This window comes from Streptomyces sp. HB132, assembly GCF_016909575.1.
In the GTDB taxonomy this organism is placed as follows: domain Bacteria; phylum Actinomycetota; class Actinomycetes; order Streptomycetales; family Streptomycetaceae; genus Streptomyces.
In genome coordinates, this window is sequence record NZ_JAFBGA010000001.1 from 391,443 (window position 1) to 446,465 (window position 55,023).

Genomic DNA, 55,023 nt, shown 5'->3' on the forward strand with positions numbered 1-55,023 from the left:
CGATCAGGGCCACCGTCCATGCGCCCGACGCTATCCTGCGGACGCTCCGGGGGACGGAACGCCTCGCGGCGGCGGAGCCGTCCGGCACCCGGCCGCGGCCCTGCCCGAAGACGCGCGGGAGAGCTGCGAGCACGCGGCGCGGCTACGCCTCGAGGTACTTCAGGACCGCCAGGATGCGCCGGCTTTGACCGGTGGTGTGAGACAGCTCCAGCTTGTCGAAGACGGCGTGCAGATTCTTCTCCACCGCACTCACCGAGATGTGCAGTCGCTTCGCGATCGCGGTGTTGGTGAGCCCTTGGGCCAGGGGTTCCAGGACACTGCGTTCACGAGGCGTGAGGCGGGCCAGGGGGTCTTTGTGGGTGGAGCGGATGACCAGCTGCCGCACCACCTCGGGATCGATGGCGGCGCCACCCGCCTGGATGCGCTCCAATGCCTCCAGGAACTCCTCGACCTGGGCGACCCGGTCCTTGAGGAGATACCCCACCCGTTCCGCGCTGGAGGCCAGCAGCTGGGCCGCATAGTGGCGTTCGACGTGCTGGGACAGCACCAGCACACCGGTCTCCGGCCACCGCTCGCGGATCTCCAGAGCCGCGAGCAGGCCCTCGGTGGTGTGTGTCGGTGGCATCCGGATGTCGAGGACCACGACGTCCGGTCGCCGGGTCTCCATCTCCTCGAGCAGGGACACCGCGTCACCGAAGGACGCCAGGACGTCGTGCCCCTCCTCGACGAGGAGCCGGACCAGGCCCTCCCGCAGCAGGGCCGAGTCCTCGGCCAGCATCAGGCGCATGGGAGCTCCGCGGTAACCATGGTGGGTCCCCCCTCGGGACTGTCGATGTGCAGTGCCCCGTCCAGCGCTTCCACCCGGCTGCGCAGACCGCTCAGCCCGATGCCCGCGGGGTCCGCGCCGCCCTTGCCGTTGTCCTGGACGCGTACGGTGAGCGCCCTGCCCCCGAGCACCACGTCCACGGATACGGCTGTGGCGCCGGAATGCTTGGCCGCGTTGGTCACGGACTCCGACACCACGAAGTACGCGGCGGTCTCCACGGAGCGCGGCAGCGGCCCGCGGACGGCGAACTCGGTGCGGACGGGGATGCCGCACCGCTCGGACACCCCTCCCAGCGCCTCCTCCAGCCCCAGGCTGTCGAGCCCCGACGGATAGACCCTCCAGGCCACTTCGCGCAGCTCCGCGAGCACGTCCCGCGACTCCTGGTGCGCCTGGCGCAGAAGAGCGTCCGCCTGCTCGGGATCGCGCCCCCTGCGAGCCCGGCCGAGCAGCATGGCCAGGGCCACCAGCCGTTGCTGGATCCCGTCGTGGATGTCCCGCTCGATGCGCCGGCGTTCGGCGTCCACCGCCTGTACGACGGCCGCCCTGCTGCTGGCCAGTTCGTCGATGCGCCGGTGCAACAACTCCTGTTCGGAGGGGCCGAAGCACTCGCGGGCGAGCCGTGCGTCCAGGGCGAGGAGCGAGCGGAGCCCCTGGAGGTCGAGGAAGAGCAGCACCCCGCCGAGGAGCGCCTGCATCAGCAACTCGTCCCACCGGAGCGACCCCTGGATCGCCCCGCTCAGCAGCAGCCCCGCCAGGACGACACCGAAACCCAGCAGCCCGAGCACGAGGAGGCAGACCAGCCCGGCGCAGCTGCGGACGGTGAGGTAACGGAGGATCCTCCGGTCGGAGGCTTCGTAGTGCTCGGGGAAGCGGTCGCCGAAGAAGAAGGACCTTCGCGTCCACTCCAGGCGCGTCAGCCTCCGGGCCCCGGCCATGAGGATGCCGAGGGCGCCGGGCCGGGTGGCCGGCCACAGCAGGAGAGGCCCGAGGGCGATGCCTGCCGGAAGGACGTACAGAAGTCCGGCCAGGGCGGTCGCACAGCCGAGGAGCACGCCCGGCCCCCGGCGTGACCACGAGGTCGTGCCGGCGGCTGCGGCAGGGTCCGATCCGGAGCCGTCCTGTTCCGGACGGCCGGGGGAGTGACGGGTGGTGACTCCTGAGGGGTTCCCCTGCACGAGGGGGGAGCCTAGTGCGGACGTGGGGCCGCAGCAAGATCGCTCGGGCCCTCCGGAGACCGGGGCCGTGGTCCACCTGCGCCCGGGAGAGGTCATGAACTACGGCGGTGCTGCGCACGGTCGGTGCCGCGCAGTCGCAGGACCACGTACGTCGCGACGGCCACGACCACCAGGACCAGCACGGCCTTGGAGGCGAACCCGACGTAGGTCTCCACCGTCTCCCACTGGTCGCCCAGCCAGTAACCGGCCATCACCAGAATCGAGTTCCAGATCAGGCTGCCGAGCGTGGTCAGCATGACGAAGACGTGCAGAGGCATGCGCTCCACGCCGGCGGGGACGGAGATGAGGCTGCGGAAGATCGGCACCATGCGGCCGAAGAAGACCGCCTTGGTGCCGTGCTTCGCGAACCATTCCTCCGTACGCACCAGGTCGGAGGCCTTCACGAGCGGCAGCTTCCCCCAGAGGGTGTGCATGCGATCGCGGCCGAAGGCCATGCCGATCCAGTAGAGGACCACGGCTCCCACGACCGAGCCGAGCGTGGTCCAGAACAACGCCGAAGCCAGGCTGAGGACTCCCTGTCCTGCGGCGAACCCGGTCAGCGGCAGGATCACTTCGCTCGGCAGCGGCGGGAAGAGGTTCTCCAGGGCGATGGCCAGACCGGCTCCGGGGCCGCCCAAGGTGTCGACGAGCCCGGTGGCCCAGCCCGCGATGCCGCCCGCGGGTTCCTGCGGCAGAGCCGAGTACGTGAGTTGCATGTGAGGCTCCAAGCCGCCGGTCGGTCACTCCGGGGCGTGTGCCCCGATCACCCTCCACGTTAGAAACCACGGTCGGGCGGTCGGTATGAGGATGCCCGCCCGGTACGGTGCGGCTTTCCGCAGGGCCCGGCCTCCGGGGGACCGCACGTGCGCGGGGCCGTCGGCCGGGCGGCCCCGATCAGTTGCCCGCGACGTCCTTCACCGAGACCGCCACCGGCTTGCTCCCGCTGATCAGTTCCAGCGTCAGGCCCGCCGTCGCCGGGGTGTCCAGCAGCTCCATCAGCACCGCCGCCACGTCGTCGCGGGGGATCGGGCCACGGCCCGTCGACGCGGCGAGCAGCACCTGGCCCGTGCCGGCGTCGTTCGTGAGCATCCCGGGGCGCAGGACCGTCCAGTCCAGACCGCTCCTGGAGCGTACGTAGGCGTCCGCCTCGCCCTTGGCCCGCTGGTAGATGTCGAAGACCTCGTCGCCGGTGTGATCGGGGTCGGCGCCCATGGAGGACACCACCACGTAGCGCCGCACGCCCGCCTGTTCCGCCGCGTCCGCGAAGAGCACGGCCGCTCCGCGGTCCACCGTGTCCTTGCGTGCCGAGCCGCTGTCCGGGCCGGCCCCCGCCGCGAAGACCACGGCGTCCGCCCCTCTCAGGACCTCGGCCACCTCCTCGACGGACGCCGATTCGAGGTCGAGCACGACGGGTTCGGCACCTGCCGCCCTCAGATCCTCGCTCTGCTGCGGGTTGCGGATGACGCCCACCGCTTCGTCACCGCGCGCGGCGAGCAACCGCTCGAGCCGCAGCGCGATCTGACCATGTCCACCTGCAATGACAATGCGCATGCCTACGACCGTACGCCGCCGTGCGCGCTCCCGCTCAAGGCCCGCCGTCGGGGCCCGGGTCGGGGCGTGCCTGACGGGGGAGGTCGAGAGCGGCCGCGGCGGCTCCTGAATCGCGGTATTCGCGTACGGCGCTGGTCCGCGCCACCACGCGCCCTCGGTGCACCACGATCCTGCTGTACGCGAGGGAGAGCGCCCCGGCCAGGCCGTCGCCGCGCACGGCGAGGAGCTCGGCGGGGAAGCCGGCCTCGACGCGTACCCCCGGCAGGCCCAGGGCCGCTCTGGCGGTACCGGAGACGGCCTCGTACGCGTGCACGGGGTCGAGCCCCTCCCGCGAGGCCAGCAGATACGCCGCCTCCAGGGGGTCGCCGCGGCCGACCGGGTTGGAGAGGTCGCGCAGGGCCCCGCCGCCCGCCGCCACCCGCACCCCCGCCGCGCGCAGAAGCCGCACGGGTGGCGTACCGCGGAGCCGGGCACCGGAGCAGCCGCCCTGAGGGAGGCAGACCACGGTCACGGCGGCGGCGGCGAGCCGGTCGGCCGCGCGGGCCGCCTCGTCGTCCGTAAGCCGCGAGAGGCCCGTACAGGGGCCCAGGCAGACCCCCGGGCGGTGGCCGGCGGCCATGGCCGCGAGGCGGGCCAGGCGACCGGGGTCGTCACCGTCCGTGTGCAGGTCGACGGCGAGGCCGTGGGCGGCGGCGAGAGCCAGGACCGCCTCGGTGTGACCGGCCGGATCGGGGTCGAGGTCGGGCGAGCCGCCGATCACGCCCGCCCCCGCCTCCACGGCGTCACGGAGCACGGCGAGGCCGTCCGCGCCCGCGACGCCGGTGAGGAGCCGGGGTACGGCTACCGCGGTCAGGGCGGTGAGCCCCCGCAGGGAACGCCGGGCCGCGAGAACGCCCTCGAGAGGGCCGAGTCCCCGCCCGTCGCCGACGCGCACATGGGCGCGCTGTGCGGTCGCACCATGGCTGAGCTGGAGCAGCGCCGCCTCGGTGGCACGGCGCCGGACGTCCTCGGGCCGATGGGAGGGCGGGCCCTTGGACGTAGCGGTGAGCGCGGTGTCGGCGTGGGCGTGGGGCTCGGCCGGGGCGGGCAGCAGGAGGTAGCCGCGCAGGTCCAGACGGGTCCCCCGGGCGGTGAGGCTGCCCGCCCTCCCGACGGCCTCGATGCGCGGGCCGGCGATCCGCACGTCCACGGTGCGGCCGTCCGTGAGCCGCGCCCCGCTGAGGAGGAGCGCGTGCGGGCCACCGGAACTTTCGGGCATCGCGCCGCTCCTGGAAGGAATCAAGATCACGCAGGGCGGCCGAGCCTAGGCGGGGGCTCGCTCCGCTCCGAGGAGGAGGGCACCGGTCATATGAATGTGGCCCTGTCGGCTGGGCGGTGGGAGGTGGGCCGCAGGGCTCGGTGACGCCGTCCGCGGCAGTGGCGTACGGGCTGATCAAGGGCCTGATCAGGGGGTCGCCGCAGAGGTCGGCGGGAGGGCGGGAGGGAGGCCGGAGAGGGGGACGGAAACGGATTTGGGCGATCGGCGAGAGACCGTGTAATGTCTTCCTCGCTCGCCCCAATAGCTCAGTCGGTAGAGCGTCTCCATGGTAAGGAGAAGGTCTGCGGTTCGATTCCGCATTGGGGCTCTGGTGATCGGGTAACCCCGCTTCGGCGGGGAAGCCCGGCATCAAAGCGGTGTAGCTCAGTCGGTAGAGCAAGCGGCTCATAATCGCTGTGTCACCGGTTCAAGTCCGGTCACCGCTACTAACGGTAGCCGATTGTGGGGTCGGTCCTTCGATCGGCTACTCTTTTATGCGTTCATCCGTCCATCCGTCCGTCCAAGGAGCACTCACGTGGCTGCCACCGACGTCCGCCCGAAGATCACGCTGGCCTGCGTGGAGTGCAAGGAGCGGAACTACATCACCAAGAAGAACCGGCGTAACAACCCGGACCGTCTTGAGATGAAGAAGCACTGCCCGCGCTGCAACTCGCACACGGCGCACCGCGAAACGCGCTGAATCAGGCTCGTACACGAGGCCGTCCCCACTGGGGGCGGCCTCGTGTCGTTTTATCTGGTGGCTCGGGGTGTTCTACTCGCCCCATTCGACTTTCATCAGGAGGTACCGGGCTCATGGCGCTCGACCAGTCCTTCGTGGGGCGGACCTATCCGCCCACCCCGGCGTACGAGGTCGGCCGGGAGAAGATCCGGGAGTTCGCGGAAGCGGTGGGTGACACCAACCCCGCGTACGTGGACCCGGAGGCGGCCAAGGCGCTGGGGCATTCGGATGTGATCGCTCCCCCCACGTTCGTCTTCTCGATCACCTTCAGGGCCGCGGGTCAGGTGATCCAGGACCCGCAGCTGGGTCTGGACTACAGCCGTGTGGTGCACGGCGACCAGAAGTTCGCCTACGTGCGCCCGGTGCGGGCGGGGGACCGGCTGACGGTCACCTCGACCATCGAGGGGATCAAGACGATGGCGGGCAACGACATCGTGGACATCCGCGGTGAGGTGCACGACGAGTCGGGTGAACACGTCGTGACCGCGTGGACGAAGCTGGTGGCACGTGCCGCCGAGGAGGCGTGATGACGGCGAGCATCGCCTACGGGGCGGTCGAGGTCGGTACGGAGCTGCCGGCGCAGTCGTTCCCGGTGACCCGGGCGACTCTGGTGCAGTACGCGGGTGCCTCCGGGGACTTCAACCCGATCCACTGGAACGAGAAGTTCGCGCGCGAGGTCGGGCTGCCGGACGTGATCGCGCACGGCATGTTCACCATGGCCGAGGCGATCCGGGTGGTCACGGACTGGACCGGTGACCCCGCGGCGGTCGTCGAGTACGGCGTGCGGTTCACCAAGCCGGTCGTCGTCCCGAACGACGACACCGGGGCGCTGGTCGAGGTCAGCGGCAAGGTCGCGGCGAAGCTGGAGGACAACCTGGTGCGGGTCGACCTCACGGCGATGAGCGACGGCAAGAAGGTGCTGGGCATGTCCCGCGCCGTCGTCCGCCTCGCCTGAACGTCACCGCCCCACCCAGCTCGCACGTACGGTCCACGCCCCGGTCGCGGGACGTGGACCGTACTCTTGTCCCCGTGCAGGAACTCCACGACGCCCCCCTCGCCCCCCTGACCACCTTCCGCCTCGGCGGCCCGGCCGACCGCCTCCTGACGGCCACCACGGACGCGGAGGTGATCGCAGCCGTCGGCGAAGCCGACGACAGCGGTACCCCACTGCTGGTCATCGGCGGCGGATCCAACCTGGTCATCGGAGACAAGGGCTTCGACGGAACGGCCCTGCGTATCGCGACCAAGGGCTTCGAGCTCTCCGGTACGTCGCTCGAACTGGCGGCGGGCGAGGTCTGGACCGACGCCGTGGCCCGTACGGTCGCGGCGGGGCTGGCCGGGATCGAATGCCTCGCCGGGATCCCCGGATCCGCCGGGGCCACGCCGATCCAGAACGTCGGCGCCTACGGGCAGGAGGTGTCCTCGGTCATCACCGAGGTCGTCGCCTACGACCGGCACACCCGGGAGACGATCACCCTCCCGAACGAGGCCTGCGCGTTCACGTACCGCCACAGCCGCTTCAAGGCCGAACCCGACCGCTTCGTCGTGCTCCGCGTGCGGTTCTCCCTGGAGGACGCGGGCGGGCAGTCCGCGCCCCTGCGCTACCCCGAGACCGCGAGGGCCATGGGCGTCGAACAGGGCGACCGCGTCGCCGCCGCCTCGGCCAGCGAAACCGTCCTCCGGCTGAGGGCGGGCAAGGGAATGGTCCTCGACCCGGAGGACCACGACACCTGGTCGGCCGGATCCTTCTTCACCAACCCGATCCTCGACGAGGCGGAGCACGCTGCCTTCCTCGCCCGCGCCGGTGAGCGTCTGGGCGCGGACGTCACGCCCCCCGCCTTCCCCGCGGGCGACGGCCGGGTGAAGACCTCGGCCGCCTGGCTGATCGACAAGGCGGGCTTCACCAAGGGGTACGGCGCGGGCCCCGCACGGATCTCCACCAAGCACACGCTCGCCCTCACCAACCGTGGCGGCGCGACCACCGAGGACCTGCTGGCCCTGGCCCGCGAGGTCGTCACCGGCGTCCACGAGGCCTTCGGCGTCACCCTCGTCAACGAGCCGGTGACGGTCGGCGTCAGCCTGTAGCCGGCCGCGCGCCGCTGCCGATCGGCATCAGCCGGCCAGCCACGCGTCGATCCCGCCCAGCAGCCTCTCCCGCACGTCGACGGGCGCGACCGAGCCCCGTACGGACTGCCGGGCCAGCTCGGCCAGTTCCTCGTCGGTGAAGGCGTGGTGGCGGCGCACGAGGTCGTACTGCGCCGCCAGCCGGGAACCGAAGAGCAGCGGGTCGTCCGCGCCGAGCGCCATCGGCACCCCGGCGTCGAACAGAGTGCGCAGGGGTACGTCGGTGGGCTTCTCGTAGACGCCGAGCGCCACGTTGGAGGCCGGGCAGACCTCGCAGGTCACCCCCCGCTCCGCGAGCTCGCGCAGCAGCCTCGGATCCTCGGCCGCCCGGACGCCGTGCCCGATCCGGGCCGCGTCGAGGTCGTCCAGGCAGTCCCGGACGCTGGAGGGGCCGGAGAGTTCGCCGCCGTGCGGAGCGGCGATCAGGCCCCCCTCACGGGCGATGGCGAAGGCGCGGTCGAAGTCGCGGGCCATCCCGCGGCGTTCGTCGTTGGAGAGCCCGAAGCCGATGACACCCTGGTCCGCGTACCGCACGGCGAGCCGGGCCAGTGTCCGGGCGTCCAGCGGATGCTTCATCCGGTTCGCCGCGATCACCACCCGGATCCCCAGCCCGGTGTCGCGGGCCGCTCGGTCCACGGCGTCCAGAATGATCTCGATCGCCGGGATCAGCCCGCCGAGCAGCGGGGCGTACGAGGTCGGGTCGACCTGGATCTCCAGCCAACCGGCGCCGTCCGCGACGTCCTCCATGGCGGTCTCGCGCACGAGCCGCTGGATGTCCTCCGGCTCGCGCAGGCAGGACCGGGCGATGTCGTAGAGGCGCTGGAAGCGGAACCAGCCGCGCTCGTCCGTGGCCCGTAGTTTCGGCGGTTCGCCTCCGGTCAGCGCCTCGGGCAGGCGCACCCCGTACTTGTCCGCCAGTTCGAGCAGGGTGGTGGGCCGCATCGACCCGGTGAAGTGCAGGTGCAGATGGGCCTTGGGCAACCGCCGTACGTCACGCTCCATCGGAAGATCTTGCCGCACGCGAGGGGTGTCGCGATAGCGGGATCCCCCTGTGAGTTACGGCTCGCACGAAAAGGCGACCCCCGGCCGGAGCCGGGGGTCGCCTTCTCGGTGCGGTCACCTCACGTCAGGCGCGGGCCTCGCCCAGCAGCTTCTGGATCCGCGAGATGCCCTCGACCAGGTCGTCGTCGCCCAGTGCGTAGGACAGCCGCAGGTACCCCGGCGTACCGAACGCCTCGCCCGGCACCACGGCGACCTCGGCCTCTTCCAGGATGAGGGCCGCGAGCTCGACGGAGTCCGCCGGACGCCTGCCGCGGATCTCCTTGCCGAGGATCTCCTTCACCGACGGGTACGCGTAGAACGCGCCCTCGGGCTCCGGGCACAGCACTCCGTCGATCTCGTTGAGCATCCGCACGATCGTCCTGCGGCGGCGGTCGAAGGCGGTCCGCATCTCGGCGACCGCGTCCAGCGGCCCGGAGACCGCCGCGAGCGCTGCGGCCTGCGAGACGTTGCTGACGTTGGAGGTGGCGTGGGACTGCAGGTTGGTCGCGGCCTTCACGACGTCCTTGGGGCCGATGATCCAGCCCACCCGCCAGCCGGTCATGGCGTACGTCTTGGCCACTCCGTTGACCACGATGCACTTGTCGCGGAGCTCGGGCACGACCGCGGGGAGCGAGGTGAAGGCCGTGTCGCCGTAGACCAGGTGCTCGTAGATCTCGTCCGTCATCACCCACAGCCCGTGCTCGACGGCCCAACGGCCGATCGCCTCGGTGTCGGCCGCGTCGTAGACGGCGCCCGTCGGGTTGGACGGCGACACGAAGAGGACGACCTTGGTGCGCTCGGTGCGCGCCGCTTCGAGCTGCTCGACCGAGACCCGGTAGCCGGTGGTCTCGTCGGCCACGACCTCGACCGGTACACCGCCGGCGAGACGGATCGACTCCGGGTACGTCGTCCAGTACGGGGCGGGGACGATGACCTCGTCGCCCGGGTCGAGGATCGCGGCGAACGCCTCGTAGATGGCCTGCTTCCCGCCGTTGGTCACCAGGATCTGCGAGGTCTCGACCTCGTAGCCGGAGTCGCGCAGGGTCTTCGCCGCGATGGCGGCCTTGAGCTCGGGGAGCCCGCCCGCAGGGGTGTAGCGGTGGTACTTCGGGTTGCGGCACGCCTCGATGGCGGCGTCCACGATGTAACCGGGCGTCGGGAAGTCGGGCTCGCCGGCGCCGAAACCGATCACCGGACGGCCGGCGGCCTTGAGGGCCTTGGCCTTGGCGTCGACGGCGAGGGTGGCGGACTCGGAGATCGCACCGATGCGGGCCGAGACCCGGCGCTCGGACGGAGAAGTTGCAGCGCTCATGCCCCCATGCTCGCAGACCGGAAAAGCCCTCGGCACAGCGGTTTCAGGGACCGGACAGGACTCGGACAGCATCCGGACAGGACCGGTCGGTTGTGGTCTGTTCGACGCGGCGCCCCCGAGCACGTACACTCACCTGTCGTTGGCCTTCATCAGCCGCACCGTTTTCCCAACCGGACCGCCGGGGAAGATGCGGTAGGTTGGTGGAAACCACAAAGGGTCGTAGCTCAATTGGTAGAGCACTGGTCTCCAAAACCAGCGGTTGGGGGTTCAAGTCCCTCCGGCCCTGCTACACACTCCTTCGCCAGGATGTGTGCGCATGTACGTACTTCAATGCACCGCCGTGCGGCTCCACCGGGCGCGGCACGGCCACGACCCGGAATCAGGTGAGTAGCGTGACGGACGCCGTGGGCTCCATCGACATGCCTGATGCCGAGGACGAATCCCCCGAGTCGAAGAAGAAGGCTCGGAAGGGCGGCAAGCGCGGGAAGAAGGGTCCTCTGGGCCGTCTCGCGCTGTTCTACCGCCAGATCGTCGCCGAGCTCCGCAAGGTCGTATGGCCCACGCGCAGCCAGCTGTCCACGTACACGGCCGTGGTGATCGTGTTCGTGGTCGTCATGATCGGTCTCGTCACCGTGATTGACTTCGGATTTGCGCGGGTCATCAAGTACGTCTTCGGCTGATCCCCGCGGAGGGCGCCTCATCGGCGCCCCTTTCGCATGTTCCACCCATTTGTATCCAGGAAGAAGCAGCCATCGTGTCTGACCCGAACCTGAACGACGACGCCGAGCCCACGGCGAGCGCCGTCGAGTCCGCCGAGGACGAGCTCGACATCGTCGAGGCGGCGGACGCCGTGGCCCCGGACCAGGTCGACGCTGCTGACGACGCCGCGGGCGAGCCCGCCGAGCAGGACGCCGTGCGTGCCGAGTCCGACGAGGACGCAGAGGCCGCGGAGGACGAGGAAGCCGCCCAGGACGACGAGGCGGCGGACGAGTCCGACGCCGAGGACGAGTCCGCGGAGGAGGCCGAACCGGCCGCCCCCGTCGATGCCGTCGCCGCCCTGCGCGACGAGCTGCGCGGACTTCCCGGCGAGTGGTACGTCATCCACACGTACGCCGGCTACGAGAAGCGCGTGAAGGCCAACCTGGAGCAGCGCGCCGTCTCGCTCAACGTCGAGGACTTCATCTACCAGGCCGAGGTGCCCGAGGAAGAGATCGTCCAGATCAAGAACGGTGAGCGGAAGAACGTCCGTCAGAACAAGCTCCCGGGATACGTCCTGGTGCGCATGGACCTGACGAACGAGTCCTGGGGTGTTGTCCGCAACACGCCCGGCGTCACCGGCTTCGTGGGCAACGCCTACGACCCCTACCCGCTGACCCTGGACGAGATCGTCAAGATGCTCGCCCCCGAGGCCGAGGAGAAGGCGGCCCGCGAGGCGGCCGAGGCCGAGGGCAAGCCGGCTCCGGCCCGCAAGGTCGAGGTGCAGGTCCTGGACTTCGAGGTGGGCGACTCGGTCACCGTCACCGACGGCCCGTTCGCGACCCTGCAGGCGACGATCAACGAGATCAACGCCGACTCGAAGAAGGTCAAGGGCCTCGTCGAGATCTTCGGTCGCGAGACCCCGGTCGAGCTGAGCTTCGACCAGATCCAGAAGAACTGACGGCCTTTCCGCCAGTCTTTGGACACATGCTTACCGAGCAGGTCAGACAGGCTTCGCAGCCGGTCTGACCTGCTCGGTTTTTGGTCGCGCAGCTATACCCGTTATCGTTGCGCGGTATGCCTCCATCCGGATGACCGGAATGGCGGCGAAACACTCTCACTAGGACCCGGAGAGAGCAATGCCTCCCAAGAAGAAGAAGATCACGGGGCTTATCAAGCTCCAGATCAACGCCGGTGCGGCCAACCCGGCGCCGCCGGTCGGTCCCGCACTGGGCCAGCACGGCGTCAACATCATGGAGTTCTGCAAGGCCTACAACGCCGCGACCGAGTCGCAGCGTGGCATGGTCGTGCCGGTGGAGATCACGGTCTACGAGGACCGCTCCTTCACCTTCATCACCAAGACTCCGCCGGCCGCCAAGCTGATCCTCAAGGCCGCGGGTGTGGACAAGGGCTCCGGCGAGCCGCACAAGACCAAGGTCGCCAAGCTCACGGCCGACCAGGTCCGCGAGATCGCCACGACCAAGCTCCCCGACCTGAACGCCAACGACCTCGACGCCGCGTCGAAGATCATCGCTGGCACCGCCCGTTCCATGGGCATCACGGTCGAAGGCTGAGTCAGCCCCGTAGCCCCACAGTGGTAGGACCAAGCGCTGGTCCGCACCACGACTCCACACTCTGAAAACCACAGGAGTAGATGTGAAGCGCAGCAAGAACCTCCGCGCTGCGGACGCGAAGATCGACCGGGAGCGTACCTACGCCCCGCTCGAGGCCGTCCGTATCGCCAAGGACACCGCCACCACCAAGTTCGACGGCACCGTCGAGGTCGCCTTCTGCCTGGGTGTCGACCCTCGCAAGGCGGACCAGATGGTCCGTGGCACCGTGAACCTCCCGCACGGCACCGGCAAGACCGCCCGGGTCCTGGTCTTCGCGACCGGTGACCGTGCTGCGGCCGCGGAAGCCGCGGGCGCCGACATCGTCGGCGCCGACGAGCTCATCGACGAGGTGGCGAAGGGCCGTCTGGACTTCGACGCCGTCGTCGCCACGCCGGACCTCATGGGCAAGGTCGGCCGCCTGGGCCGCGTGCTCGGTCCGCGTGGTCTGATGCCGAACCCGAAGACCGGCACCGTCACCCCCGATGTCGTCAAGGCCGTCAACGACATCAAGGGCGGAAAGATCGAGTTCCGCGTCGACAAGCACTCGAACCTGCACTTCATCATCGGAAAGACCTCTTTCGATGACACGAAGCTGGTCGAGAACTACGGCGCGGCGCTCGAGGAGATCCTCCGTCTGAAGCCGTCCGCCGCGAAGGGTCGCTTCATCAAGAAGGCGACCATGAGCACGACGATGGGCCCCGGCATCCCGCTGGACGCCAACCGCGTGCGCAACCTCCTCGTCGAGGAGGACCCGGCCGCCGTCTGAGCCCCCGTGCTCAGCCAGTAGCCGCGTCACGCCATGGGACGGGCCCCGCAGCCTCTTCGGAGGGTGTGGGGCCCGTCCTCGTACGGCCGGCCGCCAGGCCGCCCGAGCAGCCCTCAAACCTCTCGCACCGGTCGAACCTGGACGGATTTGCTCCCGACGGCCCCGGTCGCGTACGCTCACCAGGAAGCCAAAGACCGCTGGTCGTCGCCGCGCTCTCGCGAGAGGGACGGTGACCGAAGGTTCCGCTAGATCGGACGACCTGCGCAGGTGACTGTGTAACGCTCCCGGACTCCGTCCGGTCGAGCCGCGCCCTGGCACTTGTGCTGGGGCGTTTCGTCTTTCCCGGCCCCTTCTGAGCGGTCCTCATCACCCGGAAGGAGGCCGACGCTCATGGCAAGGCCCGACAAGGCTGCCGCGGTAGCCGAGCTGACGGACCAGTTCCGCAGCTCGAACGCCGCCGTGCTGACCGAGTACCGGGGTCTCACCGTGGCGCAGCTCAAGACGCTGCGTCGTTCGCTCGGTGAGAACGCCCAGTACGCCGTGGTGAAGAACACGCTGACCAAGATTGCGGCCAACGAGGCCGGGATCAACACGCTGGACGACCTGTTCGCAGGTCCGACGGCGGTTGCCTTCATCACCGGTGACCCGGTGGAGTCGGCGAAGGGTCTTCGTGACTTCGCCAAGGACAACCCCAACCTCATCATCAAGGGCGGTGTCCTTGACGGTAAGGCGCTGTCCGCCGATGAGATCAAGAAGCTCGCGGACCTCGAGTCCCGCGAGGTTCTGCTCTCCAAGCTGGCCGGTGCCTTCAAGGGCAAGCAGACTCAGGCTGCGCAGCTCTTCCAGGCTCTGCCGTCGAAGTTCGTCCGCACCGCGGAAGCGCTTCGCGCCAAGAGGGAAGAGCAGGGCGGTGCCGGTACTCCGGCTCCCGCCGAGGCTGCCGAGTAACCACTCGGTGGTCCAGCGGGCACCACGTACGCCCGCCGACATATACATCCGGCACCTGCCGAATTAGTGGAAGGACGCCATCATGGCGAAGCTCAGCCAGGAAGACCTGCTCGCCCAGTTCGAGGAGCTCACCCTCATCGAGCTCTCCGAGTTCGTTAAGGCGTTCGAGGAGAAGTTCGACGTCACCGCCGCCGCCGCGGTCGCCGTCGCCGGTCCCGCCGCGGGTGGCCCCGCCGCCGAGGCCGAGGCCGAGCAGGACGAGTTCGACGTCATCCTCACGGGTGCTGGCGAGAAGAAGATCCAGGTCATCAAGGTCGTGCGTGAGCTGACCTCGCTGGGTCTCAAGGAGGCCAAGGACCTCGTGGACGGCGCCCCGAAGCCCGTCCTCGAGAAGGTCGCCAAGGAGGCCGCCGAGAAGGCTGCCGAGTCCCTCAAGACCGCCGGCGCCTCCGTCGAGGTCAAGTGACCCTGCGAGTCATCTGACTCCTCAGGACCGTCTCTGCCGCAAGGCGCAGATGTCACATCGCAAAGGGCGATCACCCATCCGGGTGGTCGCCCTTTGGCGTGGCCCAGGAGGCTGCCTTGATCTTCCGCCTCCGGCGAGTAGGGTGATCTTCGCCGTGCGTTTCTCCGGGAGCGCCAGAGGCGTCAACAGGCGTCCTCCGGGCGCAGGTGAAGATCGGTGGACGTCCGCCGGGGCCCGGGGGCCTTGACGAACCGCACGCGGAGCGCGATTCTCAGGACGCGTCGTCATCTCGATCCGTATCCGAGGCATGGATCGTGAACGAAGAGGGCAGTAAAGAAGAGCGCACACCGCGCGAGGGCTATTCATAGGTGTTGAGAACAGCTGTTGAGAGCAACGTGGGTCTCTGAGAACCCCGACTGGACATCAGTGTGCCGCTTGGCTACACTGACCCTTTGCGCTGCCTGTTAGCTGCCTCCTGCCCGTCACCAGGGGCATGCCCACGCTCAGCACCGATGACCGGATTATCCCTGACCTTGGGTTTCCTGTCTCTGTGTGCGGCTTGGGGCCGGTACGCGCGTAGTGAGTCCGAGCCCTCGGAAGGACCCCCTCTTGGCCGCCTCGCGCAACGCCTCGACCTCGAATACGAACAACGGTGCCAGCACCGCCCCGCTGCGCATCTCTTTTGCAAAGATCAAGGAGCCCCTCGAGGTTCCGAACCTCCTCGCGCTGCAGACCGAGAGCTTCGACTGGCTCCTGGGCAACGCCGCCTGGAAGGCTCGCGTCGAGGCTGCTCTGGACAGTGGACAAGACGTCCCCACCAAGTCCGGCCTGGAGGAAATCTTCGAGGAGATCTCCCCGATCGAGGACTTCTCCGGGTCGATGTCGCTCACGTTCCGCGACCACCGCTTCGAGCCCCCGAAGAACTCGATCGACGAGTGCAAGGAGCGCGACTTCACGTTCGCCGCGCCGCTCTTCGTCACGGCCGAGTTCACCAACAACGAGACCGGCGAGATCAAGTCCCAGACGGTCTTCATGGGCGACTTCCCGCTCATGACCAACAAGGGCACCTTCGTCATCAACGGCACCGAGCGTGTCGTCGTGTCGCAGCTCGTGCGCTCGCCGGGTGTCTACTTCGACTCCTCCATCGACAAGACGTCCGACAAGGACATCTTCTCCGCCAAGATCATCCCGTCCCGGGGTGCCTGGCTGGAGATGGAGATCGACAAGCGCGACATGGTCGGTGTGCGCATCGACCGTAAGCGCAAGCAGTCCGTCACCGTCCTCCTGAAGGCTCTCGGCTGGACCACCGAGCAGATCCTCGAGGAGTTCGGCGAGTACGAGTCCATGCGCGCCACCCTGGAGAAGGACCACACCCAGGGCCAGGACGACGCGCTGCTCGACATCTACCGCAAGCTGCGTCCGGGCGAGCCGCCCACGCGCGAGGCCGCTCAGACGCTGCTCGAGAACCTCTACTTCAACCCGAAGCGCTACGACCTCGCGAAGGTCGGCCGCTACAAGGTGAACAAGAAGCTCGGCGCCGACGAGCCGCTCGACGCCGGTGTTCTCACCAGCGACGACATCATCGCCACCATCAAGTACCTGGTGAAGCTGCACGCCGGTGAGACCGAGACGGTGGGTGAGTCGGGTCGTTCGATCATGGTCGAGACCGACGACATCGACCACTTCGGCAACCGTCGTATCCGTAACGTCGGCGAGCTGATCCAGAACCAGGTCCGTACGGGTCTCGCCCGTATGGAGCGTGTCGTGCGCGAGCGCATGACCACCCAGGACGTCGAGGCGATCACGCCGCAGACCCTGATCAACATCCGGCCGGTCGTCGCCTCCATCAAGGAGTTCTTCGGCACCAGCCAGCTGTCCCAGTTCATGGACCAGAACAACCCGCTGTCGGGGCTGACGCACAAGCGTCGTCTGAACGCCCTCGGCCCGGGTGGTCTGTCCCGTGAGCGGGCCGGCTTCGAGGTCCGTGACGTTCACCCGTCGCACTACGGCCGCATGTGCCCGATCGAGACGCCCGAAGGCCCGAACATCGGTCTGATCGGCTCGCTGGCCTCCTACGGGCGCATCAACCCGTTCGGTTTCATCGAGACGCCGTACCGCAAGGTCGTCGAGGGTGTCGTCACCGACGACGTCGACTACCTGACGGCCGACGAAGAGGACCGCTTCGTGATCGCCCAGGCGAACGCGACGCTGTCCGAGGACATGCGCTTCACCGAGGCCCGCGTCCTGGTCCGCCGCCGTGGCGGGGAGATCGACTACATCCCCGGTGACGACGTCGACTACATGGACGTCTCGCCGCGCCAGATGGTGTCGGTCGCGACCGCGATGATCCCGTTCCTCGAGCACGACGACGCCAACCGTGCCCTCATGGGCGCGAACATGATGCGTCAGGCCGTCCCGCTCATCAAGAGCGAGGCGCCGCTGGTCGGTACCGGCATGGAGTACCGCTGTGCCACCGACGCCGGTGACGTGCTCAAGGCGGAGAAGGCGGGTGTGGTCCAGGAGGTCTCCGCGGACTACATCACCGTGACGAACGACGACGGCACGTACACCACGTACCGCATCGCCAAGTTCTCGCGCTCCAACCAGGGCACCTCGGTCAACCAGAAGGTCGTCGTCTCCGAGGGCGACCGCGTGATCGAGAGCCAGGTCCTCGCCGACGGGCCCGCCACCGAGAACGGTGAGATGGCGCTCGGCAAGAACCTGCTCGTGGCGTTCATGCCGTGGGAGGGTCACAACTACGAGGACGCGATCATCCTGTCGCAGCGCCTCGTGCAGGACGACGTCCTCTCCTCGATCCACATCGAGGAGCACGAGGTCGACGCCCGTGACACCAAGCTGGGCCCGGAGGAGATCACCCGGGACATCCCGAACGTCTCCGAAGAGGTCCTCGCCGACCTCGACGAGCGCGGCATCATCCGTATCGGTGCCGAGGTCGTCGCCGGCGACATCCTCGTCGGCAAGGTCACGCCCAAGGGTGAGACCGAGCTGACCCCGGAGGAGCGTCTGCTCCGCGCGATCTTCGGTGAGAAGGCGCGCGAGGTGCGCGACACCTCGCTCAAGGTCCCGCACGGCGAGATCGGCAAGGTCATCGGCGTCCGCGTCTTCGACCGCGAAGAGGGCGACGAGCTGCCGCCGGGCGTGAACCAGCTGGTCCGCGTCTATGTCGCGCAGAAGCGCAAGATCACCGATGGTGACAAGCTCGCCGGCCGTCACGGCAACAAGGGCGTCATCTCGAAGATCCTCCCGATCGAGGACATGCCGTTCCTGGAGGACGGCACCCCGGTCGACATCATCCTCAACCCGCTGGGTGTCCCGTCCCGAATGAACCCGGGACAGGTCCTGGAGATCCACCTCGGCTGGCTCGCCAGCCGCGGCTGGGACGTCTCCGGCCTCGGTGACGAGTGGGCCCAGCGCCTGCAGGCCATCGGCGCCGACCAGGTCGCCCCCGGCACCAACGTCGCCACCCCCGTCTTCGACGGCGCCCGCGAGGACGAGATCACCGGCCTCTTCCAGGCCACGATCCCGAACCGCGACGGCGACCGGCTGGTCCTGCCCTCGGGCAAGGCCAACCTGTACGACGGCCGCTCCGGCGAGCCGTTCCCGGACCCGGTCTCGATCGGGTACATGTACATCCTCAAGCTGCACCACCTGGTCGACGACAAGCTCCACGCTCGTTCGACCGGCCCGTACTCCATGATCACGCAGCAGCCGCTGGGTGGTAAGGCGCAGTTCGGTGGTCAGCGATTCGGTGAGATGGAGGTGTGGGCCCTTGAGGCTTACGGCGCCGCATACGCCCTCCAGGAACTCCTGACGATCAAGTCCGACGACGTCACCGGCCGCGTCAAGGTCTACGAGGCGATCGTCAAGGGCGAGAACATCCCCGAGCCCGGCATCCCCGAGTCCTTCAAGGTGCTCATCAAGGAGATGCAGTCGCTCTGCCTCAACGTGGAGGTGCTGTCCTCGGACGGCATGTCCATCGAGATGCGCGACACGGACGAGGACGTCTTCCGCGCGGCGGAGGAGCTCGGTATCGACCTGTCCCGGCGCGAGCCGAGCAGCGTCGAAGAGGTCTGACGGGTTGGCCGGCCGGATCCCAGTGATCCGGCCGGCTCTCCCCGGACCCGTTCAGACCATTGCTGAAGTGCCCCGATTTCTCGCGTGAAGCGAGGGGGCTCGAACCCCCGAAAGAGGGATTGACGACAAGTGCTCGACGTCAACTTCTTCGACGAGCTGCGGATCGGCCTTGCCACCGCGGACGACATCCGGACCTGGTCCCACGGCGAAGTGAAGAAGCCGGAGACCATCAACTACCGCACGCTCAAGCCCGAAAAGGACGGACTCTTCTGCGAGAAGATCTTCGGTCCGACCCGGGACTGGGAGTGCTACTGCGGCAAGTACAAGCGTGTCCGCTTCAAGGGCATCATCTGTGAGCGCTGTGGCGTCGAGGTCACGCGCGCCAAGGTGCGCCGTGAGCGCATGGGCCACATCGAGCTTGCCGCTCCCGTCACCCACATCTGGTACTTCAAGGGCGTCCCGTCGCGCCTCGGCTACCTGCTGGACCTCGCGCCGAAGGACCTCGAGAAGGTCATCTACTTCGCCGCGTACATGATCACGTTCGTCGACGAGGAGCGCCGCACGCGTGACCTCCCGTCGCTGGAGGCACACGTCTCCGTCGAGCGTCAGCAGGTCGAGAACCGCCGCGACTCGGACCTCGAGAACCGCGCCAAGAAGCTCGAGACCGACCTGGCCGAGCTCGAGGCCGAGGGTGCCAAGGCCGACGTGCGCCGCAAGGTGCGCGAAGGTGCCGAGCGTGAGATGAAGCAGCTGCGTGACCGTGCGCAGCGCGAGATCGACCGCCTCGACGAGGTGTGGAGCCGCTTCAAGAACCTCAAGGTCCAGGACCTCGAGGGCGACGAGCTGCTCTACCGCGAGCTGCGTGACCGCTTCGGCACGTACTTCGACGGCTGCATGGGCGCTGCCGCCCTGCAGAAGCGCCTGGAGTCGTTCGACCTCGACGAGGAGGCCGAGCGCCTCCGCGAGATCATCCGCACCGGCAAGGGCCAGAAGAAGACCCGTGCGCTCAAGCGCCTCAAGGTCGTCTCCGCGTTCCTGCAGACCAGCAACAAGCCCAAGGGCATGGTGCTCGACTGCGTACCGGTCATCCCGCCGGACCTGCGTCCGATGGTGCAGCTGGACGGTGGCCGCTTCGCGACCTCCGACCTGAACGACCTGTACCGCCGTGTGATCAACCGCAACAACCGCCTCAAGCGTCTCCTTGACCTCGGTGCCCCCGAGATCATCGTGAACAACGAGAAGCGGATGCTGCAGGAGGCCGTCGACGCACTGTTCGACAACGGCCGCCGTGGTCGCCCGGTCACCGGTCCCGGTAACCGCCCCCTGAAGTCCCTCAGCGACATGCTGAAGGGCAAGCAGGGCCGTTTCCGTCAGAACCTCCTCGGCAAGCGCGTGGACTACTCCGCGCGTTCCGTGATCGTCGTCGGTCCGCAGCTCAAGCTGCACCAGTGCGGTCTGCCGAAGGCGATGGCGCTGGAGCTCTTCAAGCCGTTCGTGATGAAGCGCCTGGTGGACCTGAACCACGCGCAGAACATCAAGTCGGCCAAGCGCATGGTCGAGCGCGGCCGCACCGTGGTGTACGACGTCCTCGAAGAGGTCATCGCCGAGCACCCGGTGCTGCTGAACCGTGCGCCCACCCTGCACCGCCTCGGCATCCAGGCCTTCGAGCCGCAGCTGGTCGAGGGCAAGGCCATCCAGATCCACCCGCTCGTCTGCACCGCGTTCAACGCGGACTTCGACGGTGACCAGATGGCCGTGCACCTGCCGCTCTCCGCGGAGGCGCAGGCCGAGGCCCGCATCCTCATGCTGTCCTCGAACAACATCCTGAAGCCGGCCGACGGTCGTCCCGTCACCATGCCGACCCAGGACATGGTGCTGGGTCTCTTCTTCCTCACCACGGACGAAGAGGGCCGCAACGTCAAGGGCACGGACCGCGCGTTCGGCTCCACGGCCGAGGCCACCATGGCCTTCGACGCCCGCGAGCTGTCGCTCCAGGCGAAGGTCGACATCCGCTTCCCGGTGGGCACCATGCCCCCGCGTGGCTGGGTGCCGCCGGTCGCCGAGGAGGGCGAGCCCGAGTACCAGCCGGGTGACACCTTCCGGCTGCGTACGAGCCTGGGCCGCGCGCTCTTCAACGAGCTGCTGCCCGAGGACTACCCGTTCGTCGACTACTCGGTGGGCAAGAAGCAGCTCTCCGAGATCGTCAACGACCTGGCCGAGCGCTACCCCAAGGTCATCGTGGCGGCGACGCTCGACAACCTGAAGGCGGCCGGTTTCCACTGGGCGACCCGTTCCGGTGTGACCGTGGCCATCTCCGACGTCGTCGTGCCCGAGGCCAAGAAGGCCATCGTCAAGGGCTACGAGGAGCAGGACGAGAAGGTCCAGAAGCAGTACGAGCGCGGTCTCATCACCAAGGACGAGCGCACGCAGGAGCTCATCGCGATCTGGACCAAGGCGACCAACGAGGTCGCCGAGGCGATGAACGCGAACTTCCCGAAGACGAACCCCATCTTCATGATGGTCGACTCGGGTGCCCGAGGAAACATGATGCAGATGCGTCAGATCGCGGGTATGCGTGGTCTGGTGTCGAACGCCAAGAACGAGACGATTCCCCGTCCCATCAAGGCGTCCTTCCGCGAGGGCCTCACCGTTCTGGAGTACTTCATCTCCACGCACGGTGCCCGTAAGGGTCTGGCGGACACCGCCCTGCGTACCGCCGACTCGGGTTACCTGACCCGTCGTCTGGTGGACGTGTCGCAGGACGTCATCATCCGCGAGGAGGACTGCGGCACCGACCGCGGCCTCAAGCTGAAGATCGCCGTCAAGGGCGCCGACGGTGTCCTGCGCAAGACGGACGACGTCGAGACCTCGGTCTACGCCCGCATGCTCGCCGAGGACGTCGTCGTCGACGGCAAGGTCATCGCGCCTGCCAACGTCGACCTCGGTGACGTCCTGATCGACGCCCTCGTGGGCGCCGGCGTCGAGGAGGTCAAGACCCGCTCGGTCCTGACCTGTGAGTCCGCGGTCGGCACCTGTGCCTTCTGCTACGGACGCTCGCTCGCCACCGGCAAGCTGGTCGACATCGGTGAGGCGGTCGGCATCATCGCCGCCCAGTCCATCGGTGAGCCCGGTACCCAGCTGACGATGCGTACCTTCCACACCGGTGGTGTGGCGGGTGACGACATCACGCAGGGTCTGCCCCGTGTCGTCGAGCTCTTCGAGGCGCGTACCCCCAAGGGTGTCGCCCCGATCTCGGAGGCCAAGGGCCGGGTCCGCATCGAGGAGACCGAGAAGACCAAGAAGCTCGTCGTCACCCCGGACGACGGCAGCGAGGAGACGGCGTTCCCGATCTCCAAGCGTGCCCGTCTCCTGGTCGGCGAGGGCGACGCGGTCGAGGTGGGCGAGAAGCTCACCGTCGGTGCCACCAACCCGCACGACGTGCTGCGGATCCTCGGTCAGCGCGCGGTCCAGGTCCACCTGGTCGGCGAAGTCCAGAAGGTCTACAACTCGCAGGGTGTGTCGATCCACGACAAGCACATCGAGATCATCATCCGGCAGATGCTGCGCCGTGTGACGATCATCGAGTCCGGCGACGCGGAGCTGCTGCCGGGCGAGCTCGTCGAGCGGTCGAAGTTCGAGACCGAGAACCGTCGTGTGGTCACCGAGGGCGGTCACCCCGCCTCCGGCCGTCCGCAGCTGATGGGTATCACCAAGGCCTCGCTCGCCACCGAGTCGTGGCTGTCGGCGGCGTCCTTCCAGGAGACGACCAGGGTCCTGACCGACGCGGCGATCAACGCCAAGTCGGACTCCCTGATCGGCCTCAAGGAGAACGTCATCATCGGTAAGCTCATCCCGGCCGGTACGGGTCTGTCCCGCTACCGCAACATCCGGGTGGAGCCGACCGAGGAGGCCAAGGCCGCGATGTACTCGGCCGTCGGCTACGACGACATCGACTACTCGCCGTTCGGCACGGGCTCCGGCCAGGCCGTTCCGCTGGAGGACTACGACTACGGTCCGTACAACCAGTAGCAGTGAGTGAGAAGGGCGCCCATCCCCGTCGGGGGGGTGGGCGCCCTTCTGCGTTCCGCAGCCGGTCCGTGCGCCGTGGGACGTGCGCCGCCCCCGGTGCCGGTCAGCGCATGTCGCTGCGCAGCACCGCTGGCGCCGGCCCCGTTCCAGCAGGTGTCGCAGGGGGCCGCACACGCGCCCGGCCGGGCGCGTCGCACGGCGGGCTCGGGTGTACGTGCCGGGGCGTGCGGTACGGGCGTCCACGGGGCGCCTGTACGCCGGACGGGCCGGAGAGCCGGCACCCCGTGGAGACGCGCCCCCGGAGAACGGCGGGGTGTCCTCGTCGAACCGCTGGGGGCGGTTGCTTCTTGGTGTTCCTGCTGTGTGGCGAGTCCTGCTGGTCCGGTGTACCCGGGGTTCCCCCACCCTCACCGGATTCGGCAGACCGGTCCGGAGAGCGCGCACCCTCCGGACCGTCGCGCAGGGCCCTCAACCTGACACCCGGTAGTTCCGAGCAGCCCACCGACGGTGGAACTTTCGACTTCCTCCCCAAGGAACTCCTTGATTCCTGCGATGTCGTCGGCGGGTTTCCTATGTGTGGGTCCTGTCATAGCCGCTCCGACATCTTGTCCGGACAGGTGTGGTGTGATGTGGTGCGTCGTTTTTCGCACTGTCTTCGAGGGGACTGCGCATGGACTCGGAGGTCCTGCTTTTCATACCGCCACTTCTCGGCCTTATCGCCATCATCTGGATAACTCGGCGAAGGCTGCTGTTGCGGGCTCGCGGTGTCGAGGCCGAGGCGCGTTGTTACGACCGGGAGTGGCGTACTCAGGGGGGCGGACCCACGTTCCTCCTGAGCTTCCCCCTGGTGGACGGCCGCCGGATGACCTGTTCCGCGGATGAGGGCGATGTGCCGGCGGGGACTCGAGTGGGCGACACCGTGACGGTCCGCTATGACCCGCAGGCGCCCGGCCGGGTGGAGACTGCCCTCTCCGCTCACAAGCCTCTGTGGAGACGCATGGACCTGATCACGCTCACGCTGGTCGAGGTCGTGTTCGTTGTCCTCGCCCTCAGTTAGGGCGGAGCCGGACGGGCGCGGAGGGCGTCTGACTCAGGCGAAAGCAGCATGAGTATCGATAACGTTCGGGGGTTCCCTGTGCTCGCGATAAGAATTTTCCTCTTTGTCATGGTGTGCGCTTCTTCTCTCGTGTTGATCACCAACCTCTATGCCTTGCGAAAGGCGAAGCGCCTCGAATCCTCCGGTATGCGCGTAGAGGGCGAATGCGTCGACCATTACTGGCCCAGTGGTGGGTATGTGGGCGTGGTCTGCGCGTATTCCACGAGAGACAGTAGCGACCTGTCCGTCCGTTCGTCGCGATACTCCGTCGCACCCGTGGAAATCGGTGACGTCGTGGAAGTCCTCTATGACCCGCAGAGCCCGGAGCGCTCGATGTTGTCGTTCGAGGTGGACAAGCGGGTGGGGTTCGACACGGGGCTGTCCGTCGTCGTGGGGACACTGGCGGCCGCGGCCATGGCGGGGATTCTCCTCACGCTGTGAGCCGGGTCGCCCCCGCGGTGGCCGTCGCCGTCGGGCGAGGAAACGCACCAGCTCGGCGCGGACGGGCACTTCCGGCGGCAGGGGCTCTCCCAGGGGCGGTTCCTCGGACTTCGGGCGCCGGCGTCCATCCGCGACCGGGCCTCCGGATCATGAGACATCCCCCGGCAAGCCCGACCGGAACCGGCCGGTGAGCTGGACCGGCCTGTCCCCGATCGAGCAGCCATGTACGCAGTGCCCACGTTCCCGCACCTGCGCTCTTCGGCATGTTCTTCGCCGCGCCGCCCGGCGGGAGAAGCGGCCCCCGTCACACCCGACGGCCGTTCCTGTGACGCGGGTCACGGGTTCACGAACATGTTCGCCGACGGGTCCACGGAGCGGGTTCGTGCGACGTGCGCCCGGTGTCGGGTGCCGCCTCCGAGGAGGGGCGGCCGTCTCCGGGGCATTTGTTTTGACCCAGCTCAATGAGGTAGGTACGCTCAAGCCTTGTGCCTGGGGTGTGCCTGGGCTCGGGTGCGTGTCCTCAACCGCATGGCGAGTCCGTAAGTGGCCACCGCAATCTGCTTCTCCGCTGTTTCACCGCAGGGGCGTGCAGTATTCGACACACCCGACCGCGTGGGTCGGCGAGTGTTCCAGGTTAGTTTCACGAACGGCACACAGAAACCGGAGAAGTAGTGCCTACGATCCAGCAGCTGGTCCGGAAGGGCCGGCAGGACAAGGTCGAGAAGAACAAGACGCCCGCGCTCGAGGGTTCGCCCCAGCGTCGTGGTGTCTGCACGCGTGTGTTCACGACCACCCCGAAGAAGCCGAACTCGGCGCTCCGTAAGGTCGCGCGTGTGCGTCTGACCTCCGGCATCGAGGTCACGGCCTACATCCCGGGTGAGGGACACAACCTGCAGGAGCACTCGATCGTGCTCGTGCGTGGCGGCCGTGTGAAGGACCTGCCGGGTGTTCGTTACAAGATCATCCGCGGTTCGCTCGACACCCAGGGTGTCAAGAACCGCAAGCAGGCCCGCAGCCGCTACGGCGCCAAGAAGGAGAAGTAAGAATGCCTCGTAAGGGCCCCGCCCCGAAGCGCCCGGTCATCATCGACCCGGTCTACAGCTCTCCTCTTGTCACCTCGCTGATCAACAAGATCCTCCTCGACGGCAAGCGTTCCACCGCCGAGCGGATCGTGTACGGCGCCATGGAAGGCCTCCGCGAGAAGACCGGCGCTGACCCGGTCATCACGCTGAAGCGCGCGCTTGAGAACGTCAAGCCCTCGCTCGAGGTCAAGTCCCGCCGTGTCGGTGGCGCCACCTACCAGGTGCCGATCGAGGTCAAGCCCGGTCGCGCCGCCACGCTCTCGCTGCGCTGGATCGTGGGTTACTCCCGCGCCCGTCGTGAGAAGACCATGACCGAGCGCCTCATGAACGAGCTGCTCGACGCCTCCAACGGTCTTGGCGCTGCCGTCAAGAAGCGCGAGGACACCCACAAGATGGCCGAGTCCAACAAGGCCTTCGCGCACTACCGCTGGTAGTCGCTACCCCCATCGAGACCGAGAGAAGATTGAGCCTTATGGCCACCACTTCGCTTGACCTGGCCAAGGTCCGCAACATCGGGATCATGGCCCACATCGACGCGGGCAAGACGACCACCACTGAGCGGATCCTCTTCTACACCGGCGTTTCGTACAAGATCGGTGAAGTCCACGACGGCGCAGCCACGATGGACTGGATGGAGCAGGAGCAGGAGCGCGGCATCACGATCACGTCCGCCGCGACGACCTGTCACTGGCCGCTCAATGATGTTGACCACACCATCAACATCATCGACACCCCGGGTCACGTCGACTTCACCGTCGAGGTGGAGCGTTCGCTCCGCGTCCTCGACGGTGCCGTCACCGTGTTCGACGGTGTGGCCGGCGTCGAGCCGCAGTCCGAGACCGTCTGGCGTCAGGCGGACCGCTACGGCGTGCCGCGTATCTGCTTCGTCAACAAGCTCGACCGCACCGGCGCCGAGTTCCACCGCTGCGTCGACATGATCGTCGACCGCCTCGGTGCGGTTCCGCTCGTCATGCAGCTCCCCATCGGTGCCGAAGCCGACTTCAAGGGCGTCGTCGACCTCGTGTCGATGAAGGCCTTCGTGTGGTCGGAAGAGGCCGCCAAGGGCGAGATGTACGACACGGTCGACATCCCCGACACGCACACGGAGGCTGCCGAGGAATGGCGCGGCAAGCTCCTTGAGGCCGTCGCGGAGAACGACGACCAGATGATGGAGCTGTACCTCGAGGGCGTCGAGCCCTCCGAGGACCAGCTGCACGAGGCGATCCGTCGGATCACCCTCGCGTCGAAGGGCACGGCCGACTCCGTCACCGTGACCCCCGTCTTCTGTGGCACGGCGTTCAAGAACAAGGGCGTCCAGCCCCTGCTCGACGCGGTCGTCCGCTACCTGCCTTCCCCCCTGGACGTCGAGGCCATCGAGGGCCACGACGTCAAGGACCCGGAGCTGGTCATCAAGCGCAAGCCTTCGGACGACGAGCCGTTCTCCGGCCTCGCGTTCAAGATCGCGAGTGACCCGCACCTCGGCAAGCTCACCTTCGTCCGGATCTACTCCGGTCGCCTCGAGGCCGGCACCGCGGTGCTGAACTCGGTCAAGGGCAAGAAGGAGCGCATCGGCAAGATCTACCGCATGCACGCGAACAAGCGTGAGGAGATCGCGTCGGTGGGCGCCGGTGACATCGTCGCCGTCATGGGCCTGAAGCAGACCACCACGGGTGAGACGCTGTCCGACGACAAGAACCCGGTGATCCTGGAGTCCATGGACTTCCCGGCGCCGGTCATTCAGGTCGCCATCGAGCCCAAGTCCAAGGGTGACCAGGAGAAGCTGGGTGTCGCCATCCAGCGCCTCTCGGAGGAGGACCCCTCCTTCCAGGTGCACTCCGACGAGGAGACCGGCCAGACCATCATCGGTGGTATGGGCGAGCTTCACCTCGAGGTGCTCGTCGACCGCATGAAGCGCGAGTTCCGCGTCGAGGCGAACGTCGGCAAGCCCCAGGTCGCTTACCGCGAGACGATCCGCAAGACCGTCGAGCGCATCGACTACACGCACAAGAAGCAGACTGGTGGTACCGGCCAGTTCGCGAAGGTGCAGATCGCCCTCGAGCCCATCGAGGGTGGCGACGCCTCCTACGAGTTCGTCAACAAGGTCACCGGTGGCCGCATCCCCCGTGAGTACATTCCCTCGGTGGACGCGGGTGCTCAGGAAGCCATGCAGTTCGGCATCCTGGCCGGTTACGAGATGGTCGGCGTCCGCGTCACCCTTCTCGACGGTGGTTACCACGAGGTCGACTCCTCGGAGCTCGCCTTCAAGATCGCCGGTTCGCAGGCGTTCAAGGAGGGTGCCCGCAAGGCGTCCCCCGTGCTCCTCGAGCCGATGATGGCCGTCGAGGTCACCACGCCCGAGGACTACATGGGCGATGTCATCGGCGACCTCAACTCCCGCCGTGGCCAGATCCAGGCCATGGAGGAGCGCAGCGGCGCTCGCGTCGTGAAGGGCCTCGTGCCCCTCTCGGAGATGTTCGGCTACGTCGGAGACCTCCGCAGCAAGACCTCGGGTCGCGCAAGCTACTCGATGCAGTTCGACTCCTACGCCGAGGTTCCGCGGAACGTCGCCGAGGAGATCATCGCGAAGGCCAAGGGCGAGTAACTCTTCCGAGCTCACGCTTTAGGCTTGTCACCGGAGCATGGTCGGGCATTCGTCGCAGTGCGTAAGCAGTGTGGCGAATGCCCCCGGCACCGGCATTCCAGCAAAGATCACCTGGCGCCGATGAAGCAAGGCGTACAGAACCACTCAGGAGGACCCCAGTGGCGAAGGCAAAGTTCGAGCGGACTAAGCCGCACGTCAACATCGGCACCATCGGTCACATCGACCACGGTAAGACGACCCTCACGGCCGCCATTACCAAGGTGCTGCACGACGCGTACCCGGACCTGAACGAGGCCTCGGCCTTCGACCAGATCGACAAGGCTCCTGAGGAGCGTCAGCGCGGTATCACGATCTCGATCGCGCACGTCGAGTACCAGACGGAGTCGCGTCACTACGCGCACGTCGACTGCCCGGGTCACGCCGACTACATCAAGAACATGATCACGGGTGCGGCGCAGATGGACGGCGCCATCCTCGTGGTCGCGGCCACCGACGGCCCGATGCCGCAGACCAAGGAGCACGTGCTCCTGGCCCGCCAGGTAGGCGTGCCGTACATCGTCGTCGCGCTGAACAAGGCCGACATGGTGGACGACGAGGAGATCCTGGAGCTCGTCGAGCTCGAGGTTCGTGAGCTCCTCTCCGAGTACGAGTTCCCGGGCGACGACCTTCCGGTCGTCAAGGTCTCGGCGCTCAAGGCCCTCGAGGGCGACGCCGAGTGGGGCAAGACCGTTCTCGACCTGATGAAGGCCGTGGACGAGAACATCCCGCAGCCCGAGCGTGACGTCGAGAAGCCGTTCCTCATGCCGATCGAGGACGTCTTCACGATCACCGGTCGCGGTACGGTCGTCACCGGCCGCATCGAGCGTGGTGTCCTCAAGGTCAACGAGACCGTTGACATCGTGGGCATCAAGCAGGAGAAGACCACCACCACGGTCACCGGCATCGAGATGTTCCGCAAGCTGCTCGACGAGGGCCAGGCCGGTGAGAACGTCGGTCTGCTCCTCCGTGGCATCAAGCGCGAGGACGTCGAGCGCGGCCAGGTCATCATCAAGCCGGGTTCGGTCACGCCGCACACCGAGTTCCAGGCCCAGGCCTACATCCTGTCGAAGGACGAGGGTGGCCGTCACACCCCGTTCTTCAACAACTACCGCCCGCAGTTCTACTTCCGTACCACGGACGTGACGGGCGTTGTGACCCTTCCCGAGGGCACCGAGATGGTCATGCCGGGTGACAACACCCTCATGGACGTCGCGCTGATCCAGCCGGTCGCCATGGAAGAGGGCCTGAAGTTCGCCATCCGTGAGGGTGGCCGGACCGTGGGCGCCGGCCAGGTCACCAAGATCGTCAAGTAGTTTCTGCTTGATCGTCTGACCTGGTCGCTCCGCACAGAGCACCAAGAAGGGCCCCGCACCTCGCGAGAGGTGCGGGGCCCTTCGGCATGCGGGGCCTGCCGCAGCCGGACCGGGCGACGCCTACGGGCGCCAGAGCCAGGGCAGCGCGTCAGGGCCCAGCCCCACCACGGCCGGCCGGGCCGCCTCGCCGAGGTGGAGCGCCGGCCCGTCGAGGGCCACCGGGCCCCGTGAACGAACGAGGTCACCCTCCGCGGTACGGAGCTGGAGCAGACCCTCACCGGTGCGGCCGACCAGTACCGGGCCGTTCGGTGACGCGGCGGCCGTCACCGGTCCGTACCCGTCGAAGCCGGGCAGCTCCGCCGCGGTGCCGGCGCGGACGCCGGTCAGCCGGGGCCTCGCCTCGGCGCGGTGGAAGAGCTCCACGGTGCCGTCGGCCACGGGCACGGCGGCCGGGGGAGTGCCGGGTACCGGGCCCGCGTCGATCTGGGTGCGGGCGGTCAGGCCCCGGCCCGGGGCGTCCTGTGTCCAGTGGTGCACCGTGTGGTGGCCGGCTCCGTACACATGGACCCGCCCCTCGACGTCCACCGCGGTGCTGAACCCGTCCTGCACCTCGCCGCCTCCCATGTCCCGCCACGCGCTCCACCGGCCGCCCCCTTCGCGTACCCGGGTGCTGAGACCCTTCTCCGCGTTCCGGACGAAGAGGTGGATGCGGCCGTCGGGCGCCGTGACGGCGACGGGCACACCGATGCGCCGTCCGTGGCCGGGTCCCGGCGAGGGGTTGCCCAGACCACGCCAGGGGAGGAAACCACCGCCCGGGGCGCGCTGTTCGAGCAGCACGACCTCGCGCTCGTTGTCGCCGCCGTGCCCGTCGAGCGCCGCGAAGCGAAGTCCGAACAGCAGCAGCCGGCCGTCTGCAGCGGTCGCCGACCCCAGTGCCGGGGTGAGCGGACCGCCGCCGAGGTCGTGCGGCGGTCCCCAGACTCCCCCGCCGGGCTCCGTCTCGCGCCACCGTGCCACCCGCAGCCCCAGTACCGCGTACGCGGCGAGCCGCCCGTCGGCCTCCGCGGCGACGGCCACCCGGGCGCCCGGATAGCGGTGGTGGGTGGAGCGGACCCAGCCCTTCCTGTTGGTCAGCGGACGGTCACCGCCCACGTTGTAGTCGCCGCATCCCGACGGGTTGCCGCAGTCCCAGTCGGGCGAGCCGCCGTACGGGACGAGGTGTGCGGCCTTCGTCTCCAGGACGCCCGGCGGCAGGTTCTTGGGCCAGTGCCGGTTGTAGTACCCGCGGAACGAGGTGGTGACGAAGCCCGGCACGTCCCCGCCGCGTGCCGTGGTCCTGGCCACCCAACGGATCATCGCGGCCCAGGCGAAACACGCGGCCGCGGTGTGGTCGGCGTGGTCCGAGTAGCCGCGCTGCTCGCTGTCCGCGCGGCGTACGGCCTCGGTGCTGTGCTGGAGGTCGGGATCGGGGTCCAGGGTGTGCACGAGGGTCGGGAGGTGACTCTCCAGCAGTCCGGCGAGGACGTCGACGAGTCCGTCGTACGTGTACGAACCGGCCCGGGTCAGCGGTGACCCCTCGGCGACGACCGTACGCAGGACGAGCCGCCGGTCCTGCCAGAGGCTGGGGAGCCCGGGTCGGTGACGACCGGTGTGCATGGCCGTGTTGAGGAAGATCAGTTCGACCCGTCGCGCCCCGGCGGTGAGGGTGTTGACCTCCGCCCGGTGGCCGCCGTCGAGTGCGGCGACGGACATCTCCCAGGGTGTGAACGGGTCCAGGCCGAGCAGAGCCGCGTACGCCTGGCGCAGTCCCTGGTGGCGGGCGGAGGAGTAGGCGGACCTGTCCGGTGCGGGGCGGGCGCGGCCGGGGGCCTTGTTGACGCCGTCGGCCTCGCCCGCCGTGAGGTAGACGCAGACCAGCGGGGTACCGGCGTCGAGGACCTGCCGGGTGTCCGGGTTCATGAAGTACAGGTCGTCGTCAGGGTGGGCGAGTATCTGCATCAGCAGCGCCCGGCGCCCGGTGCTGATGGGCATGCCCGGCGCGGGGTCCGGTGCGGGGTCCGAACGCCGGGGCGCGGGGACCGCGCAGGCGCTGAGGGCCATGCCGGCTACGGCTGTGGTCATGACGGTGCGTCGCCGCACACCGTTTTCGGGCAGGGCAGATCGATCCGTCACGCCACGCACTCCGTCCGCGTCCCCCCGCAGCGGGCGGGTCGGTGCCCTGGGCTGCGTGCTGTTGGTCAGTGCAGGTCAGGGCTGTGCGCCTGTTCCTACGCGGGGATAGACGGGGATCCGGGCGGCCGGGTTGCCCGGTGGGCGGGCCCCGCTCGGGCCTGCGGCCCCGGACGGCGGGGCCGCTCGACCTGGGGCCGGCACGCGTCGAGTGCGCGCGCCCGCTTCCGCGGTGCGCCGACGTCAGGCCCGACCACGCACTCCCGAACGAGAGGCCGACACCTCCGCGCGGTTGCCTTCGCCCCTCCGGTCGCTCGAGCCGCAGAGTGTCCGGGCCGGCGCATCACATGATCATCACGGTTCGTTTCGCACTCTTGTCCGAATGCGGCTCGATGTCATGAACTGGTGGGTGTCATGGCTGTGTGGGGGAGTGGAACAGAACAGTGAGCACCAGAACGCCGGAAGGCGAGCCGTCCGAGCGCCCGGACGAGGGGGGTTCCGTCTCCGACGAACAGTGGGCGGAACTCATCCGGCAGGCCGAGAGCGGTGGGTCCGGCGCACCGAAGGAGCCCTCGGCCCGAGCCCGGATGGTCACCGCGCGCCTGCGCGCGCTGGACGAGGCGGCTGCCGCGAGCGGGCGGCGCCTGGGCCGGAAGAGGAAGCCGGCCGAACCGTGGCAGCCGGACGGATGGCGCACCGGTCCCGCATGGCAGCAGATGAACGGCCGCGCACGGAAGCGCAAGCGTTTCGCAGGGGTTCTCGCGGTCGTCGTGGTCGCCGGGATCCTGGTGGTCACCATGCGGCCGAGTCTGCTGACCGATCACCTTTCCGGAGGGAGCGGCTCCGTGGACGCGGCGCCGCTGCCCGCCGAGACCGCGGCGCCGACCGCCGCGCCCGCCGACGTGGCGGACCCGGAGCAGCCGACGCGGGAGCAGCCCTTCCGGGGCTCGCCCGCGCTCCGTTGGGCGGACGGAGCGGTGGGGATCGAGATCCCGGAGGCGGAGGCGGTCGGAGGGATGAGCAAGGACGAGGTCGAGCAGGCACTGCGGGCCACCCGGCAGTTGCTCGTCGCCGCCAATCTCGACCCGGCCACCCTGCGCGGTGAGAGGCCGGGGGAGGCGCTGGACCTGCTCGACCCGCTGCAGAAGGGGGAGCGGGAGCGACTCGAGCAGTCACTCGCGGAGCCCGGCGGGGAACTGGACCCGTTGATGCTGTTCAGCCGGTTCGACCCGGACGAGACCCGGCTGGTGGGAGACGTCGTCAAGACCCGCGGGTGGATGACCTTCGAGGCCGGCCCCAAGGGCTCCGTGGAGGTGCACGCCGACTACACCTTCGTCTATCCGCTGGTGAGAGCGGGCGGGGACGAGGTGGCGCGCACCATCGTGCGGAGGAAACTCACGACGGCGCTGCACGACCCGGAGCGGTTCGTCGCGACACCGGGCAAGCTCTCCCTCCTCGGTGCCCGTATGAACTTCGGTAACAGCGCCTGCGAGAGCGACGACGGTTTCCTGCACCCGTCGTTCCCCGGCGACGCACCGGACCCCGGCCGGACCGGGCCCGACATGGACCCCTACGACCGCAGGGAGTGGCAGCCCGACGGGTCCTGCGGCACGGTCACCCGCACGTGAGGTGATCCGGGGCCCGGCGTCCGTCGGCACCGGGGGACCGTGACGACGGACGCCCCTCGCCACGCCCGCCTTCGTCCAAGGGGGAAGTCGCCCTGCCACGGCCGCTCGGCGGCAGGACCGTGCTGTGCCGGCCGCTCGAACTCCTGTTGCCGGTGGCCCGGTTGGGGCATGTCGAGTGCCAGGTGACGCCCACCGGGACGACCTCCCGGGGGCGGGCGGCCGGTTCCCGCCGGAGCCGGGGAATCATCCAAGCGCGGGCTCCCGTCCTGGGATCGGCGTGGACGCGCGCGGCCGGACCCGCTTCCTGGAGCGCAGGGTGGGGAGCCGAGCGCCTGCCTCCGGAGGGCGGCCGCGATCAGGCGCCGGGCAGGCGGACCATGTACACGTCCACCGGGTCCTCCCGCTCCAGGGCGAAGCCGTGCCGCTCGTACAGGCTGCGGGCGGCGCTGCCCTGCAGGACGTTCAGCTTGACCGTCACGCCCTGGGCGTCGGTGCGGGCGAGGAGGCGGGTCAGGACCGCCGTGCCGATGCCCCCGCCCTGGACTTCCGGAGCGAGGTAGAAGTGCTCCAGCCAACAGCCCTCCGCGGAGGGCCGCAGAGCGACGCACCCCGTGACGGCTCCGTCCGCCTCGACCACTGAGGTGTGCCCGGGAACGTAGGCATCGCGCAGCCGCTGCCGCACCCGGTGCTCGTCGTACCGGCCCAGGCGTTCCAGGTCGGGGCGCATGGCCCTGGCCCGGATCTCGGCTATGGGCTCGACGTCCTCGAAGGTGGCCGGCCGCAGGCTCCAGCCCTGGATGGTGCTCGTAGACATGGCCGGATTCTGTCAGGCGTCCGCGAACGGCAACCGGTTCCCGGTGACTGCCCGGGTAGGTCGGCGGGCGGGAGTCGGTGTCCCCGCGCGCGTCGATGCGGGCCGGTGCCCGGGCGACGTTCCTCAGGCGTCCGGAAGCGGTGCGGCCTCACTGATCAGTGGCGACTCGAAGGCGTGATCGATACGCGAGTGGAGGGCCTCGCGGACCCCCGCACGGGCGCCTGCGTTTGACCGGTCCCTCGCAGGGGGTAAGATCCCCGACCCGATTGGCCAGGCCCTGGAGCCGTATGGCACACTGGCCAGGTTGCTCGGTTGAGTGTCAATGCTGCGCGCCTCCCGCCGGGAGGACCGGAAGCGAGTCCCACAGTACTCGTCGACCCCCAGGGTCGGACGTACGGGAATCTTCCGGGAAGTGTCAGTGGGGCGCTGACCAGGCACCCGGTGGGGTTTCGCCCCCGGCAGCGCGGTTTCGGCCCGCACCCCCTTGGTTGGGAAATCCTTCGGGAGATCTTCGTAGAGGGGATGCGACACGCCCGACCGCGTGGGTCGGAGGCGGAGGTTACGAGAACTCCCGGGTTCCAGAGCGTTATGAGAGACAGGACTACTAGTAGCCATGGCGGGACAGAAGATCCGCATCCGGCTCAAGGCCTACGACCACGAGGTCATCGACTCCTCGGCGAAGAAGATCGTCGAGACGGTGACCCGCACTGGTGCGTCGGTCGCAGGCCCGGTGCCGCTGCCCACTGAGAAGAACGTGTACTGCGTCATCAAGTCGCCGCACAAGTACAAGGACTCTCGCGAGCACTTCGAGATGCGCACGCACAAGCGCCTCATCGACATTCTCGACCCCACCCCGAAGACGGTTGACTCGCTGATGCGCCTCGACCTGCCGGCTGGCGTCGACATCGAGATCAAGCTCTGAAGGGACGGGCCGAGATGAGCAAGAACATCAAGGGCGTCCTGGGCGAGAAGCTCGGCATGACCCAGGTCTGGGACGAGAACAACCGGGTTGTCCCGGTGACCGTCGTCAAGGCCGGTCCGTGCGTCGTGACGCAGGTCCGTACGAACGACAGCGACGGCTACGAGTCGGTCCAGATCGCCTTCGGCGAGATCGACCCGCGCAAGGTGAACAAGCCCCTCAAGGGCCACTTCGCCAAGGCCGACGTGACCCCGCGCCGCCACCTGGTGGAGCTCCGCACCCCTGACGCCAGCGAGTACACGCTGGGCCAGGAGGTCACTGCCGAGGTGTTCGAGTCCGGCGTCAAGGTTGACGTCACGGGCAAGAGCAAGGGCAAGGGCTTCGCCGGTGTCATGAAGCGTCACAACTTCAAGGGCCTCGGCGCCGGCCACGGCGTCCAGCGCAAGCACCGTTCCCCCGGTTCGATCGGTGGCTGCGCCACCCCTGGGCGTGTCTTCAAGGGCATGCGCATGGCCGGTCGCATGGGTAACGAGCGCGTCACCACCCAGAACCTGACCATCCACGCGGTTGACGCGGAGAAGGGTCTGCTGCTCATCAAGGGCGCGGTCCCCGGTCCGAACGGCGGCCTCGTCCTGGTCCGTACCGCGGCCAAGGGGGCTTGAGGTAATGAGCACCATTGACATCCTTTCGCCGGCAGGCGACAAGGCCGGTACCGTCGAGCTCCCCGCGGAGATCTTCGACGCGAAGACCAGCGTTCCGCTGATCCACCAGGTCGTTGTCGCACAGCTGGCAGCTGCCCGCCAGGGCACGCACAAGACCAAGCGTCGTGGCGAAGTCCGTGGTGGTGGCCGCAAGCCGTACCGCCAGAAGGGCACCGGCCGCGCCCGCCAGGGTTCGACCCGCGCACCGCAGTTCGTCGGCGGTGGCGTCGTCCACGGCCCGCAGCCGCGTGACTACTCGCAGCGCACCCCGAAGAAGATGAAGGCCGCCGCCCTGCGCGGTGCCCTCTCGGACCGGGCGCGTCACTCCCGCATCCACGTCGTCACCGGCGTGGTCGAGGGTGGGATCTCCACCAAGGCCGCCAAGACGCTGTTCGGCAAGATCTCGGAGCGCAGCAACCTGCTCCTGGTCGTCGACCGCGCCGACGAGGCCGCGTGGCTGTCCGCGCGCAACCTGCCCCAGGTGCACATCCTGGAGCCGGGCCAGCTGAACACGTACGACGTGATCGTCTCTGACGACGTGGTCTTCACCCAGGCCGCTTTCGAGTCCTTCGTGTCTGGCCCCCAGACCGCTGAGACCGAAGGGAGCGCCGCCTGATGAGTGAGGCGACCGTTACCAGCAAGACCTACTCGGACCCGCGTGACGTTCTCGTCAAGCCGGTCGTGTCCGAGAAGAGCTACGCGCTGCTCGACGAGAACAAGTACACCTTCATCGTCGCGCCCGGCTCCAACAAGACCCAGATCAAGCAGGCCGTGGAAGCGGTCTTCTCGGTCAAGGTCACCGGGGTCAACACGATCAACCGGCAGGGTAAGCGCAAGCGCACCAAGACCGGTTTCGGCAAGCGCGCCGACACGAAGCGCGCCATCGTGACCCTCGCCGAGGGCGACCGTATCGACATCTTCGGCGGCCCGACCTCCTGACGGAGGTCGAGACGTCCAGGATCCGGAATTCTTCCGAGGACTGAGAGACAATGGGTATCCGCAAGTACAAGCCGACGACCCCGGGCCGTCGTGGCTCCAGCGTCGCCGACTTTGTCGAGATCACGCGGTCCACGCCGGAGAAGTCGCTGGTCCGCCCCCTGCACAGCAAGGGCGGCCGTAACAACGCCGGTCGTGTGACCGTTCGCCACCAGGGCGGTGGCCACAAGCGCGCCTACCGAGTGATCGACTTCCGTCGTCACGACAAGGACGGCGTGCCGGCCAAGGTCGCGCACATCGAGTACGACCCGAACCGCACCGCGCGCATCGCGCTGCTGCACTACGCGGACGGCGAGAAGCGTTACATCGTCGCCCCCCGTGGTCTGTCGCAGGGTGACCGCGTCGAGAACGGTCCGACCGCAGACATCAAGCCGGGCAACAACCTGGCGCTGCGCAACATCCCGGTCGGTACGACCATCCACGCCATCGAGCTGCGGCCCGGCGGCGGCGCGAAGTTCGCCCGTTCCGCGGGTGCCTCCGTGCAGCTGCTGGCGAAGGAGGGCACGATGGCCCACCTTCGTATGCCGTCCGGAGAGATCCGGCTGGTCGACGCCCGCTGCCGCGCCACCATCGGCGAGGTCGGCAACGCCGAGCAGTCGAACATCAACTGGGGCAAGGCCGGCCGCATGCGCTGGAAGGGCGTTCGCCCGACCGTCCGCGGTGTCGCGATGAACCCGGTTGACCACCCGCACGGTGGTGGTGAAGGCAAGACCTCCGGTGGACGTCACCCGGTCTCGCCGTGGGGTCAGAAGGAGGGTCGTACTCGCTCGCCGAAGAAGGCATCGAGCAAGTACATCGTCCGCCGCCGCAAGACGAACAAGAAGCGCTAGGAGCGGGTTTAGATGCCGCGCAGTCTCAAGAAGGGGCCCTTCGTCGACGGCCACCTCATCAAGAAGGTGGACGTACAGAACGAGGCAGGCACCAAGAACGTCATCAAGACCTGGTCCCGTCGCTCGATGATCGTCCCGGCCATGCTGGGTCACACCATCGCGGTGCACAACGGCAAGATCCACGTCCCGGTGTTCGTCACCGAGTCGATGGTCGGCCACAAGCTCGGCGAGTTCTCGCCGACTCGCACCTTCCGCGGCCACGTCAAGGACGACCGGAAGTCGAAGCGCCGCTAACCGCGGGGTGGAAACGACTATGACTTACACCGAAGGGACAACCATGGAAGCCAGGGCCCAGGCGCGGTACATCCGCGTCACGCCCATGAAGGCCCGCCGAGTGGTGGACCTCATCCGTGGCATGGATGCCACGGAGGCTCAGGCGGTCCTGCGTTTCGCCCCGCAGGCCGCGAGCGTGCCGGTTGGCAAGGTGCTTGACAGCGCCATCGCCAACGCTGCACACAACTACGACCACCCTGACGCCTCTTCGCTGGTCATCAGCGAGGCGTACGTGGACGAGGGCCCGACCCTGAAGCGGTTCCGTCCGCGTGCTCAGGGCCGTGCCTACCGGATCCGTAAGCGGACCAGCCACATCACCGTGGTCGTCAGCAGCAAGGAAGGAACCCGGTAATGGGCCAGAAGGTAAACCCGCACGGGTTCCGGCTCGGCATTACCACGGACTTCAAGTCCCGTTGGTACGCCGACAAGCTGTACAAGGACTACGTCAAGGAAGACGTCGCCATTCGTCGCATGATGACGAAGGGCATGGAGCGGGCCGGCATCTCGAAGGTCGAGATCGAGCGCACCCGCGACCGCGTCCGCGTTGACATCCACACCGCCCGCCCGGGCATCGTCATCGGTCGCCGTGGCGCCGAGGCCGACCGCATCCGTGGCGAGCTGGAGAAGCTGACCGGCAAGCAGGTCCAGCTGAACATCCTCGAGGTCAAGAACCCCGAGGTCGACGCTCAGCTGGTGGCCCAGGCCGTCGCCGAGCAGCTCTCCTCCCGCGTCTCCTTCCGTCGTGCCATGCGTAAGAGCATGCAGAGCACGATGAAGGCCGGCGCCAAGGGCATCAAGATCCAGTGCGGTGGCCGCCTCGGCGGCGCCGAGATGTCCCGCTCGGAGTTCTACCGCGAGGGCCGCGTGCCCCTGCACACGCTCCGTGCGAACGTCGACTACGGCTTCTTCGAGGCCAAGACGACCTTCGGCCGCATCGGCGTGAAGGTCTGGATCTACAAGGGCGACGTCAAGAACATCGCCGAGGTCCGCGCCGAGAACGCAGCGGCTCGCGCCGGCAACCGTCCGGCTCGTGGCGGCGCTGACCGCCCGGCCGGCCGTGGTGGCCGTGGTGGCGAGCGTGGCGGTCGCGGCCGCAAGCCGCAGCAGTCCGCGCCGGCAGCGGAGGCCCCCAAGGCCGACGCTCCCGCCGCCGCTGCTCCGGCTGAGAGCACCGGAACGGAGGCCTGACCGAAATGCTGATCCCCCGTAGGGTCAAGCACCGCAAGCAGCACCACCCGAAGCGCAGCGGTATGTCCAAGGGTGGCACGCAGGTTGCGTTCGGCGAGTACGGCATCCAGGCGCTGTCCCCGGCGTACGTGACGAACCGCCAGATCGAGGCAGCTCGTATCGCGATGACCCGCCACATCAAGCGTGGCGGCAAGGTCTGGATCAACATCTACCCGGACCGCCCCCTGACGAAGAAGCCTGCCGAGACCCGCATGGGTTCCGGTAAGGGTTCTCCCGAGTGGTGGATCGCGAACGTCAAGCCCGGTCGGGTGATGTTCGAGCTGTCCTACCCGAACGAGAAGATTGCTCGTGAGGCGCTCACCCGCGCTGCTCACAAGCTTCCGATGAAGTGCCGGATCGTTCGGCGCGAGGCAGGTGAGTCGTGATGTCGGCCGGTACCAAGGCGTCCGAGCTGCGCGAGCTGGGCAACGAGGAGCTCCTCAACAAGCTCCGCGAGGCCAAGGAAGAGCTGTTCAACCTCCGCTTCCAGGCGGCGACCGGACAGCTCGAGAACCACGGTCGGCTCAAGTCCGTCCGTAAGGACATCGCCCGGGTCTACACCCTGATGCGCGAGCGCGAGCTGGGCATCGAGACGGTGGAGAGCGTCTGATGAGCGAGAAGACTGTGACTGAGACCAAGACTGACCGCGGTTTCCGCAAGACCCGTGAGGGTCTCGTCGTCAGCGACAAGATGGACAAGACCGTCGTCGTCGCTGTCGAGGACCGCGTCAAGCACGCGCTGTACGGCAAGGTCATCCGCCGTACGAACAAGCTCAAGGCCCACGACGAGCAGAACGCTGCAGGCGTCGGCGACCGCGTTGTCATCATGGAGACGCGTCCGCTGTCCGCCACGAAGCGCTGGCGCATCGTCGAGATCCTCGAGAAGGCCAAGTAATCCCTGAGGGAATCTCCCTTCAGGACAGTTCCGCCAGGCTCGGCGGGGGCTCCTTCACCGGAGCCCCCGCCGGGAACCGGCAGACGATCAGGAGATAGACGTGATCCAGCAGGAGTCGCGACTGCGCGTCGCCGACAACACGGGTGCGAAGGAAATTCTCACCATCCGTGTTCTCGGTGGCTCGGGTCGCCGCTACGCGGGTATCGGTGACGTCATCGTCGCCACCGTCAAGGACGCGATCCCCGGTGGCAACGTGAAGAAGGGTGACGTCGTCAAGGCCGTCATCGTTCGCACCGTCAAGGAGCGTCGTCGTCAGGATGGCTCGTACATCCGCTTCGACGAGAACGCCGCTGTCATTCTCAAGAACGACGGCGACCCCCGCGGCACCCGCATCTTCGGCCCGGTGGGCCGAGAGCTGCGCGAGAAGAAGTTCATGAAGATCATCTCGCTCGCGCCGGAGGTGCTGTAAGCATGAAGATCAAGAAGGGCGACCTGGTTCAGGTCATCACCGGTAAGGACAAGGGCAAGCAGGGCAAGGTCATCGTTGCCTTCCCCGCTCAGGACCGCGTCCTCGTCGAGGGTGTCAACCGGGTCAAGAAGCACACCAAGGCCGGTCAGACGGCTCGCGGTTCGCAGACGGGTGGCATTGTCACCACCGAGGCCCCGATCCACGTCAGCAACGTGCAGCTGGTCGTGGAGAAGGACGGCAACAAGGTCGTCACCCGCGTCGGCTACCGCTTTGACGACGAGGGCAAGAAGATCCGCGTTGCCAAGCGGACCGGTGAGGACATCTGATGACGACCACCACTGCGCCGCGTCTCAAGACGCGCTACCGCGAGGAAATCGCCGGCAAGCTGCGTGAGGAGTTCTCGTACGAGAACGTCATGCAGGTCCCCGGTCTGGTCAAGATCGTGGTCAACATGGGTGTGGGCGACGCCGCCCGCGACTCCAAGCTGATCGACGGTGCCGTCAGGGACCTCACCACGATCACGGGCCAGAAGCCGGCCGTCACGAAGGCCCGCAAGTCGATCGCGCAGTTCAAGCTGCGCGAGGGGCAGCCGATCGGCTGCCACGTCACCCTCCGTGGTGACCGCATGTGGGAGTTCCTGGACCGTACGCTGTCGCTCGCGCTTCCGCGTATCCGTGACTTCCGTGGCCTGTCGCCGAAGCAGTTCGACGGCCGTGGCAACTACACCTTCGGTCTCACGGAGCAGGTCATGTTCCACGAGATCGACCAGGACAAGATCGACCGGGTCCGGGGCATGGACATCACCGTGGTCACCACGGCGACCAACGACGACGAGGGTCGTGCCCTGCTTCGTCACCTCGGCTTCCCGTTCAAGGAGAACTGACCGTGGCGAAGAAGGCTCTGATCGCTAAGGCCGCCCGTAAGCCGAAGTTCGGCGTGCGCGGGTACACCCGCTGCCAGCGCTGCGGCCGGCCCCACTCCGTCTACCGCAAGTTCGGCCTGTGCCGCGTGTGCCTTCGTGAGATGGCTCACCGTGGCGAGCTGCCGGGCGTGACCAAGAGCTCCTGGTAGTTCTCCTCCGCCTCCGGGCGTAGGGAATCCAGAAGCTCTCGGTAAGTATCCGGTCGGCAGGAGCCCCGCTCTTCATGCCGTAGGCTAGAAGGGTTGGGCGCCTGCCGCCCTGACCGACTTACTACGCCGTAGGTCCCCGCACCGCACCCGTCCCGCCACTGAGTGGGGAGAGGGATGGCGCATACAGGAAACCCCGGCGAGAGAGGCCGAAGGCCAACTCATGACCATGACTGACCCCATCGCAGACATGCTCACGCGTCTGCGTAACGCGAACTCGGCGTATCACGACGAAGTCGCCATGCCGCACAGCAAGATCAAGTCGCACATCGCGGAGATCCTCCAGCAGGAGGGCTTCATCACCGGCTGGAAGGTCGAGGACGCCGAGGTCGGCAAGAGCCTCGTTCTCGACCTGAAGTTCGGTCCGAACCGCGAGCGTTCGATCGCCGGCATCAAGCGAATCTCGAAGCCGGGTCTGCGTGTATACGCAAAGTCCACCAATCTGCCGAAGGTTCTCGGCGGCCTGGGCGTGGCGATCATCTCCACGTCCCACGGTCTCCTGACCGGCCAGCAGGCCAGCAAGAAGGGCGTAGGTGGGGAAGTCCTCGCCTACGTCTGGTAGTCGGGAACGGAGGAACAGCTCATGTCGCGAATCGGCAAGCTCCCCATCCAGGTTCCCGCCGGTGTGGACGTCACCATCGATGGCCGCACGGTCGCGGTGAAGGGCCCCAAGGGTTCCCTCTCGCACACCGTCGCAGCGCCGATCGAGGTCACCAAGGGCGAGGACGGCGTGCTCAGCGTCGTCCGTCCTAACGACGAGCGTCAGAACAAGGCCCTTCACGGCCTGTCCCGCACGCTGGTGGCGAACATGATCACCGGCGTGACCCAGGGATACACCAAGGCGCTCGAGATCAGCGGTGTCGGTTACCGCGTCCAGGCGAAGGGCTCCAACCTGGAGTTCGCCCTGGGCTACAGCCACCCGATCCTCATCGAGGCCCCCGAAGGCATCACCTTCAAGGTCGAGTCGCCCACGAAGTTCAGCGTCGAGGGCATCGACAAGCAGAAGGTCGGCGAGGTTTCGGCGAAGATCCGCAAGCTGCGGAAGCCCGACCCGTACAAGGCCAAGGGCGTCAAGTACGCCGGCGAGGTTATCCGCCGCAAGGTCGGAAAGGCGGGTAAGTAAGCCATGGCATACGGTGTAAAGATTGCCAAGGGCGACGCCTACAAGCGTGCCGCCCTCAAGCGCCGTCACATCCGCGTCCGGAAGCACATCTCCGGTTCGCCCGAGCGTCCGCGCTTGGTTGTGACGCGTTCCAACCGTCACATGGTCGCTCAGGTCATCGACGACATCGCGGGCCACACGCTCGCGTCGGCGTCGACCCTGGACGCGTCCATCCGCAGCGCGGACGGTGACAAGAGCGCCCTGGCCAAGCAGGTCGGGGCCCTGGTCGCCGAGCGCGCCAAGGCCGCAGGCGTCGAGGCCGTCGTGTTTGACCGCGGTGGTAACCAGTACGCCGGGCGGATTGCCGCTCTGGCTGACGCCGCCCGTGAAGCCGGACTGAAGTTCTAAGTTCCGGTTCCTACGCACAGCGGACGTAACAGAGAGAGGTAAATCCAATGGCTGGACCCCAGCGCCGCGGAAGCGGTGCCGGTGGCGGCGAGCGGCGGGACCGGAAGGGCCGTGACGGCGGCGCAGCCGAGAAGACCGCGTACGTCGAGCGTGTCGTCGCGATCAACCGCGTCGCCAAGGTTGTCAAGGGTGGTCGTCGCTTCAGCTTCACCGCGCTCGTCGTGGTGGGCGATGGTGACGGCAGCGTCGGTGTCGGATACGGCAAGGCCAAGGAAGTTCCCGCGGCCATCGCCAAGGGCGTCGAAGAGGCCAAGAAGAGCTTCTTCAAGGTCCCGCGTATCCAGGGCACCATCCCTCACCCGATCCAGGGCGAGAAGGCTGCGGGCGTCGTCCTGCTCAAGCCTGCTTCCCCCGGTACCGGTGTGATCGCGGGTGGCCCGGTGCGCGCCGTTCTGGAGTGCGCCGGCGTTCACGACATCCTGTCGAAGTCGCTCGGTTCTTCGAACCCGATCAACATCGTGCATGCGACCGTGGCGGCCCTCCAGGGCCTGCAGCGTCCCGAGGAGATCGCGGCCCGCCGCGGTCTGCCCCTCGAGGACGTCGCCCCCGCGGCTCTGCTTCGTGCACGTGCGGGAGCGGGTGCGTAATGGCTCGCCTCAAGATCACGCAGACGAAGTCGTACATCGGCAGCAAGCAGAACCACCGCGACACCCTGCGTTCGCTCGGGCTCAAGCGCCTGAACGACTCGGTTGTCAAGGAGGACCGCCCCGAGTTCCGCGGAATGGTGCAGACCGTCCGCCACCTCGTGACGGTTGAGGAGGTTGACTGACATGGCGGAGAACAGCCCGCTGAAGGCCCACAACCTCCGGCCTGCCCCGGGCGCCAAGACCGCCAAGACCCGTGTGGGTCGTGGTGAGGCGTCCAAGGGTAAGACCGCAGGCCGTGGTACCAAGGGTACGAAGGCTCGTTACCAGGTTCCGGAGCGCTTCGAGGGTGGCCAGATGCCCCTCCACATGCGTCTCCCGAAGCTCAAGGGCTTCAAGAACCCGTTCCGCACGGAGTACCAGGTCGTGAACCTGGACAAGCTCGCGACGCTCTACCCCGAGGGTGGAGAGGTCACGGTGGCCGACCTGGTCGCCAAGGGCGCCGTGCGTAACAACCACCTCGTCAAGGTCCTCGGACAGGGCGAGATCTCCGTGGCGCTGCAGGTTTCGGTTGACGCCGTCTCCGGCTCCGCCAAGGAGAAGATCGCCGCCGCGGGCGGCACCGTCACCGAACTCGTCTGAGACAACTCGGACAGGACAGTGGCCTGAACACCCGACCGGGGATGCCTCTCATTTGGGGCATCCCCGGTTGGTCGTTCCTAGGGGGGCATGTCCGCCGGTAAGGTGGCGTGCGTTGTTGATGTGGTAAGCCCTGGGCAAGAGCCCGGGTTCCTTTGACTGTTACGTAACCGTCGATCCTCAAGACCGTCACCTCACGCTTTTGCGCGGGGGTCGCAGGAGGCACCGTGCTCACCGCGTTCGCCCGGGCGTTCAAGACGCCCGACCTGCGCAAGAAGCTGCTCTTCACGCTCGGCATCATCGTGCTCTATCGTCTCGGAGCGCACATTCCCGTACCGGGGGTGAGCTACGAGAACGTCCAGACCTGTGTTGACCAGGCCAGCAAGGGCAACAACAGCCTCTTCGGTCTGGTCAACATGTTCAGCGGTGGTGCACTGCTGCAGATCACGATCTTCGCGCTCGGCATCATGCCGTACATCACGGCCAGCATCATTCTTCAGCTGCTGACCGTCGTCATCCCCCGGCTCGAAGCCCTCAAGAAGGAGGGGCAGTCGGGCACGGCCAAGATCACGCAGTACACGCGTTATCTGACCGTGGCGCTGGCCATCCTCCAGGGCACCGGCCTGGTGGCGACCGCCCGCAGCGGCGCGCTGTTCAGCGGTTGCCCCGTCGCCGACCAGATCGTCCCGAACCAGTCGATCTTCACGACGATCGTCATGGTGATCACCATGACCGCCGGTACCGCCGCCGTCATGTGGCTCGGTGAGCTCATCACCGACCGCGGTATCGGCAACGGCATGTCGATCCTGATGTTCATCTCGATCGCCGCCAGCTTCCCCGGTGCCCTCTGGGCCATCAAGGAGAGCGGCAAGCTGGCCGACGGCTGGATCGAGTTCATCACGGTCATCCTCATCGGCTTCGTGATGGTGGGCCTCGTCGTCTTCGTCGAGCAGGCCCAGCGCCGCGTTCCGGTGCAGTACGCGAAGCGGATGATCGGGCGCCGGTCGTACGGTGGTACGTCCACTTACATCCCGCTGAAGGTGAACCAGGCGGGTGTGATTCCCGTCATCTTCGCTTCTTCGCTGCTCTACATTCCTGCTCTAATCGTTCAGTTCTCCAACTCCACCTCGGGCTGGGCGACCTGGATTCAGGATCACTTCGTCAAGGGCGACCACCCGTACTACATCGCGACGTACTTCCTGTTGATCGTGTTCTTCGCATTCTTCTATGTGGCGATCTCGTTCAACCCCGAGGAAGTCGCCGACAACATGAAGAAGTATGGTGGCTTCATCCCGGGTATCCGGGCAGGTCGACCTACTGCCGAGTATCTGAGCTACGTGCTCAACAGGATCACTTGGCCGGGATCGCTGTACCTGGGGTTGATCGCTCTCGTGCCGACGATGGCGTTGGCCGGCTTCGGCGGTGCGAACCAGAACTTCCCGTTCGGCGGGACGAGCATCCTGATCATCGTGGGTGTGGGTCTGGAGACCGTGAAGCAGATCGAGAGTCAGCTCCAGCAGCGCAATTACGAAGGGTTCCTCCGCTGATGCGAATCGTCCTCGTCGGGCCGCCCGGTGCCGGCAAGGGAACGCAGGCCGCGTTCCTTGCCAAGAATCTTTCGATTCCGCACATCTCCACGGGCGACCTCTTCCGCGCCAACATCAGCCAGGGCACCGACCTTGGCAAGCAGGCCCGCGCTTACATGGACGCGGGACAGCTGGTGCCGGACGAAGTCACCATCGCGATGGCCAAGGACCGCATGTCCCAGCAGGACGCCGTGAACGGCTTTCTGCTGGACGGCTTCCCCCGCAATGTGGGGCAGGCCGCGGCGCTCGACACGATGCTCCTCAGCGAGGGCGTCAAGCTGGACGCGGTCCTCGACCTCGAGGTCCCCGAGGACGAGGTGGTCAAGCGCATCGCCGGCCGCCGTATCTGCCGTAACGACAGCGCGCACGTCTTCCACGTGACGTACAACCCGCCGAAGAGCGAGGGCGTTTGCGACGCCTGTGGCGGCGAGCTGTACCAGCGGGACGACGACACCGAGGAGACGGTCCGTACCCGTCTCGAGGTCTACCACACGCAGACCGAGCCGATCATCGACTTCTACCGGGCCCAGGGCCTGGTCGTGACGATCTCCGCGCTCGGCAAGGTCACCGAGGTGACCGAGCGGGCCATGGAGGCCCTCAAGAAGTCCGACGAGGGCTGAACCCTCCGCTCCACCACTGCAGCCGGCCGCGGCGCCCTCGGGCGCCGCGGCCGACTGTTTGCGCCGTATCGTTGAGTACGGCTCCAACCGTTCCCCTTCGTACGCAGAGAGGCGCCCAGCGATGGTGCAGATCAAGACCCCCGAGCAGATCGCGAAGATGCGCGAGGCGGGCCTCGTGGTCGCTGCCATTCACGCCGCCACGCGAGAGGCGGCCGTCCCCGGCGCCACCACGAAGGACCTCGACGAGGTCGCGCGCAAGGTGATCGCCGACCACGGCGCGAAGTCGAACTTCCTGGGCTACGGCGGATTCCCCGCGACCATCTGCACCTCGGTCAACGAGGTCGTGGTGCACGGCATCCCGGACGAGAAGACCGTCCTCAAGGACGGCGACATCATCTCGATCGACGCCGGCGCGATCATCGAGGGCTGGCACGGCGACGCGGCGTACACGGCCTTCGTGGGCACCGGTCACGCTCCGGAGCTCGTCGAGCTCTCCCGGGTGACGGAGGAGTCCATGTGGGCCGGGATCGCCGCGATGAAGCTGAACAACCGCCTCGTCGACATCTCGAAGGCCATCGAGTCCTACATCCGCCGCCAGCCCCGCCCGGCGACCGGCAAGTACGGGATCATCGAGGACTACGGCGGCCACGGCATCGGCACCGAGATGCACATGGACCCGCACCTGCTGAACTACGTCTCGCGCAAGCGCGGCAAGGGCATCAAGCTCGTCCCGGGCGTCTGCCTGGCCATCGAGCCGATGGTCTCGCTGGGCACCGCGCAGACGAAGGTCCTGGCCGACGAGTGGACCGTCCTGACGACCGACGGCACCTGGTCCTCGCACTGGGAGCACTCGATCGCCCTCACGGAGCAGGGCCCGCTCGTCCTCACCTCTCCGGACTGCGGCCGCGCGAGGCTCGCCCAGTACGGGGTGGAGGCCGCGCCGGACCCGCTCGCGTGACGCACGGCCCCGGCGGTCGCCCGGGCCGTCGGCAGGACTGTCCGGCTGATCCGTGTCTAAGGATCAGGGTTAGTGGGCAAACTTGACGGATTCGTCTTTTGGAGTCCGCTGACGTAGACTGACTCGTCGGCTCTCGTGCATCAGTGTGCCCGTATGTCTGTACACGGATGAGTGAGAGTCGATCAAGGTAGCCGATTCGAAGGGCGAAGCGTGGCCAAGAAGCAAGGTGCCATCGAAATTGAGGGCACCGTGATCGAGTCCCTCCCGAACGCCATGTTCAAGGTGGAACTCCAGAACGGTCACAAGGTCCTCGCGCACATCAGCGGCAAGATGCGGATGCACTACATCCGTATCCTCCCGGATGACCGGGTCGTCGTGGAGCTTTCTCCGTACGACCTGACGCGTGGCCGGATCGTCTACCGCTACAAGTAGATCTTGCCGCCATCCCGCTTCGGCGTGGTGAGGGCACTGACCCGGAGAACCTGACATCCCATGAAGGTCAAGCCGAGCGTCAAGAAGATCTGCGACAAGTGCAAGGTGATCCGCCGTCACGGCCGGGTCATGGTCATCTGCGACAACCTGCGCCACAAGCAGCGCCAGGGCTGACGCACGACCGCCTGCATCTCGCAGTTCTTCGCGCGACGCACGTAAACGTACATACGCAGTGCCCGTCCAAGCTTCGGCTGACGACACCTCCGGCGGGGGCCGGGGACCCGGGCGTACCACTCACCCTCAGGGGTCGGGTCGGCGTTCGGGAGAGGTGCTGTGGAAGACCCCCGAAATAACAACTGGAGCCATTGAATGGCACGCGTTTCAGGTGTTGACATCCCGCGCGAAAAGCGCGTGGAGGTTGCCCTCACCTACGTCTTCGGTATCGGGCGCACCCGGTCCAAGGAGATCCTCGCCGCCGCCGGCGTGAACCCCAATACGCGCGTTCGCGAACTGGCCGAAGAGGACCTGGTCAAGATCCGCGAGTACGTGGACGCCAACCTCCGCACCGAGGGTGACCTTCGCCGCGAGATCCAGGGCGACATCCGCCGCAAGATCGAGATCGGCTGCTACCAGGGCATCCGGCACCGTCGCGGTCTGCCGGTCCACGGTCAGCGCACCAGCACGAACGCGCGTACCCGCAAGGGCCCGCGTCGCGCCATCGCCGGTAAGAAGAAGCCGGGCAAGAAGTAGTCCTCAGCGGACGTACTACGGGTGCCGGGTCACCGGACGCCCGTGGAAACCAGCGGTCTTCGCTGTAGGACCGATCACCTCCCCTCTCCATCTGGAGTCAAGACATGCCCCCCAAGGGTCGTCAGGGCGCAGCCAAGAAGGTGCGTCGCAAGGAAAAGAAGAACGTCGCTCACGGGCACGCCCACATCAAGAGCACGTTCAACAACACCATCGTCTCGATCACGGACCCCTCGGGCAACGTGATCTCCTGGGCCTCCGCCGGTCACGTCGGCTTCAAGGGCTCGCGCAAGTCCACCCCCTTCGCCGCGCAGATGGCCGCCGAGTCGGCCGCCCGCCGCGCGCAGGAGCACGGCATGCGCAAGGTCGACGTCTTCGTCAAGGGTCCCGGCTCCGGCCGTGAGACCGCGATCCGTTCCCTCCAGGCCACGGGCCTCGAGGTCGGTTCGATCCAGGACGTCACCCCGACGCCGCACAACGGCTGCCGTCCGCCGAAGCGTCGCCGCGTCTGATCCGCTACGGCCGGTGACGGCCGTGCGTCAGTAGCGTTTGATCCGGGCGGTACGTCCTTATCGGGGCGTACCGCCCGTATCCTTGTTTTATCTGTCGGGCATCAAATAGTGGGTGCCCACGACTGAAGGATCACCGCATGCTTATCGCTCAGCGTCCGTCGCTGACCGAAGAGGTCGTCGACGAGTTCCGCTCCCGGTTCGTGATCGAGCCGCTGGAGCCGGGCTTCGGTTACACCCTCGGCAACTCCCTTCGCCGCACGCTCCTCTCCTCGATCCCCGGTGCCGCTGTCACCAGCATCCGGATCGACGGTGTCCTGCACGAGTTCACCACCGTGCCGGGCGTCAAGGAGGACGTGACCGACCTCATCCTCAACATCAAGCAGCTGGTCGTCTCCTCGGAGCACGACGAGCCTGTCGTGATGTACCTGCGCAAGCAGGGTCCCGGCCTGGTCACCGCTGCTGACATCGCCCCGCCGGCCGGTGTCGAGGTCCACAACCCGGACCTGGTCCTGGCCACGCTGAACGGCAAGGGCAAGCTGGAGATGGAGCTGACCGTCGAGCGCGGTCGCGGCTACGTCTCCGCCGTCCAGAACAAGCAGGTGGGCCAGGAGATCGGCCGGATCCCGGTCGACTCCATCTACTCCCCGGTGCTCAAGGTCACGTACAAGGTCGAGGCGACCCGTGTCGAGCAGCGCACCGACTTCGACAAGCTGATCGTCGACGTCGAGACCAAGCAGGCCATGCGTCCCCGTGACGCCATGGCGTCGGCCGGTAAGACCCTGGTCGAGCTGTTCGGTCTGGCGCGCGAGCTCAACATCGACGCCGAGGGCATCGACATGGGCCCGTCCCCGACGGACGCCGCGCTCGCCGCCGATCTGGCGCTGCCGATCGAGGAGCTCGAGCTCACGGTCCGTTCGTACAACTGCCTCAAGCGCGAGGGCATCCACTCCGTGGGTGAGCTCGTGGCCCGCTCCGAGGCTGACCTGCTCGACATCCGCAACTTCGGCGCCAAGTCGATCGACGAGGTCAAGGCGAAGCTGGCCGGCATGGGCCTCGCGCTCAAGGACTCGCCTCCCGGCTTCGACCCGACCGCCGCCGCCGACGCCTTCGGCGCGGACGACGACGCGGACGCCGGTTTCGTGGAGACCGAGCAGTACTGATCCGTTTCCCGGCCCGGGGCGACCGCTGACGCGGGGGCCCGGGGCCGGTCTCGGACCATGAAGGACTTCCGTGGGGCGGCCGCCTCGCGGGAACTGACACCGGTACCTGATACGGCCGGTGCAGCACACAAGGAGAAACACCATGCCTCAGCCCGCCAAGGGTGCCCGTCTGGGCGGCAGCGCTGCGCACGAGAAGCTTCTTCTCATCAACCTCGCGAAGTCGCTGTTCGAGCACGGCCGCATCACCACGACCGAGGCCAAGGCCCGCCGCCTGCGTCCGGTCGCCGAGCGTTTCATCACCAAGGCGAAGAAGGGCGACATCCACAACCGTCGCCTGGTGCTGCAGTCGATCACGGACAAGAGCATCGTGCACACGCTCTTCACCGAGATCGCCCCGCGGTACGAGAACCGCCCCGGTGGTTACACCCGCATCACCAAGATCGGCAACCGTCGTGGCGACAACGCCCCGATGGCCGTCATCGAGCTCGTCGAGGCCCTGACCGTGGCGCAGGCCGCCACCGGTGAGGCCGAGGCAGCCACGAAGCGCGCCGTGAAGGAAGACGCCCTCAAGAAGGACGAGGCTCCGGCCGAGACCGTCGAGGACGCCAAGCCGGCCGACGCCGCCGCTGAGGAGTCCAAGGACGCCTGAGCGTTCTGAGACCCAGGTACGGGCCCGCATCTCCCTTCGGGGCGGTGCGGGCCCGTTCTGTTTTGAGAGGATCAGCGGGTGAGTGACGAGGCAGAGCCCGGTTTCGTACGGGTACGGCTGGACCTTTCCTACGACGGCAAGGACTTCTCCGGCTGGGCGAAGCAGACCAGCAGGCGCACCGTGCAGGGCGAGATCGAGGACGCACTGCGCACCGTGACGCGGTCGTCGGTGACGTACGGCCTGACGGTCGCCGGACGCACCGATGCCGGGGTGCACGCGCGCGGGCAGGTGGCGCACGTCGACCTGCCCGCCGAGGTGTGGGCCGAGCACGAGGAGAAGCTGCTGCGGCGGATGGCGGGGCGCCTGCCGCCGGACGTACGGATCTGGCGGGCGGCGAAGGCCCCGGCGGGGTTCAACGCGCGCTTCTCCGCGCTGTGGCGGCGTTACGCGTACCGGGTGGGGGACCGGCCGGGCGGGGTGGACCCGCTGCTCCGGGGCCATGTGCTCTGGCACGACCGGCCGTTGGACCAGGACGCGATGAACGAGGCGGCCGCCCTCATGGTGGGGGAGCACGACTTCGCGGCGTACTGCAAGAAGCGTGAGGGTGCCACGACGATCCGTACGCTGCAGAAGCTCCACTGGGTGCGTGACGCGGAGTCCGGTGTGCTGACGGCGACCGTGCAGGCCGACGCGTTCTGCCACAACATGGTGCGGGCATTGATGGGCGCTGCGCTGTTCGTGGGCGACGGGCGCCGGCCCGTCGCGTGGCCGGCCGAGGTGCTGGCGGCGAAGGTGCGGGACCCGGGGGTGCACGTGGTGCGGCCGCACGGGCTGACGCTGGAGGAAGTGGCCTACCCGGCGGACGGGTTGCTGGCGGCCAGGGCAGTGGAGGCCCGCAACGTCAGGACGTTGCCGGGGGCGGGGTGCTGCTGACCGGCCGCCGGCGCAGGGCGCGCACCAGCCGGGCCGCGCTGTCCACGGCCAGCAGTGTCATCACGGTGGAGCGGAACCAGCCGATGTCCGGCGTCCACCAGGCGTAGACCGCTGCCGCGGTGAAGAGCAGCAGGGCCGCCGTGCGCAGGACCCACCAGCGGGCCGGGTGCCGTTCGTCCAGGGGCGGGGCTTCCGGGTGCACGCCGTCCTTCGTGGTGAGGGTGTCCCGCATGCCCGCGAGGAACCCCCGACGGGCCAGCACCCGGGCGCCGGGGAGCCCTGCGAGGATCTCCTGCTGCCCGCCGTATCCGGCGGGCAGCGGGGGGAGGCCCAGGGCGGCGACGAGTTCGCCCTGGTGGCGGGCGGGGTCCCCGGCGGCGCGCAGGATGTGGGCGAGGGGACGCGGGTCGGACAGGCCGTAGACACGGGCGAGCGCGGTGGCCGTCGCGGCTGCCCGGGCGTGGTCGGCGGCCGGCGCGGCGGTCTCCCAGGCGTGGTCCGCCACCTTCCTGCCCCGGTGCAGGAGGGTGAAGCTGCTGCGTTCAGGGGTGCGGTGCAGGACCAGCGCGGGCCATTCCTCGGCCGTGGTGAAGTTGTCGGCCGCCGCGGTGAGCGGATCCTCGGGGAGCAGCGCCGCGCGCTTGGCGCGTACCGGGTCCGGGACGATCTCGACGTACGTGTGGTGGTTGCCGGCCGGGGCGGTCCGGAGGCTGTGGCCGCAGATCAGGGCTGCGTGGGCCACCTCGGTGGGGCCGGTGGAGGCGATGGCGACCGACCGCGGGGCCAGCTCGCGCTCCCAGTCCGGCGTGCCGGTGGCCGGAGGGCCGGGGGAGGGGCGGAAGAAGGGGACCTTCATCGCGAGCTCGACGCGGGTGTCGGAGCGGGCCTCCAGGAATTCGGCACGGGCCTCGCCGAAATAGGTCCAGGGGTAGGTGGTGGCGTGCACCCCGATGCTGCGGAAGGTGGTGAGCGCCTCCTCGTAGCGGTCCATCGACCACAGGACCAGGGCCAGGTGGTTGCGGAAGCCCGCGGCCTCCCGGTCCCCGGGGGCGTAGCTGTCCGACAGGGCCTGTGCGCGGGTCACCGCCGCCTCCGCGCGCTCCGCGTACGGATCGGGGTCGGGTGTGTCCTCGTCGGCGATCAGGTACTCCACGACGGCCTGGAGCGGCAGCGCGTGGAGTTTGGACCCCGGCGGCGCGTGGTCCGCCGCCCGCTCCGCGAAGGCGAACATCTCCTCGTGCGAGCCGTACCACTTGGCGCAGAGGTACTGGAGCGCCTGGATGTGGCATCCCTCGTGGTGCGGGTCGCGGGAGTTCGCCTCGGCCAGATAGGTGTCGAAGAACTCGCGCGGGGCCTGGATGCCCCGGGCCTGGGTCAGCGCGACGCGCCACGGGACCGGGTCGTCGGGGTTGAGTTCGGCGGCGGCGGAGATCACCGGCACCGCGTCCAGCAGCACCGTGTGGAACGCCTGGAACTGGTCGGCCTCGACGTGCCTGGCCCGGGCGCCCGTCCGTATCTTCCATGCCTGGTAGACGTACTGGTCGGCCTTGACCAGCACCGCGTCGGGGTCCTCGGGGGAGTCCTCCAGCCAGCTGTCGAGCCAGCCCGGGTGGTGCAGCGAGGCCCGTGCGAGCCGGGAGACGCAGGTGTCCCTGTGCTCCCACTGGGCGTGCTCGCGCGTGGCGGCGAGCAGCTCGGCGGCCGGGGCGTGGTGGCCCGCCGCCGCGGCGGCGAGGGCCACCCGCAGCGACGGGTCCGGGGCGTCGAGGACCACGGCGTCGTCCGGGGGCAGGCCCGCGCCTATCGCGTCGCTGTGGCGCAGTACGCGCGGGATGGTGAAGAGGGAGGTCAGACGCACGACGGCGGGTCCTCGTTCGAGGGGGTGGACGGGACTGGTGCGTGGGGAGACCGGCTGACGGTCAGGTGGCGGGCGCGCCCGCGGCCGCCGAGGCCTGTACCTCACCCCGGTGACGGATCTGGCGGAAGGTGAAGTCGGTCAGGTCGTCGCCGACCGCGTACACGTCCTTGGACGCCGTGGTCACGTTCTTCCCGCTGGTGAAGCCGCCGACCGTGAAGTAGGCGTAACGGCCGTAGGAGTTGGCGGTACGCCGGCACACGGATCCGCCGCGGCAGAAGGTGGGGACGCCCGAGCCGCTGAGGGAGGCGAGGCCGCCGGACGCCTGCTGGGCCGCCTTCCGGGCCTCCGCCTCGGTGCCGAACACCGCGAGTCCGATGGTGACCGCGATCCCGTCCTTGCTGTACGTGGCGCGGATGACCTGGTCGCAGCCGTTGCCGTCGAGGATCGAACCGAGGGCGCCCTGCGTCGTCGTCGCGCAGTTCGCCGTACGGGCGGTGGCGCCCTTGGCGTAGACGCGGTCGCCCATGGTCAGTTTCCTGCCGGGGAAGAAGGCGTCGACGGTGACCGGGCCCTTGTCCTTCTTCTCGTCGGCTATGTAGTCCTTCGGATCCGGCGGGGGCGGCGGTGCCACCGAGGAGAAGGAGGGCTCCGGGGAGGAGGTGTTCGAGGGCAGGTCGGCGGGGGCCGGCAGCTCGCTCGCGTTCTTGCCCGACCCGGAGGCGCCGCCCCCGCCGCTGGTCGTGATGACGGCCGTGGCCACGATCGCGGCCACGACGCCGGTGGCCAGCACGCCGCCGCCGATCATCAGCCACTTCCTGCGCCTGCCACGTGCGGCGGACGCATCCGCCAGCGCCGCCCAGTCCGGAGTCCGGCTCTCTCCCGGCCCCCAGGAGGGCCCCCCTTGCCCAAAGCTCATGCGGCGAATCCTAGACCGACCGTAATCCGGTTGGGCCAACGGTTCGCATGCCGTGACAATGCTGTGCATGGGACATCTTGAAGCGGGCCACCTGGAGTACTACCTACCGGACGGACGGGTGCTGCTCGGCGACGCTTCGTTCCGGGTGGCCGACGGCGCCGTCGTCGCCCTCGTCGGCGCGAACGGGGCGGGAAAGACCACTCTTCTGAAACTGCTCGCGGGGGAGCTCCAGCCGCACGGAGGCTCCGTCTCGGTGAGCGGCGGGCTCGGCGTGATGGCCCAGTTCGTGGGTTCCGTACGCGACGAGCGGACCGTCCGCGACCTGCTGGTGTCCGTGGCCCAGCCCCGGATCCGGGAGGCGGCGAATGCCGTCGACGCGGCCGAGGAGCGCATCCTCACAGTGGACGACGAGGCCGCGCAGATGGCGTACGCGCAGGCGCTGAGCGACTGGGCGGAGGCCC

The 55,023-nt window shown here is 68.0% G+C and carries 63 protein-coding genes and 3 tRNA genes (2 of these 66 running past the window's edge); 54 read left to right on the plus strand and 12 right to left on the minus strand.

Going from position 1 to position 55,023, the window contains the following annotated elements; genetic code table 11:
• The 6 genes from JOC24_RS01935 to JOC24_RS01960 all read right to left on the minus strand — a co-directional run.
• Positions 1-20, minus strand: the beginning of a protein-coding gene (locus tag JOC24_RS01935) for an MFS transporter (protein WP_205018327.1). The gene continues 1,213 nt to the left of window position 1, outside the view; the window shows 20 of its 1,233 coding nt (coding positions 1-20); the start codon lies at positions 18-20; its stop codon lies beyond the left edge, outside the window.
• 122 nt (positions 21-142) lie between these two features.
• Positions 143-787, minus strand: a complete 645-nt coding sequence (locus tag JOC24_RS01940) for a response regulator (protein WP_205018328.1) — start codon at positions 785-787, stop codon at positions 143-145.
• On the minus strand, positions 778-2,001 hold the full coding sequence (locus JOC24_RS01945; RefSeq protein ID WP_307792615.1) for a sensor histidine kinase: 1,224 nt from the start codon (positions 1,999-2,001) through the stop codon (positions 778-780). Before JOC24_RS01945 ends, JOC24_RS01940 begins: the two co-directional genes overlap by 10 nt.
• A gap of 92 nt (positions 2,002-2,093) precedes the next feature.
• Positions 2,094-2,756: a DedA family protein gene (locus tag JOC24_RS01950; RefSeq protein ID WP_205018330.1), complete on the minus strand. Its 663-nt coding sequence runs from the start codon at positions 2,754-2,756 to the stop codon at positions 2,094-2,096.
• A gap of 178 nt (positions 2,757-2,934) precedes the next feature.
• A complete protein-coding gene (locus JOC24_RS01955) occupies positions 2,935-3,591 on the minus strand; it encodes an SDR family oxidoreductase (RefSeq protein WP_205018331.1) in 657 nt (218 codons plus the stop codon).
• 34 nt (positions 3,592-3,625) lie between these two features.
• Entirely contained in the window at positions 3,626-4,849 is a 1,224-nt protein-coding gene (locus tag JOC24_RS01960) for an amidohydrolase family protein (RefSeq protein ID WP_205018332.1), read from the minus strand.
• A 294-nt stretch (positions 4,850-5,143) separates the two neighbouring features.
• Between JOC24_RS01960 and JOC24_RS01965 the strand changes: the two genes are divergently transcribed.
• From JOC24_RS01965 to JOC24_RS01990, 6 genes are all read left to right on the plus strand, one after another.
• Positions 5,144-5,216 (plus strand) — tRNA-Thr (locus JOC24_RS01965).
• A gap of 45 nt (positions 5,217-5,261) precedes the next feature.
• Positions 5,262-5,334: transfer RNA gene (locus JOC24_RS01970), tRNA-Met, on the plus strand.
• An 89-nt stretch (positions 5,335-5,423) separates the two neighbouring features.
• Entirely contained in the window at positions 5,424-5,588 is a 165-nt protein-coding gene (gene rpmG, locus JOC24_RS01975) for a 50S ribosomal protein L33 (RefSeq protein WP_003956487.1), read from the plus strand.
• Between the two features lie 113 nt (positions 5,589-5,701).
• A complete protein-coding gene (locus tag JOC24_RS01980; RefSeq protein ID WP_205018333.1) occupies positions 5,702-6,154 on the plus strand; it encodes a MaoC family dehydratase N-terminal domain-containing protein in 453 nt (150 codons plus the stop codon).
• Complete coding sequence (locus JOC24_RS01985; protein ID WP_205018334.1) at positions 6,154-6,582, plus strand: MaoC family dehydratase; 429 nt, start codon at positions 6,154-6,156, stop codon at positions 6,580-6,582. Before JOC24_RS01980 ends, JOC24_RS01985 begins: the two co-directional genes overlap by 1 nt.
• Before the next feature lie 74 nt (positions 6,583-6,656).
• Positions 6,657-7,712: a UDP-N-acetylmuramate dehydrogenase gene (locus tag JOC24_RS01990; protein WP_205018335.1), complete on the plus strand. Its 1,056-nt coding sequence runs from the start codon at positions 6,657-6,659 to the stop codon at positions 7,710-7,712.
• Positions 7,713-7,739: 27 nt separating this feature from the next.
• Here JOC24_RS01990 and JOC24_RS01995 read toward each other — a convergent pair whose 3' ends face one another.
• Positions 7,740-8,753, minus strand: coding sequence for an adenosine deaminase (locus JOC24_RS01995; RefSeq protein WP_205018336.1), 1,014 nt, complete (start codon positions 8,751-8,753; stop codon positions 7,740-7,742).
• Between the two features lie 124 nt (positions 8,754-8,877).
• Positions 8,878-10,104 carry a pyridoxal phosphate-dependent aminotransferase gene (locus JOC24_RS02000; RefSeq protein WP_205018337.1) on the minus strand — a complete coding sequence of 409 codons (1,227 nt, stop codon included), beginning with the start codon at positions 10,102-10,104 and terminating at the stop codon, positions 8,878-8,880.
• Between the two features lie 213 nt (positions 10,105-10,317).
• Between JOC24_RS02000 and JOC24_RS02005 the strand changes: the two genes are divergently transcribed.
• From JOC24_RS02005 to tuf, 15 genes are all read left to right on the plus strand, one after another.
• Positions 10,318-10,390 (plus strand) — tRNA-Trp (locus tag JOC24_RS02005).
• Between the two features lie 106 nt (positions 10,391-10,496).
• On the plus strand, positions 10,497-10,784 hold the full coding sequence (secE, locus tag JOC24_RS02010; protein WP_205018338.1) for a preprotein translocase subunit SecE: 288 nt from the start codon (positions 10,497-10,499) through the stop codon (positions 10,782-10,784).
• Between the two features lie 74 nt (positions 10,785-10,858).
• On the plus strand, positions 10,859-11,761 hold the full coding sequence (nusG, locus tag JOC24_RS02015) for a transcription termination/antitermination protein NusG (protein ID WP_205018339.1): 903 nt from the start codon (positions 10,859-10,861) through the stop codon (positions 11,759-11,761).
• Between the two features lie 178 nt (positions 11,762-11,939).
• Positions 11,940-12,374 carry a 50S ribosomal protein L11 gene (rplK, locus tag JOC24_RS02020; RefSeq protein WP_205018340.1) on the plus strand — a complete coding sequence of 145 codons (435 nt, stop codon included), beginning with the start codon at positions 11,940-11,942 and terminating at the stop codon, positions 12,372-12,374.
• An 82-nt stretch (positions 12,375-12,456) separates the two neighbouring features.
• Positions 12,457-13,179 (plus strand): 50S ribosomal protein L1, encoded by a 723-nt coding sequence (gene rplA / locus JOC24_RS02025; protein WP_033297585.1) that lies wholly within the window; start codon positions 12,457-12,459, stop codon positions 13,177-13,179.
• A gap of 390 nt (positions 13,180-13,569) precedes the next feature.
• Complete coding sequence (gene rplJ / locus JOC24_RS02030) at positions 13,570-14,127, plus strand: 50S ribosomal protein L10 (RefSeq protein ID WP_205018341.1); 558 nt, start codon at positions 13,570-13,572, stop codon at positions 14,125-14,127.
• Positions 14,128-14,209: 82 nt separating this feature from the next.
• Entirely contained in the window at positions 14,210-14,593 is a 384-nt protein-coding gene (gene rplL, locus JOC24_RS02035) for a 50S ribosomal protein L7/L12 (protein WP_205018342.1), read from the plus strand.
• Positions 14,594-15,202: 609 nt separating this feature from the next.
• Positions 15,203-18,688, plus strand: coding sequence for a DNA-directed RNA polymerase subunit beta (gene rpoB / locus JOC24_RS02040; RefSeq protein WP_205018343.1), 3,486 nt, complete (start codon positions 15,203-15,205; stop codon positions 18,686-18,688).
• Between the two features lie 129 nt (positions 18,689-18,817).
• On the plus strand, positions 18,818-22,717 hold the full coding sequence (locus JOC24_RS02045; RefSeq protein ID WP_205018344.1) for a DNA-directed RNA polymerase subunit beta': 3,900 nt from the start codon (positions 18,818-18,820) through the stop codon (positions 22,715-22,717).
• A 670-nt stretch (positions 22,718-23,387) separates the two neighbouring features.
• A complete protein-coding gene (locus JOC24_RS02050) occupies positions 23,388-23,774 on the plus strand; it encodes a DUF3592 domain-containing protein (RefSeq protein ID WP_205018345.1) in 387 nt (128 codons plus the stop codon).
• Positions 23,775-23,822: 48 nt separating this feature from the next.
• Positions 23,823-24,254: a DUF3592 domain-containing protein gene (locus tag JOC24_RS02055; protein ID WP_205018346.1), complete on the plus strand. Its 432-nt coding sequence runs from the start codon at positions 23,823-23,825 to the stop codon at positions 24,252-24,254.
• Positions 24,255-24,925: 671 nt separating this feature from the next.
• A complete protein-coding gene (rpsL, locus tag JOC24_RS02060; protein ID WP_003948652.1) occupies positions 24,926-25,297 on the plus strand; it encodes a 30S ribosomal protein S12 in 372 nt (123 codons plus the stop codon).
• 2 nt (positions 25,298-25,299) lie between these two features.
• Positions 25,300-25,770, plus strand: a complete 471-nt coding sequence (rpsG, locus tag JOC24_RS02065) for a 30S ribosomal protein S7 (protein ID WP_014154599.1) — start codon at positions 25,300-25,302, stop codon at positions 25,768-25,770.
• A gap of 38 nt (positions 25,771-25,808) precedes the next feature.
• Entirely contained in the window at positions 25,809-27,938 is a 2,130-nt protein-coding gene (fusA, locus tag JOC24_RS02070) for an elongation factor G (RefSeq protein ID WP_205018347.1), read from the plus strand.
• 158 nt (positions 27,939-28,096) lie between these two features.
• Complete coding sequence (gene tuf, locus JOC24_RS02075) at positions 28,097-29,290, plus strand: elongation factor Tu (RefSeq protein ID WP_014154597.1); 1,194 nt, start codon at positions 28,097-28,099, stop codon at positions 29,288-29,290.
• 120 nt (positions 29,291-29,410) lie between these two features.
• Here tuf and JOC24_RS02080 read toward each other — a convergent pair whose 3' ends face one another.
• On the minus strand, positions 29,411-31,411 hold the full coding sequence (locus tag JOC24_RS02080) for a PIG-L family deacetylase (protein ID WP_205018745.1): 2,001 nt from the start codon (positions 31,409-31,411) through the stop codon (positions 29,411-29,413).
• 491 nt (positions 31,412-31,902) lie between these two features.
• Here JOC24_RS02080 and JOC24_RS02085 point away from each other — a divergent pair, with 491 nt between their 5' ends.
• The gene (locus tag JOC24_RS02085; protein ID WP_205018348.1) at positions 31,903-33,087 is read left to right on the plus strand and encodes a hypothetical protein; all 1,185 of its coding nucleotides are present in this window, start codon (positions 31,903-31,905) and stop codon (positions 33,085-33,087) included.
• Positions 33,088-33,442: 355 nt separating this feature from the next.
• Here the strand turns inward: JOC24_RS02085 and JOC24_RS02090 are convergent, their stop codons facing one another.
• Positions 33,443-33,901, minus strand: a complete 459-nt coding sequence (locus JOC24_RS02090) for a GNAT family N-acetyltransferase (protein ID WP_205018349.1) — start codon at positions 33,899-33,901, stop codon at positions 33,443-33,445.
• A gap of 613 nt (positions 33,902-34,514) precedes the next feature.
• Between JOC24_RS02090 and rpsJ the strand changes: the two genes are divergently transcribed.
• The 31 genes from rpsJ to truA all read left to right on the plus strand — a co-directional run bounded on the left by rpsJ (position 34,515) and on the right by truA (position 51,788).
• Entirely contained in the window at positions 34,515-34,823 is a 309-nt protein-coding gene (gene rpsJ / locus JOC24_RS02095) for a 30S ribosomal protein S10 (RefSeq protein ID WP_003948644.1), read from the plus strand.
• Between the two features lie 14 nt (positions 34,824-34,837).
• Positions 34,838-35,482: a 50S ribosomal protein L3 gene (rplC, locus tag JOC24_RS02100; RefSeq protein ID WP_014154591.1), complete on the plus strand. Its 645-nt coding sequence runs from the start codon at positions 34,838-34,840 to the stop codon at positions 35,480-35,482.
• A gap of 4 nt (positions 35,483-35,486) precedes the next feature.
• Positions 35,487-36,137 (plus strand): 50S ribosomal protein L4, encoded by a 651-nt coding sequence (gene rplD, locus JOC24_RS02105; RefSeq protein ID WP_205018350.1) that lies wholly within the window; start codon positions 35,487-35,489, stop codon positions 36,135-36,137.
• Complete coding sequence (gene rplW / locus JOC24_RS02110) at positions 36,137-36,460, plus strand: 50S ribosomal protein L23 (RefSeq protein ID WP_014154589.1); 324 nt, start codon at positions 36,137-36,139, stop codon at positions 36,458-36,460. Before rplD ends, rplW begins: the two co-directional genes overlap by 1 nt.
• A gap of 50 nt (positions 36,461-36,510) precedes the next feature.
• A complete protein-coding gene (rplB, locus tag JOC24_RS02115; protein WP_056796589.1) occupies positions 36,511-37,347 on the plus strand; it encodes a 50S ribosomal protein L2 in 837 nt (278 codons plus the stop codon).
• A 12-nt stretch (positions 37,348-37,359) separates the two neighbouring features.
• Positions 37,360-37,641, plus strand: coding sequence for a 30S ribosomal protein S19 (gene rpsS, locus JOC24_RS02120; RefSeq protein ID WP_003966956.1), 282 nt, complete (start codon positions 37,360-37,362; stop codon positions 37,639-37,641).
• A 43-nt stretch (positions 37,642-37,684) separates the two neighbouring features.
• Positions 37,685-38,032 (plus strand): 50S ribosomal protein L22, encoded by a 348-nt coding sequence (gene rplV / locus JOC24_RS02125; protein WP_026290933.1) that lies wholly within the window; start codon positions 37,685-37,687, stop codon positions 38,030-38,032.
• Positions 38,032-38,868 (plus strand): 30S ribosomal protein S3, encoded by an 837-nt coding sequence (gene rpsC / locus JOC24_RS02130; RefSeq protein WP_014047784.1) that lies wholly within the window; start codon positions 38,032-38,034, stop codon positions 38,866-38,868. Before rplV ends, rpsC begins: the two co-directional genes overlap by 1 nt.
• Before the next feature lie 5 nt (positions 38,869-38,873).
• The gene (gene rplP / locus JOC24_RS02135) at positions 38,874-39,293 is read left to right on the plus strand and encodes a 50S ribosomal protein L16 (protein WP_014154587.1); all 420 of its coding nucleotides are present in this window, start codon (positions 38,874-38,876) and stop codon (positions 39,291-39,293) included.
• The gene (rpmC, locus tag JOC24_RS02140; protein WP_031096372.1) at positions 39,293-39,517 is read left to right on the plus strand and encodes a 50S ribosomal protein L29; all 225 of its coding nucleotides are present in this window, start codon (positions 39,293-39,295) and stop codon (positions 39,515-39,517) included. The genes rplP and rpmC overlap by 1 nt, the downstream gene beginning before the upstream one ends.
• Positions 39,517-39,801: a 30S ribosomal protein S17 gene (gene rpsQ / locus JOC24_RS02145; RefSeq protein WP_205018351.1), complete on the plus strand. Its 285-nt coding sequence runs from the start codon at positions 39,517-39,519 to the stop codon at positions 39,799-39,801. Before rpmC ends, rpsQ begins: the two co-directional genes overlap by 1 nt.
• A gap of 100 nt (positions 39,802-39,901) precedes the next feature.
• Positions 39,902-40,270 (plus strand): 50S ribosomal protein L14, encoded by a 369-nt coding sequence (rplN, locus tag JOC24_RS02150; RefSeq protein WP_003966950.1) that lies wholly within the window; start codon positions 39,902-39,904, stop codon positions 40,268-40,270.
• A 2-nt stretch (positions 40,271-40,272) separates the two neighbouring features.
• Complete coding sequence (rplX, locus tag JOC24_RS02155) at positions 40,273-40,596, plus strand: 50S ribosomal protein L24 (RefSeq protein WP_014047788.1); 324 nt, start codon at positions 40,273-40,275, stop codon at positions 40,594-40,596.
• Positions 40,596-41,153: a 50S ribosomal protein L5 gene (gene rplE, locus JOC24_RS02160; protein WP_014047789.1), complete on the plus strand. Its 558-nt coding sequence runs from the start codon at positions 40,596-40,598 to the stop codon at positions 41,151-41,153. The genes rplX and rplE overlap by 1 nt, the downstream gene beginning before the upstream one ends.
• Before the next feature lie 2 nt (positions 41,154-41,155).
• Entirely contained in the window at positions 41,156-41,341 is a 186-nt protein-coding gene (locus tag JOC24_RS02165) for a type Z 30S ribosomal protein S14 (RefSeq protein ID WP_003948630.1), read from the plus strand.
• A 220-nt stretch (positions 41,342-41,561) separates the two neighbouring features.
• Positions 41,562-41,960 carry a 30S ribosomal protein S8 gene (rpsH, locus tag JOC24_RS02170; RefSeq protein WP_031096381.1) on the plus strand — a complete coding sequence of 133 codons (399 nt, stop codon included), beginning with the start codon at positions 41,562-41,564 and terminating at the stop codon, positions 41,958-41,960.
• Between the two features lie 21 nt (positions 41,961-41,981).
• A complete protein-coding gene (gene rplF, locus JOC24_RS02175; protein ID WP_031096383.1) occupies positions 41,982-42,521 on the plus strand; it encodes a 50S ribosomal protein L6 in 540 nt (179 codons plus the stop codon).
• Positions 42,522-42,524: 3 nt separating this feature from the next.
• Positions 42,525-42,908, plus strand: coding sequence for a 50S ribosomal protein L18 (gene rplR / locus JOC24_RS02180; protein WP_031096385.1), 384 nt, complete (start codon positions 42,525-42,527; stop codon positions 42,906-42,908).
• 47 nt (positions 42,909-42,955) lie between these two features.
• A complete protein-coding gene (gene rpsE / locus JOC24_RS02185) occupies positions 42,956-43,555 on the plus strand; it encodes a 30S ribosomal protein S5 (protein WP_031096387.1) in 600 nt (199 codons plus the stop codon).
• On the plus strand, positions 43,555-43,737 hold the full coding sequence (rpmD, locus tag JOC24_RS02190) for a 50S ribosomal protein L30 (protein ID WP_006126892.1): 183 nt from the start codon (positions 43,555-43,557) through the stop codon (positions 43,735-43,737). The genes rpsE and rpmD overlap by 1 nt, the downstream gene beginning before the upstream one ends.
• Before the next feature lies 1 nt (position 43,738).
• The gene (gene rplO / locus JOC24_RS02195) at positions 43,739-44,194 is read left to right on the plus strand and encodes a 50S ribosomal protein L15 (protein WP_014047794.1); all 456 of its coding nucleotides are present in this window, start codon (positions 43,739-43,741) and stop codon (positions 44,192-44,194) included.
• Positions 44,195-44,418: 224 nt separating this feature from the next.
• Positions 44,419-45,738 (plus strand): preprotein translocase subunit SecY, encoded by a 1,320-nt coding sequence (secY, locus tag JOC24_RS02200; RefSeq protein WP_205018352.1) that lies wholly within the window; start codon positions 44,419-44,421, stop codon positions 45,736-45,738.
• Complete coding sequence (locus JOC24_RS02205; protein ID WP_205018353.1) at positions 45,738-46,397, plus strand: adenylate kinase; 660 nt, start codon at positions 45,738-45,740, stop codon at positions 46,395-46,397. Before secY ends, JOC24_RS02205 begins: the two co-directional genes overlap by 1 nt.
• 121 nt (positions 46,398-46,518) lie before the next feature.
• Complete coding sequence (gene map / locus JOC24_RS02210; protein ID WP_205018354.1) at positions 46,519-47,355, plus strand: type I methionyl aminopeptidase; 837 nt, start codon at positions 46,519-46,521, stop codon at positions 47,353-47,355.
• A 210-nt stretch (positions 47,356-47,565) separates the two neighbouring features.
• Positions 47,566-47,787, plus strand: a complete 222-nt coding sequence (infA, locus tag JOC24_RS02215; protein ID WP_003956442.1) for a translation initiation factor IF-1 — start codon at positions 47,566-47,568, stop codon at positions 47,785-47,787.
• A gap of 60 nt (positions 47,788-47,847) precedes the next feature.
• A complete protein-coding gene (gene rpmJ / locus JOC24_RS02220) occupies positions 47,848-47,961 on the plus strand; it encodes a 50S ribosomal protein L36 (protein ID WP_003956441.1) in 114 nt (37 codons plus the stop codon).
• A gap of 195 nt (positions 47,962-48,156) precedes the next feature.
• Positions 48,157-48,537 carry a 30S ribosomal protein S13 gene (gene rpsM, locus JOC24_RS02225; protein WP_205018355.1) on the plus strand — a complete coding sequence of 127 codons (381 nt, stop codon included), beginning with the start codon at positions 48,157-48,159 and terminating at the stop codon, positions 48,535-48,537.
• Between the two features lie 104 nt (positions 48,538-48,641).
• Positions 48,642-49,046 carry a 30S ribosomal protein S11 gene (gene rpsK / locus JOC24_RS02230; protein ID WP_003956432.1) on the plus strand — a complete coding sequence of 135 codons (405 nt, stop codon included), beginning with the start codon at positions 48,642-48,644 and terminating at the stop codon, positions 49,044-49,046.
• Between the two features lie 137 nt (positions 49,047-49,183).
• Entirely contained in the window at positions 49,184-50,206 is a 1,023-nt protein-coding gene (locus JOC24_RS02235; RefSeq protein WP_003966937.1) for a DNA-directed RNA polymerase subunit alpha, read from the plus strand.
• A gap of 142 nt (positions 50,207-50,348) precedes the next feature.
• Positions 50,349-50,855 (plus strand): 50S ribosomal protein L17, encoded by a 507-nt coding sequence (gene rplQ, locus JOC24_RS02240; RefSeq protein ID WP_205018356.1) that lies wholly within the window; start codon positions 50,349-50,351, stop codon positions 50,853-50,855.
• A 78-nt stretch (positions 50,856-50,933) separates the two neighbouring features.
• Positions 50,934-51,788, plus strand: coding sequence for a tRNA pseudouridine(38-40) synthase TruA (gene truA, locus JOC24_RS02245; RefSeq protein WP_205018357.1), 855 nt, complete (start codon positions 50,934-50,936; stop codon positions 51,786-51,788).
• Here the strand turns inward: truA and JOC24_RS02250 are convergent.
• Together JOC24_RS02250 and JOC24_RS02255 are read right to left on the minus strand one after the other, a co-directional pair.
• On the minus strand, positions 51,757-53,646 hold the full coding sequence (locus JOC24_RS02250; protein ID WP_205018358.1) for a hypothetical protein: 1,890 nt from the start codon (positions 53,644-53,646) through the stop codon (positions 51,757-51,759). The genes truA and JOC24_RS02250 overlap by 32 nt on opposite strands.
• Before the next feature lie 61 nt (positions 53,647-53,707).
• On the minus strand, positions 53,708-54,562 hold the full coding sequence (locus tag JOC24_RS02255; protein ID WP_205018359.1) for a hypothetical protein: 855 nt from the start codon (positions 54,560-54,562) through the stop codon (positions 53,708-53,710).
• 67 nt (positions 54,563-54,629) lie between these two features.
• Between JOC24_RS02255 and JOC24_RS02260 the strand changes: the two genes are divergently transcribed.
• Positions 54,630-55,023, plus strand: partial view of an ABC-F family ATP-binding cassette domain-containing protein gene (locus JOC24_RS02260; protein ID WP_205018360.1) — the beginning only. It continues 1,226 nt past the right edge of the window; 394 of the gene's 1,620 nt are visible here — the first part of the coding sequence; its start codon is at positions 54,630-54,632; the stop codon falls past the right edge of the window.

What these genes read in the sequence shown, in the direction of transcription:
- JOC24_RS01940 (WP_205018328.1), bottom strand. Translation starts at nt 787, where the DNA reads ATGCGCCTGATGCTGGCCGAGGACTCGGCCCTGCTGCGGGAGGGCCTG.
- JOC24_RS01950 (WP_205018330.1), bottom strand. Translation starts at nt 2,756, where the DNA reads ATGCAACTCACGTACTCGGCTCTGCCGCAGGAACCCGCGGGCGGCATC.
- JOC24_RS01955 (WP_205018331.1), bottom strand. Translation starts at nt 3,591, where the DNA reads ATGCGCATTGTCATTGCAGGTGGACATGGTCAGATCGCGCTGCGGCTC.
- JOC24_RS01960 (WP_205018332.1), bottom strand. Translation starts at nt 4,849, where the DNA reads ATGCCCGAAAGTTCCGGTGGCCCGCACGCGCTCCTCCTCAGCGGGGCG.
- JOC24_RS01980 (WP_205018333.1), top strand. Translation starts at nt 5,702, where the DNA reads ATGGCGCTCGACCAGTCCTTCGTGGGGCGGACCTATCCGCCCACCCCG.
- JOC24_RS01985 (WP_205018334.1), top strand. Translation starts at nt 6,154, where the DNA reads ATGACGGCGAGCATCGCCTACGGGGCGGTCGAGGTCGGTACGGAGCTG.
- JOC24_RS01995 (WP_205018336.1), bottom strand. Translation starts at nt 8,753, where the DNA reads ATGGAGCGTGACGTACGGCGGTTGCCCAAGGCCCATCTGCACCTGCAC.
- JOC24_RS02000 (WP_205018337.1), bottom strand. Translation starts at nt 10,104, where the DNA reads ATGAGCGCTGCAACTTCTCCGTCCGAGCGCCGGGTCTCGGCCCGCATC.
- rplK (WP_205018340.1), top strand. Translation starts at nt 11,940, where the DNA reads ATGCCTCCCAAGAAGAAGAAGATCACGGGGCTTATCAAGCTCCAGATC.
- rplJ (WP_205018341.1), top strand. Translation starts at nt 13,570, where the DNA reads ATGGCAAGGCCCGACAAGGCTGCCGCGGTAGCCGAGCTGACGGACCAG.
- rplL (WP_205018342.1), top strand. Translation starts at nt 14,210, where the DNA reads ATGGCGAAGCTCAGCCAGGAAGACCTGCTCGCCCAGTTCGAGGAGCTC.
- JOC24_RS02050 (WP_205018345.1), top strand. Translation starts at nt 23,388, where the DNA reads ATGGACTCGGAGGTCCTGCTTTTCATACCGCCACTTCTCGGCCTTATC.
- JOC24_RS02055 (WP_205018346.1), top strand. Translation starts at nt 23,823, where the DNA reads ATGAGTATCGATAACGTTCGGGGGTTCCCTGTGCTCGCGATAAGAATT.
- rpsG (WP_014154599.1), top strand. Translation starts at nt 25,300, where the DNA reads ATGCCTCGTAAGGGCCCCGCCCCGAAGCGCCCGGTCATCATCGACCCG.
- fusA (WP_205018347.1), top strand. Translation starts at nt 25,809, where the DNA reads ATGGCCACCACTTCGCTTGACCTGGCCAAGGTCCGCAACATCGGGATC.
- JOC24_RS02080 (WP_205018745.1), bottom strand. Translation starts at nt 31,411, where the DNA reads ATGACCACAGCCGTAGCCGGCATGGCCCTCAGCGCCTGCGCGGTCCCC.
- JOC24_RS02090 (WP_205018349.1), bottom strand. Translation starts at nt 33,901, where the DNA reads ATGTCTACGAGCACCATCCAGGGCTGGAGCCTGCGGCCGGCCACCTTC.
- rpsJ (WP_003948644.1), top strand. Translation starts at nt 34,515, where the DNA reads ATGGCGGGACAGAAGATCCGCATCCGGCTCAAGGCCTACGACCACGAG.
- rplC (WP_014154591.1), top strand. Translation starts at nt 34,838, where the DNA reads ATGAGCAAGAACATCAAGGGCGTCCTGGGCGAGAAGCTCGGCATGACC.
- rplD (WP_205018350.1), top strand. Translation starts at nt 35,487, where the DNA reads ATGAGCACCATTGACATCCTTTCGCCGGCAGGCGACAAGGCCGGTACC.
- rplW (WP_014154589.1), top strand. Translation starts at nt 36,137, where the DNA reads ATGAGTGAGGCGACCGTTACCAGCAAGACCTACTCGGACCCGCGTGAC.
- rplB (WP_056796589.1), top strand. Translation starts at nt 36,511, where the DNA reads ATGGGTATCCGCAAGTACAAGCCGACGACCCCGGGCCGTCGTGGCTCC.
- rpsS (WP_003966956.1), top strand. Translation starts at nt 37,360, where the DNA reads ATGCCGCGCAGTCTCAAGAAGGGGCCCTTCGTCGACGGCCACCTCATC.
- rplV (WP_026290933.1), top strand. Translation starts at nt 37,685, where the DNA reads ATGGAAGCCAGGGCCCAGGCGCGGTACATCCGCGTCACGCCCATGAAG.
- rpsC (WP_014047784.1), top strand. Translation starts at nt 38,032, where the DNA reads ATGGGCCAGAAGGTAAACCCGCACGGGTTCCGGCTCGGCATTACCACG.
- rplP (WP_014154587.1), top strand. Translation starts at nt 38,874, where the DNA reads ATGCTGATCCCCCGTAGGGTCAAGCACCGCAAGCAGCACCACCCGAAG.
- rpmC (WP_031096372.1), top strand. Translation starts at nt 39,293, where the DNA reads ATGTCGGCCGGTACCAAGGCGTCCGAGCTGCGCGAGCTGGGCAACGAG.
- rpsQ (WP_205018351.1), top strand. Translation starts at nt 39,517, where the DNA reads ATGAGCGAGAAGACTGTGACTGAGACCAAGACTGACCGCGGTTTCCGC.
- rplX (WP_014047788.1), top strand. Translation starts at nt 40,273, where the DNA reads ATGAAGATCAAGAAGGGCGACCTGGTTCAGGTCATCACCGGTAAGGAC.
- rplE (WP_014047789.1), top strand. Translation starts at nt 40,596, where the DNA reads ATGACGACCACCACTGCGCCGCGTCTCAAGACGCGCTACCGCGAGGAA.
- rpsH (WP_031096381.1), top strand. Translation starts at nt 41,562, where the DNA reads ATGACCATGACTGACCCCATCGCAGACATGCTCACGCGTCTGCGTAAC.
- rplF (WP_031096383.1), top strand. Translation starts at nt 41,982, where the DNA reads ATGTCGCGAATCGGCAAGCTCCCCATCCAGGTTCCCGCCGGTGTGGAC.
- rplR (WP_031096385.1), top strand. Translation starts at nt 42,525, where the DNA reads ATGGCATACGGTGTAAAGATTGCCAAGGGCGACGCCTACAAGCGTGCC.
- rpsE (WP_031096387.1), top strand. Translation starts at nt 42,956, where the DNA reads ATGGCTGGACCCCAGCGCCGCGGAAGCGGTGCCGGTGGCGGCGAGCGG.
- rpmD (WP_006126892.1), top strand. Translation starts at nt 43,555, where the DNA reads ATGGCTCGCCTCAAGATCACGCAGACGAAGTCGTACATCGGCAGCAAG.
- rplO (WP_014047794.1), top strand. Translation starts at nt 43,739, where the DNA reads ATGGCGGAGAACAGCCCGCTGAAGGCCCACAACCTCCGGCCTGCCCCG.
- JOC24_RS02205 (WP_205018353.1), top strand. Translation starts at nt 45,738, where the DNA reads ATGCGAATCGTCCTCGTCGGGCCGCCCGGTGCCGGCAAGGGAACGCAG.
- map (WP_205018354.1), top strand. Translation starts at nt 46,519, where the DNA reads ATGGTGCAGATCAAGACCCCCGAGCAGATCGCGAAGATGCGCGAGGCG.
- rpmJ (WP_003956441.1), top strand. Translation starts at nt 47,848, where the DNA reads ATGAAGGTCAAGCCGAGCGTCAAGAAGATCTGCGACAAGTGCAAGGTG.
- rpsM (WP_205018355.1), top strand. Translation starts at nt 48,157, where the DNA reads ATGGCACGCGTTTCAGGTGTTGACATCCCGCGCGAAAAGCGCGTGGAG.
- rpsK (WP_003956432.1), top strand. Translation starts at nt 48,642, where the DNA reads ATGCCCCCCAAGGGTCGTCAGGGCGCAGCCAAGAAGGTGCGTCGCAAG.
- JOC24_RS02235 (WP_003966937.1), top strand. Translation starts at nt 49,184, where the DNA reads ATGCTTATCGCTCAGCGTCCGTCGCTGACCGAAGAGGTCGTCGACGAG.
- rplQ (WP_205018356.1), top strand. Translation starts at nt 50,349, where the DNA reads ATGCCTCAGCCCGCCAAGGGTGCCCGTCTGGGCGGCAGCGCTGCGCAC.
- JOC24_RS02255 (WP_205018359.1), bottom strand. Translation starts at nt 54,562, where the DNA reads ATGAGCTTTGGGCAAGGGGGGCCCTCCTGGGGGCCGGGAGAGAGCCGG.